Annotated in this window: 45 protein-coding genes and 2 pseudogenes; 26 read left to right on the top strand and 21 right to left on the bottom strand. The window is 47.3% G+C overall.

What is annotated here, in order from left to right; genetic code table 11:
* Nucleotides 1-193, bottom strand: a pseudogene (locus tag WG89_RS30240) (IS5/IS1182 family transposase); the annotation flags it as partial.
* 45 nt (nt 194-238) lie between these two features.
* Here WG89_RS30240 and WG89_RS08280 point away from each other — a divergent pair.
* Entirely contained in the window at nt 239-2,539 is a 2,301-nt protein-coding gene (locus tag WG89_RS08280) for a PIN domain-containing protein (protein ID WP_172806748.1), read from the top strand.
* Nucleotides 2,540-2,952: 413 nt separating this feature from the next.
* On the opposite strand, the gene WG89_RS08285 is transcribed toward WG89_RS08280, so the two are convergent.
* From WG89_RS08285 to WG89_RS08295, 3 genes are all read right to left on the bottom strand, one after another.
* Nucleotides 2,953-3,132 carry a hypothetical protein gene (locus WG89_RS08285; RefSeq protein WP_062264103.1) on the bottom strand — a complete coding sequence of 60 codons (180 nt, stop codon included), beginning with the start codon at nt 3,130-3,132 and terminating at the stop codon, nt 2,953-2,955.
* Nucleotides 3,133-3,396: 264 nt separating this feature from the next.
* Nucleotides 3,397-5,901, bottom strand: coding sequence for an ABC transporter permease (locus tag WG89_RS08290; protein ID WP_172806749.1), 2,505 nt, complete (start codon nt 5,899-5,901; stop codon nt 3,397-3,399).
* A complete protein-coding gene (locus WG89_RS08295) occupies nt 5,898-6,629 on the bottom strand; it encodes an ABC transporter ATP-binding protein (RefSeq protein ID WP_062264109.1) in 732 nt (243 codons plus the stop codon). Before WG89_RS08295 ends, WG89_RS08290 begins: the two co-directional genes overlap by 4 nt.
* Before the next feature lie 61 nt (nt 6,630-6,690).
* Here WG89_RS08295 and WG89_RS08300 point away from each other — a divergent pair, with 61 nt between their 5' ends.
* On the top strand, nt 6,691-7,335 hold the full coding sequence (locus WG89_RS08300; protein WP_172806754.1) for an arylesterase: 645 nt from the start codon (nt 6,691-6,693) through the stop codon (nt 7,333-7,335).
* Nucleotides 7,336-7,383: 48 nt separating this feature from the next.
* Here the strand turns inward: WG89_RS08300 and WG89_RS08305 are convergent, their stop codons facing one another.
* The 5 genes from WG89_RS08305 to WG89_RS08325 all read right to left on the bottom strand — a co-directional run bounded on the left by WG89_RS08305 (nt 7,384) and on the right by WG89_RS08325 (nt 12,777).
* Nucleotides 7,384-8,445, bottom strand: coding sequence for a hypothetical protein (locus WG89_RS08305; protein WP_062264112.1), 1,062 nt, complete (start codon nt 8,443-8,445; stop codon nt 7,384-7,386).
* 36 nt (nt 8,446-8,481) lie between these two features.
* Nucleotides 8,482-8,874 (bottom strand): acyl-CoA thioesterase, encoded by a 393-nt coding sequence (locus tag WG89_RS08310; RefSeq protein WP_062264115.1) that lies wholly within the window; start codon nt 8,872-8,874, stop codon nt 8,482-8,484.
* A gap of 278 nt (nt 8,875-9,152) precedes the next feature.
* Nucleotides 9,153-11,453, bottom strand: coding sequence for a PqiB family protein (locus WG89_RS08315; RefSeq protein WP_062264118.1), 2,301 nt, complete (start codon nt 11,451-11,453; stop codon nt 9,153-9,155).
* Nucleotides 11,454-11,497: 44 nt separating this feature from the next.
* Complete coding sequence (locus tag WG89_RS08320) at nt 11,498-12,142, bottom strand: paraquat-inducible protein A (protein ID WP_062264121.1); 645 nt, start codon at nt 12,140-12,142, stop codon at nt 11,498-11,500.
* The gene (locus WG89_RS08325) at nt 12,139-12,777 is read right to left on the bottom strand and encodes a paraquat-inducible protein A (protein ID WP_062264123.1); all 639 of its coding nucleotides are present in this window, start codon (nt 12,775-12,777) and stop codon (nt 12,139-12,141) included. The genes WG89_RS08320 and WG89_RS08325 overlap by 4 nt, the downstream gene beginning before the upstream one ends.
* A 191-nt stretch (nt 12,778-12,968) precedes the next feature.
* Here WG89_RS08325 and WG89_RS08330 point away from each other — a divergent pair, with 191 nt between their 5' ends.
* The gene (locus tag WG89_RS08330) at nt 12,969-13,727 is read left to right on the top strand and encodes a DeoR/GlpR family DNA-binding transcription regulator (protein WP_172806750.1); all 759 of its coding nucleotides are present in this window, start codon (nt 12,969-12,971) and stop codon (nt 13,725-13,727) included.
* Between the two features lie 114 nt (nt 13,728-13,841).
* Nucleotides 13,842-14,831, top strand: a complete 990-nt coding sequence (gene pdxA / locus WG89_RS08335) for a 4-hydroxythreonine-4-phosphate dehydrogenase PdxA (RefSeq protein WP_062264130.1) — start codon at nt 13,842-13,844, stop codon at nt 14,829-14,831.
* 12 nt (nt 14,832-14,843) lie between these two features.
* Here the strand turns inward: pdxA and WG89_RS08340 are convergent, their stop codons facing one another.
* The gene (locus tag WG89_RS08340) at nt 14,844-16,547 is read right to left on the bottom strand and encodes an FAD-binding protein (RefSeq protein ID WP_062264133.1); all 1,704 of its coding nucleotides are present in this window, start codon (nt 16,545-16,547) and stop codon (nt 14,844-14,846) included.
* A 171-nt stretch (nt 16,548-16,718) separates the two neighbouring features.
* On the bottom strand, nt 16,719-19,124 hold the full coding sequence (locus WG89_RS08345) for an autotransporter family protein (protein ID WP_062264135.1): 2,406 nt from the start codon (nt 19,122-19,124) through the stop codon (nt 16,719-16,721).
* Nucleotides 19,125-19,317: 193 nt separating this feature from the next.
* On the opposite strand from WG89_RS08345, the gene WG89_RS08350 reads away from it, so the two are divergent.
* From WG89_RS08350 to WG89_RS08360, 3 genes are all read left to right on the top strand, one after another.
* Complete coding sequence (locus tag WG89_RS08350) at nt 19,318-21,720, top strand: autotransporter family protein (RefSeq protein ID WP_062264138.1); 2,403 nt, start codon at nt 19,318-19,320, stop codon at nt 21,718-21,720.
* A 213-nt stretch (nt 21,721-21,933) separates the two neighbouring features.
* A complete protein-coding gene (locus WG89_RS08355; RefSeq protein ID WP_062264141.1) occupies nt 21,934-22,473 on the top strand; it encodes a BPSL1445 family SYLF domain-containing lipoprotein in 540 nt (179 codons plus the stop codon).
* A gap of 16 nt (nt 22,474-22,489) precedes the next feature.
* A complete protein-coding gene (locus WG89_RS08360) occupies nt 22,490-23,101 on the top strand; it encodes a DsbA family protein (protein ID WP_062264144.1) in 612 nt (203 codons plus the stop codon).
* Here the strand turns inward: WG89_RS08360 and WG89_RS08365 are convergent.
* Entirely contained in the window at nt 23,082-23,960 is an 879-nt protein-coding gene (locus tag WG89_RS08365; RefSeq protein WP_062264148.1) for an SMP-30/gluconolactonase/LRE family protein, read from the bottom strand. The genes WG89_RS08360 and WG89_RS08365 overlap by 20 nt on opposite strands.
* 269 nt (nt 23,961-24,229) lie before the next feature.
* On the opposite strand from WG89_RS08365, the gene alr reads away from it, so the two are divergent.
* Both alr and WG89_RS08380 read left to right on the top strand, forming a co-directional pair.
* Nucleotides 24,230-25,327, top strand: a complete 1,098-nt coding sequence (alr, locus tag WG89_RS08370; protein WP_062264151.1) for an alanine racemase — start codon at nt 24,230-24,232, stop codon at nt 25,325-25,327.
* 581 nt (nt 25,328-25,908) lie between these two features.
* The gene (locus WG89_RS08380) at nt 25,909-26,397 is read left to right on the top strand and encodes an Lrp/AsnC ligand binding domain-containing protein (RefSeq protein ID WP_062264156.1); all 489 of its coding nucleotides are present in this window, start codon (nt 25,909-25,911) and stop codon (nt 26,395-26,397) included.
* A gap of 1 nt (nt 26,398) precedes the next feature.
* Here the strand turns inward: WG89_RS08380 and WG89_RS08385 are convergent, their stop codons facing one another.
* Nucleotides 26,399-26,755 carry a PilZ domain-containing protein gene (locus tag WG89_RS08385; RefSeq protein WP_172806751.1) on the bottom strand — a complete coding sequence of 119 codons (357 nt, stop codon included), beginning with the start codon at nt 26,753-26,755 and terminating at the stop codon, nt 26,399-26,401.
* Nucleotides 26,756-27,092: 337 nt separating this feature from the next.
* Here WG89_RS08385 and WG89_RS08390 point away from each other — a divergent pair, with 337 nt between their 5' ends.
* The 5 genes from WG89_RS08390 to WG89_RS08410 all read left to right on the top strand — a co-directional run bounded on the left by WG89_RS08390 (nt 27,093) and on the right by WG89_RS08410 (nt 32,293).
* A complete protein-coding gene (locus tag WG89_RS08390; protein WP_062264163.1) occupies nt 27,093-28,139 on the top strand; it encodes a Leu/Phe/Val dehydrogenase in 1,047 nt (348 codons plus the stop codon).
* Nucleotides 28,140-28,256: 117 nt separating this feature from the next.
* Entirely contained in the window at nt 28,257-29,336 is a 1,080-nt protein-coding gene (gene pdhA / locus WG89_RS08395; protein WP_062264166.1) for a pyruvate dehydrogenase (acetyl-transferring) E1 component subunit alpha, read from the top strand.
* Nucleotides 29,336-30,367 (top strand): alpha-ketoacid dehydrogenase subunit beta, encoded by a 1,032-nt coding sequence (locus tag WG89_RS08400; RefSeq protein ID WP_062264169.1) that lies wholly within the window; start codon nt 29,336-29,338, stop codon nt 30,365-30,367. The genes pdhA and WG89_RS08400 overlap by 1 nt, the downstream gene beginning before the upstream one ends.
* 24 nt (nt 30,368-30,391) lie before the next feature.
* Complete coding sequence (locus WG89_RS08405; protein WP_062264172.1) at nt 30,392-31,468, top strand: dihydrolipoamide acetyltransferase family protein; 1,077 nt, start codon at nt 30,392-30,394, stop codon at nt 31,466-31,468.
* An 84-nt stretch (nt 31,469-31,552) separates the two neighbouring features.
* The gene (locus WG89_RS08410; RefSeq protein WP_062264175.1) at nt 31,553-32,293 is read left to right on the top strand and encodes a GNAT family N-acetyltransferase; all 741 of its coding nucleotides are present in this window, start codon (nt 31,553-31,555) and stop codon (nt 32,291-32,293) included.
* 87 nt (nt 32,294-32,380) lie between these two features.
* Here WG89_RS08410 and WG89_RS08415 read toward each other — a convergent pair whose 3' ends face one another.
* Nucleotides 32,381-33,580 (bottom strand): cytochrome P450, encoded by a 1,200-nt coding sequence (locus WG89_RS08415; RefSeq protein WP_062264180.1) that lies wholly within the window; start codon nt 33,578-33,580, stop codon nt 32,381-32,383.
* 1 nt (nt 33,581) lies between these two features.
* Nucleotides 33,582-34,025 carry a 2,4'-dihydroxyacetophenone dioxygenase family protein gene (locus WG89_RS08420; RefSeq protein ID WP_062264183.1) on the bottom strand — a complete coding sequence of 148 codons (444 nt, stop codon included), beginning with the start codon at nt 34,023-34,025 and terminating at the stop codon, nt 33,582-33,584.
* A gap of 989 nt (nt 34,026-35,014) precedes the next feature.
* Between WG89_RS08420 and WG89_RS08425 the strand changes: the two genes are divergently transcribed.
* From WG89_RS08425 to WG89_RS08445, 5 genes and pseudogenes are all read left to right on the top strand, one after another.
* Complete coding sequence (locus WG89_RS08425; RefSeq protein ID WP_062264186.1) at nt 35,015-36,937, top strand: PrkA family serine protein kinase; 1,923 nt, start codon at nt 35,015-35,017, stop codon at nt 36,935-36,937.
* A 315-nt stretch (nt 36,938-37,252) separates the two neighbouring features.
* A complete protein-coding gene (locus WG89_RS08430; protein WP_062264189.1) occupies nt 37,253-38,530 on the top strand; it encodes a YeaH/YhbH family protein in 1,278 nt (425 codons plus the stop codon).
* A complete protein-coding gene (locus WG89_RS08435) occupies nt 38,527-40,062 on the top strand; it encodes a SpoVR family protein (RefSeq protein WP_062264192.1) in 1,536 nt (511 codons plus the stop codon). Before WG89_RS08430 ends, WG89_RS08435 begins: the two co-directional genes overlap by 4 nt.
* Nucleotides 40,063-40,390: 328 nt before the next feature.
* Nucleotides 40,391-41,574, top strand: a pseudogene (locus tag WG89_RS08440) (DesA family fatty acid desaturase).
* A 293-nt stretch (nt 41,575-41,867) separates the two neighbouring features.
* The gene (locus tag WG89_RS08445; RefSeq protein ID WP_062264195.1) at nt 41,868-42,287 is read left to right on the top strand and encodes an H-NS histone family protein; all 420 of its coding nucleotides are present in this window, start codon (nt 41,868-41,870) and stop codon (nt 42,285-42,287) included.
* A gap of 208 nt (nt 42,288-42,495) precedes the next feature.
* On the opposite strand, the gene phoR is transcribed toward WG89_RS08445, so the two are convergent.
* The 4 genes from phoR to WG89_RS08465 form a co-directional block, all read right to left on the bottom strand.
* Nucleotides 42,496-43,818, bottom strand: coding sequence for a phosphate regulon sensor histidine kinase PhoR (gene phoR, locus WG89_RS08450; RefSeq protein ID WP_062264198.1), 1,323 nt, complete (start codon nt 43,816-43,818; stop codon nt 42,496-42,498).
* A gap of 267 nt (nt 43,819-44,085) precedes the next feature.
* Nucleotides 44,086-44,775 (bottom strand): phosphate regulon transcriptional regulator PhoB, encoded by a 690-nt coding sequence (phoB, locus tag WG89_RS08455; protein ID WP_062264201.1) that lies wholly within the window; start codon nt 44,773-44,775, stop codon nt 44,086-44,088.
* A 499-nt stretch (nt 44,776-45,274) separates the two neighbouring features.
* The gene (ubiA, locus tag WG89_RS08460) at nt 45,275-46,162 is read right to left on the bottom strand and encodes a 4-hydroxybenzoate octaprenyltransferase (RefSeq protein ID WP_062264204.1); all 888 of its coding nucleotides are present in this window, start codon (nt 46,160-46,162) and stop codon (nt 45,275-45,277) included.
* Between the two features lie 317 nt (nt 46,163-46,479).
* Nucleotides 46,480-47,169 (bottom strand): chorismate--pyruvate lyase family protein, encoded by a 690-nt coding sequence (locus WG89_RS08465; protein ID WP_062264206.1) that lies wholly within the window; start codon nt 47,167-47,169, stop codon nt 46,480-46,482.
* A 364-nt stretch (nt 47,170-47,533) separates the two neighbouring features.
* Here WG89_RS08465 and WG89_RS08470 point away from each other — a divergent pair, with 364 nt between their 5' ends.
* From WG89_RS08470 to WG89_RS08480, 3 genes are all read left to right on the top strand, one after another.
* Nucleotides 47,534-48,172, top strand: coding sequence for a TetR/AcrR family transcriptional regulator (locus WG89_RS08470; protein ID WP_062264209.1), 639 nt, complete (start codon nt 47,534-47,536; stop codon nt 48,170-48,172).
* 160 nt (nt 48,173-48,332) lie between these two features.
* Entirely contained in the window at nt 48,333-49,553 is a 1,221-nt protein-coding gene (locus WG89_RS29225; RefSeq protein ID WP_079253730.1) for a PAAR domain-containing protein, read from the top strand.
* Nucleotides 49,550-50,044, top strand: coding sequence for a hypothetical protein (locus WG89_RS08480; protein ID WP_062264212.1), 495 nt, complete (start codon nt 49,550-49,552; stop codon nt 50,042-50,044). Before WG89_RS29225 ends, WG89_RS08480 begins: the two co-directional genes overlap by 4 nt.
* Before the next feature lie 125 nt (nt 50,045-50,169).
* Here the strand turns inward: WG89_RS08480 and WG89_RS08485 are convergent, their stop codons facing one another.
* Nucleotides 50,170-51,516, bottom strand: coding sequence for an NCS2 family permease (locus tag WG89_RS08485; RefSeq protein ID WP_153301486.1), 1,347 nt, complete (start codon nt 51,514-51,516; stop codon nt 50,170-50,172).
* A 460-nt stretch (nt 51,517-51,976) separates the two neighbouring features.
* Between WG89_RS08485 and xdhA the strand changes: the two genes are divergently transcribed.
* The 4 genes from xdhA to WG89_RS08505 all read left to right on the top strand — a co-directional run bounded on the left by xdhA (nt 51,977) and on the right by WG89_RS08505 (nt 57,178).
* A complete protein-coding gene (xdhA, locus tag WG89_RS08490) occupies nt 51,977-53,407 on the top strand; it encodes a xanthine dehydrogenase small subunit (protein WP_062264215.1) in 1,431 nt (476 codons plus the stop codon).
* On the top strand, nt 53,400-55,760 hold the full coding sequence (gene xdhB / locus WG89_RS08495) for a xanthine dehydrogenase molybdopterin binding subunit (RefSeq protein WP_062264217.1): 2,361 nt from the start codon (nt 53,400-53,402) through the stop codon (nt 55,758-55,760). The genes xdhA and xdhB overlap by 8 nt, the downstream gene beginning before the upstream one ends.
* Nucleotides 55,747-56,586 carry a xanthine dehydrogenase accessory protein XdhC gene (xdhC, locus tag WG89_RS08500; RefSeq protein WP_062264221.1) on the top strand — a complete coding sequence of 280 codons (840 nt, stop codon included), beginning with the start codon at nt 55,747-55,749 and terminating at the stop codon, nt 56,584-56,586. The genes xdhB and xdhC overlap by 14 nt, the downstream gene beginning before the upstream one ends.
* A gap of 151 nt (nt 56,587-56,737) precedes the next feature.
* Complete coding sequence (locus tag WG89_RS08505) at nt 56,738-57,178, top strand: hypothetical protein (protein ID WP_062264223.1); 441 nt, start codon at nt 56,738-56,740, stop codon at nt 57,176-57,178.
* A gap of 1 nt (nt 57,179) precedes the next feature.
* Here WG89_RS08505 and WG89_RS08510 read toward each other — a convergent pair whose 3' ends face one another.
* Complete coding sequence (locus WG89_RS08510; RefSeq protein ID WP_079253731.1) at nt 57,180-57,557, bottom strand: winged helix-turn-helix transcriptional regulator; 378 nt, start codon at nt 57,555-57,557, stop codon at nt 57,180-57,182.
* Nucleotides 57,558-57,671 lie beyond the last annotated feature (114 nt).

Consider the following 57,671-nt stretch of genomic DNA (forward strand, 5'->3'; position numbering starts at 1 on the left):
AAACCATCATGGCAGGATGCCAGCCTTTTGATCCTGTGCCTCGATAAGAATTGATCAGTGGAGACAGGTCGAGCTGGTCAACAACATCCACCACAAAGCGAGCCATATGACCTTCTGGAAGATAATCCTGGATGCTGGCAGGGAAAAGGTCGGGAGTGTTTCGGTCGACCGGTTTGAACTTCCACTTATTCATAGTGCTTTGAGTGTTACTGGTACTGGAATCAGGATTTTACCTGTTTTGCTGGTTAAGTCCGACAGGCTCCTAGAGCGAGACTTCTCACTCTTGGAGCTTCAAGCAATGGCTTTTGATCGGAATTTACCTGCTCATAGGGACCTGGAGCAAACAGCAAAACTGTTCATAAAAACACATCATGAGTCACTTCAGAAGATTAATCCTGTTAGATTACATGTTCTTTGTGAAAGTCTTGTTCAGGCTGGTGTTAGTCATATAGCTTGTGACTTACTTCGGAAACAAATCCCTAAAGAAGATATTTGGCCTTCCCCCCTTGTCCAGTGTTACCTTCTTGCATTGGAAAACAGCCACCAACTAGCAACACTGAATACTGTACTATCTGAGATTGATGAAACTTTTTGGGATGAGAATATATACAGAATAGCGGCGAGAAAGTTTGAGCTTGAAAGAAAATTTGATTTAGCTATAGAACAAATGAGTCTAGCTATAGATTTAAGACCTGATTCTTTAGCACTATGGCATTATTCGATATACCTTCATATAAGAAAAGTCGGGAAGGACAATATTAATTCAATCTCAGCTAAAATGGCTGAAATGCCTGAATCTATATTTGAAAAGTCTTCTGATATTGGTTATCAGTTACTTGCCCAGCTTATCTATATTAATGAATTCAAGCGCGCTGAAAAGCACCTTTTAAAATGGTTTGTGCAAAACCCTGAGCAGGAGGCTAAGAGCTTTCTAAATATTGCTTTCTCTGTATCGATACATGGTATAAAGGATCTTCCCTACAGTAAAGAATTACCAGAGATTGGTATATTTAGAGGGGTAAGATACTCATTTGAAGGTCAGAAATGCACTCAGCTCCTAGTGGGCAGTACCCTTAATAAAAACCTGTACTTACTTGAGCACGAATCAGAGCTCGCTAAAAAATTGCTAACTCTAAACCCTCAAGAAGAGTCAGTATTTGGTCTCAGTGATATTACTTTAAATGAAGTAGAGCCGCCATTTTTGACCGCTCATAAGATTGCGCTTGAAGTTTGTCTCAGAGATCGCAGTGAAAAAAATATTATATATGGTTTTACAATCTCAAATGACACAAATCAAGCCATTACTACTATAGAAAATAAAATGAGGCGCCTTTCAGCTGCTGATGATGATTTTTTGGCTGATCATAGTTTTCCACTGTATTTCAAGGGAAAACAGCGTGACGAATTTAACTCAATAAAGTCTGCTCTTCAGCTTCTCACCCATGAAATATCTTTTAAACCGGAGCTGCCTGAGTTTGGTTATGATACTCCTGAAACAGTCATCGTCGACCCCTACTCTATTTCTTACCTTGCTCTAACTGGGCTTTCTCAAGCTCTGTTCAATAAATGCAAGGTCGTAATTACTCATGAAACCCGGGAGTTGGTCCAGATATGGCTTGATCACATCAACAATGATGACTATTTTTCTATTGGACTTCTACCTGAGGGAGGCATACAGAAGATAACAGCGGAAGATATTCGACACCAAACAAGTTTTATACAAGATGCTCTCAAAACCTTCTTGTCAGAAGCTATTTCACTAACTCCAAATACTGTCGACTACCCTGAGATGCCTCTTAAATTTGTCGAATTTCTCGACCTTGGATGCTCCTCTAGCATGTTGCTGTCGATTGCCAATGACATTCCGTGGCTCTGTATTGATCCATTTTTTGCTGGGTTTCATCAACATTCACAAGGGATTTCTGTTAATAGCAAACTATTATTCGCTCAGCTCAGTCAGGAAACTTCTTTTGAGATCAGAAAGAGAGGGATCTACAGCCATGTTTATACAGGACTACCATTTCCTATAACCTATAGTGATACTTATCAGCTTGCTTTATCCAGTGAAGATAGCGATACAATTCTTTTGTCAGAGCTTCTTAAGAAAAGCCCGAATGTTTTTCAGAGCACACCTGAAGCTGTTGAAGTGCTGCATAAAATAGCCGTTATCTCTCTATATCACGGCTTTCGAGATGGCCAATTTAAGGAGGGCTTACGCGCTGATGGTAGCCCTAAAAATAACGGTTTCGTTGAACGAGTGTTTTTCCGTTGCTGTTACAGTGTGATGCAATGCAAAGATGGCTCATCTGCAGAGTTTAAACTAGCTCTTTTTCTCGCCCATGTCCGACATTCTTTCTATGACTTACCTAAGCTAACTGATATCGCATATCATTTGGTAGCTCGATTTATTCTCGGACACTTTTTATCACTAGATGAGATTAATCGCCTTTTACCTAGCCTATGTGAACAGCTAGAGAAAGAAGGTGGTCTTTTACTTAAAGAATCGCTTATGGGGAAGCAAGATAATTCAGATGAGTAGCATAGCAGATATGTCCTCTAATTCAGGAATGAATTGTTTTGTTCATGGAAAGTAATTGCATCTCAGTTATGATTGGTTACACAATCTGCAGTTCCACTCTCTTAGCTACCAGCACGTAGACAACACTAAAGCAGTAGAGAGATCATCTCTCTACTATTCTTTAACTTATCTTTCCCATACTTGGGAGCGTTGAGACCTTCTGTTTCTGTTCATAATTGATTCGATTCTGGACAGTAGTATAAATATCTGAATTGTGTCTAAGCAGTAGTTACTCGTATGCTATTCAGATAAAAGAGAAAATCAATCTCGCAAAAACAGGGTCTTTGAGGGAAAACTTAAGACGCCCAAGTAAAATACACGACTTAACTGTATAGATAGATTTAGCAACTTTCATATGCTTTTTTCCATCAAGGTCACCCTTCGTTGCGCCACTCATCCACTTCTTCATGATAAAACTTCGACAACTGACTTCTGCGATTTCTAATTCGATCAACCCTATCCTGTTTATTGGGATAGTTGACTTCCAACAGTTCCCAAACTTCCTGCTCCATTGAATGGTTGGCTGCTTTGGCTTTTTCGCTTAAGGATCTCAATCAATTCATCGAGCAAATTTCTTATAATCAGGTTTTCCATGACTAGACACCTCCTACTTTGATATAAAATCACAATATAGCTAGCTGAGAAGCATTTTCATTCATAGCTGCTTAATAAGTTGGCAGTCTGATATTCCTTTCAAAGGTCAGGAAGGCCTGATAGCAACTCAGACTTTGGACTGTCTGTCGGAACGGAAAGGAAAAACCAGACAGACAGCCTTATCAAACTTCGTTGCACTAGCACATTGGTCGCATGGGAAACTTTCACTCCTGCTTCAACACAACTCCGGGAGACTGCCTGATCACTCGGCGAATACCCAACCAACCTGAAAAACCAATCAATAATGCGCTGACAACCGGCATGGTGAACCATAACCAGATGGCAGGCTGCCAAGGCAGCTCAAACACCTGAATATTCAGCCACCAGCTGCAGAGTTCCGTACCTACAACAGCTATCAGGCCAGAGAATGCTCCCATGATAAAGAACTCACCCACCTGCATAACCATCAGCTGCTTTCTGCTCCCGCCCAGGGATCGAATTAGCGCACCTTCACGCAGTCGTGTATCCAGGCTGGCTTCTATGGCCGAGGCCAGCACCAGTAATCCAGCTAACAACAACGCCAACAACATAGCTTCTACTGCCAGAATCGACTGCTCCAGCATAATCTGAACCTGACTGATAACAGCATCCATATCCAGCAGACTTATGGTTGGAAACTGGCGAACCAGTTCATTCAGAACCAGTCGTTCCTGCTGGGGCAGATGAAAACTGTTCAGCCAGGTGGCCGGTAAGTTTTTCAGGGAAGCTTCTGGTAGAACCATGTAAAAGTTTGGCTGGAAAGACTCCCATTGAACTTCCCTGATGCTGGTCACTTTGGTATCCACTTCCGTACCTGCAATCATGAAAGTCAGCTCGTCGCCCATCTTCAGTCCAAGATGTTCAACGATAGACATTTCAATGGAAATTTCGCCGGTGTCCCCGGGTTGCCACCATTCACCCTCAACCATTTCATCTTCAGGTGCTGGCTGATCAGACCAGGTCATGTTCAGTTCACGGTTGAGTGAGTTATGACTTCTCTGTTCTTCAGATACCGCCTCTTTGGCAGGCTGTCCGTTGATTTCAACAAGGCGACCCCGAACCATCGGATACAGGGACGTGCCATCAATATCGTTGCTCTCCAGGAAGCTCTGAAAGGGCTTAACTTCGGCAGGCTGAATATTCACAGCAAAATAGTTTGGGGTATTTTCGGGCAGTTGCTGCTGCCAGCGATCCAGCAGGTCGGTTCGGACCAGCAATACCAAAGCCATCGCCATAAACGTCAGAGTAAAGGCAATTAACTGTGCGGATGTTTGCCCCTGCTCTTGCAACAATCGTTTCAACCCCAGTCGCCAGGGCATGGGAACAGGTCTTTCTGACAAACGCCGCTGTACTCGGGCCAGGCCTGCTTTGATAGCCAGTGTGATCAGCAATATAACAGCTGTAACACCCAGAATAATGCCAACCGTCATCAATAACTGCCCTGTGTGATACCAGAGCAGTGCCAGCATAGAGATCAGTGAGAGACCATAAACAGACCATACACCTGCTGCTGCAGGAGTAAGCTCTCTTCTCAACACTCTGAGAGGCGTCACTTCGCGAAGCCTGAGCAGGGGCGCCAGACCAAAGCCAACCAATGTAATGATGCCGGTCAAACCACCCACAATCATTGGCATAGGTCCGGCTTCAGGTAACCACGCAGGCAAGACTCCTGCAAGCAGTTTCACCACCCCGGTCTGAAGCAACCAGCCAATGAGTACGCCAGGAATTGAGACCAGTACCGCAACCCAGAGCAATTCACCGATAAAAATCTGCATAACCTGGTTTTGCTGGGCACCCATACACCTCATCACCGCAATACCATCGAAACGTCGTTCAGCAAAACGACGGCTGGACATGGCAACAGCAATCCCTGCCAGAAGCATGGCGGCAATACTTCCCAAACCCAGAAACTGTTTTAGAAGCAACACAGAGCTGCGAAGATCTTCACGGTTGTCCTCGGCCAGACTCAACTTCTCACTGTCAGAAAGCAGGGGTTCAACGGTATTTCTGAAACCTTTCAGCTGCTCAGGCTCACCAGCAATTAAAGACTTCCAGTAAACCCGGCTCCCTGGCTGAATAATGCCAGTACGATCCAGGTCATCCATGTTAAACATCAGTCGGGGAGAAAGGCTGTAAAAGCCGCTGCCACGATCTGTTTCCAAAGTAATAGCCCGAGCAACCTTAAACTCAGCCTCACCCAGAAGGAGAGAATCCCCAACCTCAACCCCCAGAAGAGGGAACAGTCTGGGCTCAAGCCATACCTCCCCTTTCCCAGGCGTATCCTCCGCTATCTCATCAGCCGCAAACGGCTGTTCCGCCGTTCTCATGTGACCACGAAGGGGGTAATTGCTGGTCACAGCCTTGGCTGAAACCAGCTGCATCTCTTCCTCAGCCATCACAACGGAAGGAAACTCCAGAACAGTCGCCTGCTCAACAGATTCACTGTCTATAGCTTCATTGACTTCTTCTGACAGAGGTCTGGGGCTGCTGATAACCAGATCGGCTCCCATGACCTCAGCCACCTGCCTGCCCAGAGAAAGCTGCAGACGCTCACTGAAAATGGCAATTGAAGTACTGACGCTCACTGCCATCAGCAGCGACAACATTAATAACCACAACTCTCCTGAGCGCCAGTCTCTCAATAAAAAGCGCCATGAAAGCAAAAGACTGTGTGGGCTCCGGAGACTCATTCTGCTTCTCCAGCCCATTCAACATTGTTTTGTGTGGACTTCTCTTCTTCCAGGCGCCCCTGAGTCAGTTTTAATACTCTCTGGCAACGTTGAGCGAGCTGTAAGTCATGTGTCACGAGAACCAATGTCGTTTTCTTTTCTCGGTTCACTTCAAATAACAAATCAATAATGCTCTCACCGGTTTTCTCATCCAGATTCCCGGTCGGTTCATCCGCAAACAGAATATCTGGCTGCCCGGCAAAAGCTCTGGCAATAGCTACCCGTTGCTGTTCTCCCCCTGATAGCTGTTTGGGGTAGTGGGTGAGTCTTTCTGATAAGCCCACTCTCTCAAGCAGGGCTTTTGACTGAGTCTGAGCATTCTGCTTCCCTGCCAACTCAAGCGGCAGCATGACATTTTCAAGTGCCGTCAGATTGGGCAGAAGATGAAATGACTGGAAAACAAAGCCGGTATGATCCGCTCGGACCTTGGCTCTGGCATCTTCATCCAGATGATCAATTCGGTTATCTGCAAGGGCTACTTCTCCGTCGGTAGGCTGGTCAAGACCTGCCAGAATGCCCAACAAAGTCGATTTACCCGATCCTGAAGTACCAATGATGGCAACCGACTCCCCTGACTTGATCTTGAGGTCAAGTCCGGACAAGATGGTGAGCGAACCACTCTGGGCTTTAACTGTTTTACTCAGGGATTTTGCCGAAACGGCAATGGAGGATTCTGTGCCAGTCGTCATACGCAGTCGTCTGCTGATGTTTTCACTTTTATTAATCGAGAATCTTTTTCCATCATCAAAAATGACAAAAAAGAAATTTTTTAGCTCATGGCTTTCTATCCGCTCATGGCTGTTTATCGGATGCCTGGCGTTTAGCTGGAGTGCATCCGCCACTACTGAGAAGACTCTGCTGGTTTATGGCGACAGCCTCAGTGCGGCTTACGGTATTGAAATTAAACAAGGCTGGGTTCATTTATTACAGCAAAAGATGCAACAAACCAACCCTGACTGGAAAGTGGTCAATGTCAGTATCAGTGGTGAAACAACGGCTGGAGGATTAAGCCGGCTCAAAGCTACACTGGATCAACATCAGCCTGACCTGATGCTTCTGGAACTGGGCGCAAACGACGGCCTGCGGGGCACTTCTCTCAAGAGCATGAAGCAGAACCTGGAAGAAATCATTAAGACTGCCCAGGATCGGAAAGTAAAAACGGTGCTGTTTGAAATGCAGATTCCACCTAATTACGGACCGCTTTACACTCGTATATTTACACAAACTTTTCAGGAGCTGGGTAAAACCTACAATTTACCCGTTGTGCCTTTTTTTCTGGATGGCGTGGCAGGCATCAGTGAATTAAATCAGGAAGACGGCATTCATCCTTTGGCAAAAGCCCAGCCCAAAATGCTGGAGAATGTCTGGCCCACTCTTAAACCCCTTTTAAATTGAGCACCAGGAGCCTGTTGGACTAATGACAATTTCGACGGGCTTCCACCCTTAAAGAGGTTTAACCAGCTGTCGTATACGACCGGTCGTGACAGCTTCCAGGAAAGCCTCTCCTAACCGATCACTCTCTTCTATGACCTGTTTCCAGTACTTCACCCGATCATCAAAAGAAAACGTTTTGAAATCGGTTCGATCAGGAATTTTTCCGTAAGGCAGTTTGCTCACAAAACCTTCTGAAGGAGAGAGCAACACCAGCTTTTCACAGTTTTTCCCTGCAGGTTTACGCCATTTCAGGCTCTTATCAAACCAGCCTGGCACCATTCGACTGTAAAAGTGAGGATAAAGTGTCAGGCCTTCTCCCTGATTAAATTCCATATCGAAGTGGTAGTCTGTCACCCCACCATCCCTGTAAACGCCAGCAGGTGCATCGGAAATACCACTGACCCCTTCCATCACCATTGGAATTGAGCCAGAAGCCATAATCGCATCAAGCAGATTATTTTCAGTGAAGGAAACTCTTTCCGTTGGCAGATTGTCCATTCCAAAGAAAGGCGCTTGAGCTCCCGGATGATGAAAAAGCATTCGGGTAAAAAATGCTCCCAGGGTTTTCCTGCTGATCAGATTGCCTGTCGCAGCCAGTCCCAATCCTGCCATTTGTTTCCAGCTCTGATCACTTTTAATGAGCCCTCTGCTTTTAACGGCAATGAGATTAAACTGCATGACATCATTTTCAAGAATCTCATTGATACCGGAGTCGCCCAACATATCCCGTACCAGTAGTCGGCACTTTCGGCTGACTTCCTCGGCATCTGGCTCAGCAGAGTATTCCGTTAACAGATAACCTTGTTCAAATCGATGGTGAGCCTCCAGCGCATTCTTCTGGGCATAGCAGCTGAACCGCCAGGCTCCGGCGGATGTTCCCAAAAGATTCAGTGGCTGTTGCCGGTCTTTGAAATATTCTCCTATCAGAGACTTATCCAGACCTGAAAGCACAAACCACTTAGGTCCACCAGAAGCCCCCAGCATGACCTCTACACTGGACTGCGGTAAGCCTTCATCACGAATTTTTGCCAGTGCTTCTGAACCAGCCCTGACCTCAATAAGATCGCTCATTACCGTGTATTTATCTCTTGTCGACTACAGCCATTATTATTGCTGTAGGTGCTCTGACAACTGCTGACGTATTTCTTCAGGGATAGGAGCAGCCTTCTCCGCTTCATAATCATAATGGATCAGAACCGCTTTACCCCGGGCAGCCAGGGTATCTTTCTGCCAGGCCTCATGATGGATATACATGGAAGAATTACCCACCTTTTCCAGGCAGGTTCGTATTTCTACATCCGCACCGTACTTTAACTGTGCGGTGAACTCCACTTCAATTCTGGCAATGATCAGCCGCCAGGTTTGCGTATCAAGCTCCGGTGAGAAAAGCCGGAAAATAGGCTCTCTTGCCTGCTCAAACCATACGGGCAGCACGGTATTATTAATATGCCCCAGGGCATCGGTCTCACAAAAACGGGGAGAGATTTTATGCAGGTACATCGATACTCTTCTTTATTTTTTGGCTATCGGCATTATTGTTTACGCAGCTTCCTATGATGCCTGCATGCAACAAAGATGCAAACGATCGTTTCAATTTGTGTCTAGCCCGGATATTTCATAAGCTGCCCTGAGCATCGCGCTGGACTTTGTGGCTCTAAGGAATTTTACGAAGGAGCGCCGTACCGGGGAGTACGGTCGACTGAGTAAAACTTTCTTAGAGCCGCAAAGGACAAGCGAGGCCAGGAGCATGTTTATGAAATATCCGGGCTAGGAAATATTCAGGGCAGAACGATTCCAGGGGCCCATTTCAGCCACTCAGGCTTTGGCTTATCCGCCAATTCGAAAGACGTTTCCGCTGCAGCGGGTTCTGCCTGCTCAGGGGTGGCGAATGCAATCCCCCCTGCCAACAAAGCTTCAAGCGACTCAGTACGAATCTTGGCACCACTGAATAAACCAAAGTTGATATCCACACCACTGGCATTCCAGAAACGACTCTTTTCTGTGACCAGTGAAGCGTAGTGATCTTCGATATTCAGGAAGATAATGACTTTATCTGCAGGACTTCCCAGCCTGAATCCCGTGACGGTTCCCACGGGAATTTCACGGTAATAAACCGGATTCCCGGGCTTTATTGATCCCAACTGTGAACTGATCAATTGAATGCGTAATCCGCTGGAACGAGGCTGGTCATCCGGGGCCCGACTGTCCGCAACAAATGTTTCCTGCTCAGTAACTCTTGCAGACGCAGAAGGTGAAACCCCGATATAAAGACCCGTCAATAAAGTTTCCAGGTGAGCGGTATTGGTAAGGCCTAATTTTGGTTTAACCAGCCAGAAGCGAGAACCTGAACGTGCCAACCAGCCTGCATTTTCTTTCAACAAAACTTTGGCCTGGATAGACTTTTTATCCTTATCCAGATTCAGCTCAGTGACCCTTCCCATTTCCAAACCTTTGTACTTCATTCGTGTACCCACCTGAAGCCCGTCAGCGGATTCAAACTGGATATCAATCACTTTTCCGGTTTCACTGGCCCGGGTGATGTCATCGTATAAAACGAAACGGGTTTTATTACTGACCCTAGCGGCATTGAGGTCCGGTGTTTTAAACGCTATACCGCCAGAAAGCATGGAATTCAGGGTACCCGCTCTTACTTTGAAGCCCTGCAAACCGCCTTCAAGCGTCACCCCACTGATATTCCAGAAAACCGTACTCTTATTCACAAGGTGTTGATATTTAGGTGAGATCAGAACTTTGATCACCACCCCTTCATTACTCAGTGTGTAGGATTCCACCTCACCCACTGGCAGTTTTCTGTATAGGACAGGGCTACCCTGACTCAAACCTTCAAGAGCATCAGCTCTGAGCTCGAGATGCAAACCTGGAGAAGAAGGCGAAGCAGGAGGTTTTTGACCTAATCCGGCAAACTGGGTAGCCGGTTCAGCCTTTTTCATATCAACCTGACTGACATCCATAGCGATATAACGTCCACCCAGAAGCGTCTCAAGCCCGGTAATGCCTTTCAGGTTTATTTGTGGTGCCACCACCCAGAATCGAGCCCCTTTCACAAGAATGGGTTTGGCTTCGGGGCGTATAACCGCCTCTGCAACAATGGCAGTGTAATCGTCATTAAACGACGTATCCTTGATAACCCCGACCTCCATACCATGAAACAGTATTTTTGATTTCTCCTGCCCGAGGGCCACATCCATAGGGAACTCAATGGAAATACTGATGCCAGCTTCCGCTGCATCGTAATCGGTGTATAAGGAAAATCGGCTGCCATCCGTTGCCTCAGGCTCTTCCTCTTCCCATTCCGGGGTATAGAGTGCAACACCACCCTGGATCATGGATATCAGAGACTGGGTACGAACTTTGAGATTGGTCAGGCTGCCAGAAATATCAACCCCTCCAGCATTCCAGAAGCGGGTATTCTTTCTTACCAGATGACTGAATGCAGGCTTGATATAAACATGAATGTCTACCCTCTGGTCGTCAGGGGAGAGAGAGTAGCGGGTGACTTCCCCGATTTTTAATCGACGATAGTAAACCGGGCTTCCTTCCTGAACAGATGATAACTCGTCGGCCTGAAGAACCAGACTGAGACCACCCTCTTCAATACCCGGTGCCGGAGGTGCTTTTAATGCAGAGAACGATAGCTTCTTTTCACCCTTTTCTGAGGGTTTGAAGGCAATGTAATTACCCGAGACCAATGTATCCAGACCGGAAACACCCGCTACGGAGAGTTGTGGCTGAACCAGCCAGAATTGACTGTATTCCCGAAGGTATTCCTCCATCTGACGATCCATTTCCAGCTCAACATCCACACCTTCCAGATTCTCAGTCATGGTCATACGGGCGACTTTACCAATAGCCAGCCCGTTGTACCGGACCTCAGTCTTGCCCACTTTCATGCCTTTGGCACTGTCGAAATGCACATGAACTTCAAGACCGTTTTGATAAAGTGTCCGCCAGATCAGAAAGATAACAATCATCAGGGCAATAAAAGGCAACAGCCAGATAGCCGGAATCCGACGACGCTCTTTCAGAGCAGCTTTTGCGGCCAACTTTTCATCGCTCACGGTTGCGCCCCTTTTCCATTACAAGCCCACTTTTAATCCCACCATCAGGTCTCGGATTTTTTCTCTCTTCTTCGATCCCAAAGCAGTCTGGGATCAAAACTCATGGCAGCCCACATAGTCAGAATCACCACAGCTGCAAAAGCAAAGGAGGCCGGGCCTGCCGTGACGGTGCCCAATTGTCCAAACTGAACCAGAGCTACCAGAATGGAAATAATAAAAATATCCAGCATGGACCACCGGCCAATCCAGACAATCAGACGATAGAGTGAAGTCTGGCGATTAGGTCTCATGGCACCAAAATGCACACAAATCAGCAGCCACGTCATGCCCAGCAACTTTAGCAATGGCACCAGAATGCTTGCTGTGAAGACCAGTAAAGCAATAGGCAACATACCTTGATGAATCAACTCGATCACACCCGACATAATGGTATCCGGCCTGCCTCGATCAAACCGGCTCACTGTCATTATCGGCAGCAGATTAGCGGGAATGTAGAGAAATGCCGCTGTCAGAGTCAGAGCCCAACAGCGGGAAAGGCTGTCTTTCTTGCGAAAGCGGACATGACTGCCACAACGAGGACACTTTGAATCTTCCACTGTGCACAACCGGTGGCAGTCCAGACAAAGCTTTATTCCCAGATCAGCGCCGCTGTTAACAGGTGCGGGATTGCCAGAGTCCGGTTCTGTCACTTGGTCTCTCCCAGCATGTTCCATACTTCATGTTCATTGAGATTCAGGCTGATCAACAGTTCACAGACCATCAACCCGGCAAAACAATACAAGCCAGTACCTACCTGGACACTCGCCATATCAGCCAGCTTGATAACGGCAACCAACGCCCCCAGAAAATAAATTTCCAGCATGCCCCATTCCTGCAGGTGAGCGTATATCCTGAGCAACTTTCTGGATAACCTTCGTCCCCATCCTCTGAAAGCCGAAGCAATGACCTGGAGCAGAATCAGCAGCCGTAGCAATGGAATCAAAATGGCAGATAGCAGAATCAACAATGCAATCACGCCATAGTCTTCCTGATAGAGCGCTACAACTCCCCCAAAGATAGTGCTCTGCTGCTGGTTTCCCAGAATATCCATAGACAGGACCGGATAATAATTTGCAGGAAAGAACAGGATGAGACCGGTGACCACCAGAGCCAGGCAGCGCATGACTCCCGCCGGGCGATGGGACTCCAGTACACAGCCGCAACGAGGACAGGCTGCCTGCTTTCGATACTCAGGGTCATGATCAAAAACAGGCATTTCGACCATCAGGTCGCAGTCCGGACAAAGCCTGAGTCCAGAATGATAAATAGTTTCTTTTTTAACCATATAGGTATTTCTGGGGAAGAAACTGAACAAAATCTGCCATATAATCGACCAATGAATATTAGCTGTTCTGATTGCCTTGTCTCTTTATCGGCAGCACGGACCAGTACTACGCCCTGCATTAATCCCCTTGGAGACAGTCAAAAGGCTGCCGGGGCGTTAAACAGACACGCATGATTCAAAGAGGTTTAGGTATGCTTCCCGTTGAGCGTCGAGAGCACATTCTGTCTTACGTTGAAGAAAAGGGCTGTGCCAACATCGAAGAGATGGCGGAGAAATTCGATGTTTCCCAGATGACGATTCGTCGCGATATACGCACTCTGGAGCAGGAAGACAAACTGCGCGTGACTTATGGCGGTGCGGTATCCAAGAGCTTCCTGATGGAAGACATTCCCTATGAAAAGAAAAACGCCGTTAATATTGAAGAGAAAAAATCCATTGCTTACGAAGCCCTGAAATTTGTTAAGGAAGGGCAAATCGTACTACTGGACGCAGGTACCAGTACAATGGCTCTGGCCAAGCTGCTGATGCGTATGAAGGTCACCATCATCACACCTGACCTGAAAATCGCCCTGCAGCTGTCCGACTCTTCAACAGCCAAGGTTTACACCACAGGCGGTCTGGTAAGTGCTATCACCAAGGCACACTGCGATACTACAGCCCTGTCTTTCCTGGACAGTATTAATGCTGATATTGCTTTCCTGGCTACCAACAGCTGGAGCCTGGTTCACGGTGTTACAACTGCTTCAACAGATCATTACTACATTCGTCGCAAGATGCTCGATCGTGCTAACCGTAGCGTTCTCCTGGCGGACTCCAGCAAGTTTGGTGCTTCCAGCATGAAAACCATTTGCCAGCTGGACGAACTGGACACCATCATCACCGACAGCCGTTTTGACGATGAGAACCTGAATGCCATCAGAGAAGCTGGCGGCAATATCATTCGTTCCTGATAACAGATGCATGCCATCATACGTTGTTCGCTATGATGGCATGTCTGCTTCAGAGCCTATGAACTAAAATCACAGCTGTGACCTGGAACCTGTTCAGCCAAATAGCTGTGAACAATGAAACCCCTGATCTGCATTCCCATGGGCGATCCTGCCGGCATCGGCCCTGAAATTATTGTCAAAGCGCTTTCTACCTTCGACTTTTCCAATACCTGTCGACTGCTCGTGGTGGGTTATGGTGACATCATTCAGCAGGCCAATGCTTGTTGTCATACTCCCCTTAATATTCAACTCATTCGCGCTGTCACAGATCTCAAACCACAGCCAGATATCATCAATATTCTTGAGCCAGAATATCAGCAACAGACTTTTGAACCGGGTACAGTTTCAGTAGCAGCAGGAACAATGGCTTACCATTGCATTCACCACTCAGTAAAACTGGCTATGGCTAAACAGGTTGATGCTCTGGTAACACCGCCAATTAACAAGATGTCTCTGAACGCAGCAGGCATCAAACAGGCAGGGCATACTGAAATTCTGGCGGAACTGACTGATACAAAAGATCCTCTCACCCTGTTTCAGGTGGCTAACCTCAAAGTGTTTTTCCTTTCACGACATCTGTCTCTTAGATCTGCATGCGATTATGTCACCACAAACAATGTCATCCAGTGTGCCAAAAAAGCCATTAATTCACTGAAAGCTTTGAGAGTGGAGGCGCCTCACCTCGCTATAGCGGGACTCAATCCACATTGCGGTGATAATGGCCTTTTTGGATCTGAGGAAAATAAAGAAATTGAGCCTGCTGTCCATCAGCTTCAGGCAATGGGAATGAACGTATCAGGCCCCCTTCCTGCGGACTCGGTGTTCTATCAGGCATTAAACGGAAAGTTTGACGCAGTACTGTCGCTCTATCACGATCAAGGCCACATCGCGACAAAAATGGTGGATTTCCATAGAACCATTTCTATTACCTGTGGCCTTCCTTTTCTGAGAACTTCCGTCGATCATGGCACCGCTTACGATATTGCTGGAAAAGGGATAGCTTCTGCCATAAGTATGATTGAAGCTATTAAAGTAGCTACCAGCTATCTGCCAAAAATGAACTGACTACTCCAACACTCACTGAGACTCAGGACTGACCGGATCCAGCACTTGCCATTGCTCAGACAGTATCATTCGCTCCGGATCCAGTTGCCTTCTGACTTTTATGAAGTTCTCAATGTTAGCCCGATATTGCTCCCTCAAAATTTCATCGCTGACATAAGCCTCTTTGAGAATATGCACTTTCACACCAAGCTCATGAGCCTGTTTACTCAACTCCCTGAAATAGGCTTTTGCCATATCGGACCTTTTAGTGTCACTGCTTTTAGCCGCTACAGTAATTTGATATATCTGAAGGTCATCTTGAGTGATTGGAGACATGAGCATTTTGCTTTTGGGTACCGGAGTAACGTCCTGCAGAAGAATATAGGGATACACATAATACAAGTAATCAGGTTCATCCAGTAAAGAACCTGCCATAACCATAAACTCTTCCAACTTGTCATTGGGCACTACCCAAGCCTGGTGAGCTGTTGAGAATGGCTGAGTGGCATCCCCCCCATGAGCGGTCCAATAGCCATTATGGTAAAAGGTATAGTCATAGAGAGGGTTGGTATAGAGTGCCCCCTCAAAAAAGAACATTGATATAATATAGTCAGGAATACCCGTCCATGTCAGCATATGACCCAGATATATAAGCCACCCTTTCATCCAGTTATTGCCATCATAAAGGGGCATGCCCCAGGTATCATTAAACCTTTCATCCTTATAAACTGGAATTTTCTTACATCCTCTCCTGTAAGGGTTGCCACAAAACTGCTTAAGTTTCTTGATTCTTCCTGTTTTTGAACCAATGGTAACCCCATAGGGGCGTCCCATATTGCCAATAACAAGACTATAAAGACCCTGATCGAATTCTTTTTCGGTTCGATTCTGCACTACCCGATCCAAATGACGCTCAACAAATGTTTTTACAGAGCGAGTCACATCCAACACTTCGGTGTGGACAACATCCCTTTCGTCATAGGGCTGCAGTTCTATGGTCACTGTTTCAATCAGAGCAGCAGCCCCCATAGCACCGGGAATTGCATAGAAACAATCTTTTGCAAAAGTGCCTTCCAGGGCATCCTTTGAGCATTCGATTCTGATGTCTTCACTTTCAGAGCCCGGAATCAGAATGGTAAAAGACCGGACATGCCCAGAGACATAGTCCCCGTTTATGTCAGAAGTTCTTGAGAAAGTGTTACTCGACAAAGCCCCACCAATAGTGATCTGATCCGCACTGGGCGTGTCGAAGGGAATTGTTTTCTGTTTAGTGGCTGCGTATGTGGCTTCATGAATTTCTTGCCAGGTCATACCGGCTCCAACAGTCACCACTACAGGATCCCCCCTTTGAACCAACTCAAAATATTTCAGGTTTCGGGTATCAATCAGGATTCTTTCTCTGCCCAGAGATTCTTCAGTGGGCAATGCCTGAGTACCAAAGGACATACCTGTAGCGGTGAAGGTCAAACTGAATTGTTTATTTTTGAGACTCTTATCAGACCAGAGCTGATGAAGGAGACACTTATAGTGACCGGGCTGGGTAGGCAAGTAGCCTTTTTCAGCATGCGTTACAGACAATGAGCTGTAGGAAGCTTTTGGTATTCGATAACTGTTTTCTGACATGGCCCATTCACTGAGCGGCAGATCAGTACAATTTTCAGGTGGCAAAGCATGACTCTTTACAGCCAGCAGGAGCAAGAACAGATTCCAGTAAACAACCTTAAGCCTTAACAACATATATTCAGCCTGTCTGTTTTATTGCTCATGGCTGCACACCATGAAGAATCTTTTCACCCTGAGTGAGCCACGCCACTCACAGCTTTCAAGCCAGACTGAATAGAGTAGTTAAAAATTGACAGGTTGCTTCAAATTTAATGTTCTCACGCAGAGCCCAGCTCTCCTGCTGTATTAAAAATCGTACTTTAATTTAAGGTAGTAATTATCACTGTAATAGTCCGACTTCTGCACACGGCTATACCCCACCGATAAAGTAAAAGTGTCACTCTTTCGATAATCAAGATTCAGAGTACCTTCCAGACTGTTTCGCTCAGGATCAGCCCCCTGGGTTGTAAACGACTGCGATCCAATAAGATACCTTGATGTCGTTTCCAGCTTCTGTCCTTTCACGTCATGCCAAAACATCAGCTGCAGACTGGGTTCAAGTTGTGCACATCGGTACATCCAACTGCGTTTTAAGAGCAAGCCTGCACCTACTTCCACTCTTTGTATGCTGTTGCTTTCTACTGACTGAGCAAAGCCGGTTTTGCCAACATCCTCTTCCTTATAACTGCCTGAGTGAAGATAGGTATAGTTGAACCCCAGCATGGGTTCAAACGTATACTCTTGCCATTGCAGGGTTTTACCTGAAAGAAGCTGGAAGCCTGCAACCTGGCTGTTATAGGAAGATTCAAGTGGCGTATCAAAAAAGCCGTCGATGTAACGTGTACGATCATGATTTGAATAGCTGATGTTGGCGATAGCATCAACAAACCAGTCTCTGTACAACCAGGAACCATAGAGGCTGAGCTGATAATTGTTTGCCTTGCCTGTGTCATTGGAGTGATGCTTTTGAGTATCTGCTGTCGCAATGGTGATGGCTCCACCATAGGTCCATTGATCCATTTCAGCTTCCAGACCCAGAGTCATGCCACTAAGATCCAGGTTGTAACCAAGAATACGATCATCAGTACTGTTGCGTGTGTCATCCTTATGGGCATCGGATTTCAACAGTTGGAACCAGAACCCCTGGCTTTCAATACTGTCACCAAAACTCATGGATCTGAGCCTGTGGGAAATCTGCAACATTGCCTTTCTTCTGGCAGCATCATCCACTTCCAGAGAGAGGCCTCCGTTAATTCGGCTTTCTCTAGCCAGTTGCAGCAGATTGGCAACCTTCTCTTTGGGAATACTGGCAATTACGTTGTACACAGGCAGCGCTTCATTAACCAATGCCTGATCGGATGAGCCCAGCATATCGACCGCCCTGACTAACAAGCTCGACAAAGCCTCTTCGGAACTCTCTCCACCTCCAGCCTGTTCAATCGTTTCCTCAATCACCGATGGAGGTCTGGCTGTTACCTTTACTTCCAATACGTTATTGGCTCCAGGACTGACTTTTTCTTCCAGAGTGATCAAGGGGCTGGTGTAAATCTGAATATTCTCTTCCGTTTCAGAGGACAACCCTCCATCAACCTGAAGAACTTTGTAGACAGCAGGTGACTGACCATTTAATAAATCGTTATAGGCTTTCCCTGTTGGCAAAATCTGAACCGCTGGGGTGGTACCAAAGTTTGCCTCACCGGTAACGACTACGGGTACTACAGAATCAGCGTTTTCAGGCAGGGAAATAATAATGCGCCCGGAACCGGATTGCTGTATATCCACCTCCAGAGTCTGTTGTGTGGTGGAGTCATTGCCAATCAACAAAGGACCTCTGACAATCAAATCAGGAATGGCCGCACTGGTGCCCTGGGATACATTGCCTTTCAGGACCGGCGCCTCACTGACGGTCTTGCCTGTTTCATAAACAATGATCTGCTCAACACCCAGAACGTTATTAACTTCCCCCCCTCTCAACTCAACGATATCCGCAATATTGGCAGTAGCAGTGCCCACGATGTCACCCACAATTCGACCATCGTGAACCTGAAGAAGAAGCCGATTATTGGCATCGCTGAAATCTATAGCCGTGCCACTGTAGCCTGTAAGTACTCCCGAACTATTGATCCAGGAGAAATCATTCAGTCCACCATTATCCTGAGCCTCAATGGCTTTGTAGCCAGAAATTTTGGCTTGTGGACCAATCTCAATAACGCCGCTACCAGGCTCTCTGAATTTGATTGCCGCTCCATTAGCGGAATAAACCTCACCTTCCAGACGCATAATGCCAAAGGTGACGGTTTGAGGATTATTCGGGTCGGGCTCCTGTCCATTATCAATCAAAATACCATCAGACTGACCGGCACCCTCAATTTTGCCTCGTGGCCCCAACCAGAGCAGAAAGCCTGAATTTTTTCCGACATAGCGAACCACCGATTTGGCGTTGCCACTGGCATCAGGATTAATCACCAGCCCTTCAATCAACAACACGCTTTTGCTGGAAGGGTTTCGAATTTCAATGGCGGTTTCATCTTCAGGCAGAGCAGTAATGACCTGATTCAGTTCTATGGTCTCACTGCTGGTTACCACCAGCTTGGAATAGACAGGCTGAAGCGATAAGCCAATCACGGCCGAAATGGTGGCAGCCAAACCTGATTTTCGGGCACTGATTCGCAAAAACGTACTGCGCTTACCTGTCTGGCTGTCTTTTCTCATTGCCGCTGACTCCATTCATGGCTACCGGATTAGAGGAATATCGACCTCTATAGACATCCATTTATAAAAGTCTGACTTTTTTATTCTGTTTTTTTCTTCAAGACCCTGAAGTATTTCCTGACACCCGCCGATAGAGGATTCAGCCAGTTCTCAAATTGGATAAATCGCAGCCCTCTACTGCAAGGAAGACAAGATGAATAAGAGCCTGTTCAGGAAGAAGACTCTCGCTGCAGTCATTGCTGCGACAGTTCCATTTATTGCAGCAAAATCGGATGCCGTAACTCTGGTCACCGATAATGGTGACACTTATGCAGCAAGCGGTTTTTTTGGTGCCATCACTTTTAACGTTTATGCCGAAGAAGGTGAGGACTATACCTTCATCCTGGACGCAGACAACGGCAGCTTCCAAGTTCAGAATTCTGCTTTTCTGCCTGTCAACATTTACAACAACAATGAAGACGGGATAGCCGTTATCTGGTACAGGAAGGCTAATTCCGGATACTCCATTAACCTCCCTTTCAGAGGTGTCTCTGCAGGTATCTACGGTAAAGGGACCACCCACGGTATTTTACTGAAAGATGGGACTGCCAGTGTTGTTCAAATCAATATTGGTGAGAGCTATCTTGGCGCCGAAGTGAAAGTAGAGCAGGGTGATGCTTTCAGGATCGAAGAAGAAATGCTTGGCACTCTTACCGTTTCAGGCATTCTACAAGGTAAGACGGCTATCAGGGCAGTGGATGGAGGTCGCCTGGGTTCAGGGGCTTCGATCGTCGTCAAAAGCGGTCAACTTTTAACCAATGGCGATACTTCTGTTGATTTCAGTGGGTCCAGTGGTGCTCTCGTTCTGAGCGTGGATTCCGGTACTCTTTCCGGCAAGCTTCTTGGTTATACCGGAGCAGGTGATACTTTGACCACTGATGGTTCATCTACCTTCGGTGGCGACATTGAAAATGTTGAGACTATTAATGTACGTAGTTCCGGATCCAGTGCCACCAGCTTCAGGGGGGATATCAACAAAGTTTCTGGCGGAGCCCACGTCTATGTCTATGGTACTGCCAGCTTTGACAAAGCCTTAGTCGATACAGAAAAGGTGCTTCCTCCTCAGGAGATCAATGGAGATCTGACGGTTAAGCCAACGGGTTTGATCAAGACAATTATGGAATCCGATTCTGCAACCAATGCTGCCATCGTGGTAACAGGTACTGCCACTATTGGTACTGGCTCAAAACTGAGAATCATTCCATCCGAGGAAGTGCTTAGATCCGGGACTACAGTTGAAGACGCAAAAATCATAAAAGCTACCAACCTGAATGTATCAGGTGGCCTCTCAGGTGTAACTGTTGAGCACTCAGTACTGATCAATGCTCCCTCATTATCTCTACTTCAGAGCGGCACAGTACTTGGCGCTGATGTGACTCCAAGATCCACTGAATTACTGCAAGCCCTCGCTGCAGAAGTAGGAGCTGGAGCCACGACTGAAGAAGCTCTGGCTGGTCTTCTTGCAGCGATCACACAGGATCCAAACAACCCAACCAGTTTCAACAACTTCTATCGGACGGTTTCCTCCATCACTGATGTGAAGAAGCTGGCGGAGGTCGCCAGAGAAAGTAAGTTCAACAACTCTGATGCCATCCAGATCGCCAACGTGACTGCTGAGGCCAAAGTTAAAAGTCATGTCCTGTCACACGTCAGGGACGTTCAGGAAGATGGTGATCAGAATAACGGACTTAATTATGGAGGCAGTTACTCTAATGAGGGTTTCTGGATCCAGTTCCTGGGGTCCGATGTTTCCCAGGATGATCGTAAGAACGATGGCGGCGACAAAATTTTTGGTTTCGATGCGGACCTGAGTGGCCTGACACTGGGAACCGAAACCACTATCAATGAAGAGTATCTTGTCGGTGCTGCATTCACCATAGCCAATGTTGACATTAAAAAGCATGGTTCCAACGACAACTCTACCATCAAAAACTACCAGTTCAGCCTTTATGGCTCTTGGGAGCTGGATGACTGGTTTGTCGATGGTGTTGCTAACTTTGGTCAGAGTGACAACAAACGCAACCGCTATATCGATGGCTTTGTTGACACCCCCATCTCTTCTGACTTCAAAAGTAAGCAATTTGGCTTAACAGCCATGGCGGGATGGAACCAGAGCTATGACAAGATGAAGATTGTGCCAATGGTAGGCTTTAACTATGCCATGGTCAGAAGTGAAGCCTTTGAAGAAGAAGACAAGTATGCAACTGGTTTTGCCCTGGATGTGGACAGCCAGAAGTATCAAAAAGTTGAACTGGGTGCCGGCGTGGAGCTAAGCCAGACATTCAGAGTCAGCAAGGGTGAAATTGAGCCTTCTCTGCGAATGATGGCCTGGCATGACTTCAAAGGTGATGAAGTGGAAACCACAACCCGCTATGTACTGGGTGGTACCGAGTTCACCTCTAAAGGTGCTGACGCTGTGAAGAACAGCTATCAGGTTTCAGCCAACGTAACCTATCGTCGCAACGACAACATGAGCTTTGTTGTAGGTTATGAACTGAACCAGAAGTCTGACTACAAAGCCCAGAACTACTACCTCAGAATGAAGTACGACTTCTAAGACGTTGACTCTTTCGGGGGGACTCTGATTCAGAGTGTTGTACTCCCCTTTCCTCCTCTGAAACTCTGCTGAATTCAAGCCATAAGTCCAACAACGTTGGCTGAAACACATCTTTCATCCTGTTTATCTGGTACCATCGAGCAGCAGAAATCAGCCCTCTATCTCACGGTTACGCTCTGCAATAACTCATAATATTTCCAGAATGGTTCGAGCATGGTATCCCTCAGACATATTCTCATTACACTGTTTATCCTTGTCTTTTCCTTTTCCGCTCATGCAGCCTCCAAAACAGAACTCAATGCTACCGTCCACGAAGCATTGAAAAATCTTTATGAAGACAGCAGTGCCGCACAATCATTGGGCCAGAAAGCCAAAGGAATTCTGGTATTCCCAAAAGTTCTGAAAGGCGGCCTGGTAGTAGGTGGAGAATACGGTGAAGGCGCATTGCTCAAGGGTGGTGCTATTCAGAGCTATTACAACACCGTTTCTGCCTCTATTGGCTTCCAGCTGGGTGCTCAGGCGCGTTCTCAGGTTGTGATGTTTATGACCAACGAAGCGCTGAACGACTTTGTGAACAGTAAAGGCTGGGAAGCTGGTGTTGATGGCAGTATTGCCATTGCCGAATTTGGTGCAGGAGAAGCCATTGATACCAAGACGGCCAAAGCTCCTATTATTGGGTTTATCAGCAATAATAAAGGTCTGATGTACAACCTGACGCTTGAAGGTTCAAAAATCACTCGTATAGAGAAGTAACCTGAGGAATCCTCCAATGACAGCCACACTGATTTATTTACACGATCCCATGTGCAGCTGGTGCTGGGGGTTTAAACCTACCTGGGAAAAAGTGAAAAGCTCACTGCCAGAAGGTATCAGTTACATCAATATCATGGGTGGACTGGCACCTGACAGCCATGAGCCCATGCCTGACGCCACCCGACAAATGATCCGTTCAACCTGGCTGAAGATCCAACAGCAACTGGGCACTCAGTTTAACTTTGATTTCTGGGAAAAGTGCCAGCCACGACGGTCCACCTATCCAGCCTGCAGAGCCGTGCTTGCTGCAGCTGAACAAGGGGCCGAAGAAGCCATGATTCTGGCGATTCAGGAAGGCTACTATCTGCAGGCCAAAAACCCCTCAGATATTGACGCACTGGTTGGCTTTGCCAACGATCTTGGGCTCGACACTGAACTGTTTAAGCAACAAATGGTGTCCGACGAGATCAACACCTCCCTTCAGGAACACATTCAACTGTATCAACAGTTACCTGCCAGAGGCTTTCCTTCACTGGTGCTACTAAAAGGTGATAATGCCATCCCACTGACACTGGACTACCAGTCTCCGGACCGCATACTGGCTGAGATCAATCATCATATCCTCTGAAGCCATCACTGGGCACATCAGCCATTTCTATCCTGCCTCGCTGATACTCGGTGATATACAGTTTCTGACTACCAGGAGCACCAAATACCACATCAGTTGGGCAGGAGCCCCGGGTTACGATGGTGCGATGAATCTCCCCATTGGGATACACCGTCGCCACATGCCCCTGTCCAAACATAGCTGCGTAAAGATTCCCGTTCTCGTCAAAAGCAATGCCATCAGGTCCTACAACGCGGCAGGGGCCAGAGGTGTCGGTAACGGAAACAAAGATTTCCCGGCTTGAAACCACCAGCGACCGGGCAAATTCATATCGATAAATATGCCCTGTTGCTGACTCGCTGATGTAAAGCCTGCCATCCGGTGCAAAGGCAATGCCATTGGCAAAGCAAAAACCCTGATCCAGACAATCCACCTGTTTGCTGACAGGATCAATTCGAAACAACTTTCCTCGCATCGAACCTTCCCAGATTTCAGGATCCGGACCGTCCTCAGTAATCAGATCATCCACATGAATACCTGAATCGGTCAGGTAGATTGCCCCATCTGGCCCCAAAGCCATATCGTTGGGCCATAGAAACGGACACTCGGCACTCCCGGTTATAGTCTCGCAAACGGTGCCATCAGGATTGAGTTTCAATAATGAAGGCTCACGGGTTTCTGCAACCCAGATACTGCCATCATGAGGGTCCTGTAGGATGCCGTTAGGTCTGTTCAACTGAGCAAAAAGCTTGCTCTCCTTTCCTGACTCAGAAACTCTAATCAGTCGACCTTTATCATGACCCACTTCCGATATCAGCCAACTGCCGTCGTTTAACCGCAATGCCGACTCCGGGTGATCAAGCCCTTCAACAAAAATCATACTGCCTCACTTCTTATCTTGAAAAAAAACTGCCCCTGAGAAGGAGACGAAAAACTTCTTCAATCGATCATGGCTGTAAGTGCCAGAGAAACAGTTTAGATACACATGGCCAGGGAATGTTTAGAACAATACGAAACAAACAGTAGGGAGATTTATCTATACAAGGTATTATCTAGTCGCTAATAGAATTAATAAAAATACTTAAAGAGCAATAACTTATTAGCTGATAGCATGCTCTTTAATTATGACCCGGGGGAAATGCGGCAACTATGAGTCGACCGGCCAGGGCCGTCATTCATCTTGACGCTCTCAAGCACAACTATCGACTGGCAAAGTCACTGACAGGTGAAGGCAAAACTATGGCTGTCGTCAAAGCCAACGCCTATGGCCATGGTGCTATTGCCTGTACACAGTCACTGTCTGATGAAGCAGACGGTTTTGCTGTTGCGTGCATTGAGGAAGCCCTGGAGCTGAGAGCCGCAGGCATCACCAACCGGATAATGATTCTTGAAGGATTTTTTGAACCGTCCGAGTTATTCGATATCAGTTCAGAAAAACTGGACATCGTCGTTCAAAGCCCTGAACAGATAAAACAGCTGGAACAAACCCCGCTTGAAAGTCCGGTCAGGGTATGGCTTAAAATGGATTCTGGTATGCACAGGGTTGGCATACTTCCTGATCAATACCGTGATGCCTGGACACGTCTGGAACAACTGTCCTGGATCAGTGAGATCCTTTTAATGACCCATCTGGCCTGTGCAGACGAGATGGACAATGGCTACACCCTTCACCAGCTGGAAGTCTTTGAGCAATATACCCTTGGCCTACCCGGTGAAAGAAGCATCGCCAACTCTGCAGGCTTGATTCATTGCGCTCAATCACGGGCAGACTGGACCAGACCTGGACTTATGCTTTATGGTGTTTCGCCCTTTGATACTCCAACAAAAGCCGGCTCCATGCTAAAGCCTGTTATGGAACTCCGCTCAGAAATCATCAGTATCAAGGAAGTACCCGCCGGCAGCCCAGTGGGTTATGCAGGTACAGCTGTGACTGATAAACCGACCCGCCTGGGTGTAATAGCTATGGGATATGCAGACGGCTACCCTCTTGCTCCCAATGGCACCCCGGTTATTATCAAAGGTCAGTCCGTACCACTGACAGGGCGTGTTTCCATGGACATGCTGACAGTTGATTTGTCTGAGATTGAGGATGCCAGAATAGGCGATCCTGCTCTTCTATGGGGGAGTGAACTTCCCGTTGCTGAAGTGGCAAAACAAGCAGGCACAATTCCCTACCAATTGTTATGTAATCTGAATCGGGTACCAGTGAACTATACCCAACCCGTTAAATTTAAAGAGACTGTCTGAAACAAGCTTAAAGAACTGGCCACTTGACCATAAAGCCTTGGGACTCGGGCAATCTGACCAATCCTTTACATTGCAGAACCGATTCAGCCCTTGTATATTTTCTGCGCGTGCCATACTCTTCTGAACCCGTGACTGATACCCAGTTATGACGGCTACCAGCCACGGCTGAACGGGTACCCATATGTATTTTTACACTTGGGGATAATCCGGCTGTTTCCACAAATGCCCAAAGAAGATGAAAAACAGTCTGCTTCATCCCGAACCATTTGAGTTAATGAAGAAAACCGTTTTTCCAGGAGACTGACCAAGAACAGAGTTCTCGCTTAAAGTTCAGTTAAACCGTCTTTAAAGCTAAATGCTGCAGACACCCTCCAGGAACTTTAAGAGAAATGATCATTGTTCAGTCAGCCTTACAGGCATCAAAGTGATCAGAACCCTTAACTTGAGACACCCTGAAGGATGCTTGAATGTGTCTTCATGGAATATCCCTGTTAAGTAATCATGAATACCCAGGCTAGCTTCCCTGGAAGCAGACTGAAAACAGTCAGCTCCCTAACTACCTGAATCAGACGATTGCTGAAATGAGAAGTCGAAAAGAAGTCGTCCGGCAACTGGACAGGATTGATCGTAATATTCTTCGCACACTCCAGGAAATCGGTCGTATTTCCTATGTGGATCTGGCAGATCGGGTGGGTTTAAGTACCACACCCTGCATGGAAAGGGTCAAACGTCTTGAGCGGGAAGACATCATTCAGGGCTACTGTGCCCGATTAAATCCCCAGTATCTTCAAGCTGGTTTGCTGGTCTATGTCGAAATCAGCCTTTACACCAAATCTGCGGATATCTTTGATGAGTTTCGACGAGCGGTTGTTTCACTGCCGAACGTCCTGGAATGTCATCTGGTGTCCGGTAACTTTGACTACCTGATCAAGGCCCGTATTTCAGAAATGGCCTCATACCGGGAACTGCTGGGCGATATTTTGCTTAAGCTGCCGGGTGTCAGGGAGTCCAAAAGTTACATCGTCATGGAAGAGCTGAAAGAAACCCTGAACCTCCCAATTCCGGATTGAATCAGTAATCCCTGATGAAATAGTTCAGGGCGACAGCATCCTGCTCCTCGATACCGTGCAGCTGGAATCCTGCGGCATAGTCCCTGGAATGATCGCCCTGCTTATTCCCTGATTGACACCAGACGCACTTGGCTACCAATGTGACATGGTGTGCGGTTTCATTGAGACCAGGCAATACCATAGTGATGTTTCTGACATCTTCCAGCCGGATAGGTTGGTCTGTGAGGATGCTAAAGCCTCCCCTGGATACGTCTTCCAGAACCCCTAATAACTGACCGCTGTCATTGTCCATAACCTGGGCGGGCTCAGCCAGAACCTTGCGTGGATAGCGCCGCTTCTCAAGTACAGTATCCGTCATGACACGTCCTCTGTTTTCATAGAGCGAAATTCCAACATACCGACTTTTCGTCACGATGACAAAACTGCCCGACAGAATCAGGTGCATTGAGACTGCTTGTGGTGTGAAGCAACTCTCAAAAAATCACTTTTTTAACGGATCTGTCTGTGTATGTCCCAGCCCTGTTTTACAATCCTTCAGTTGACAAGTTACCTGCCGATGTTTTGTAATCGCTGAAGGGGCTAAAAGCCTCAATCACTGCTGCTGTGGGCCATAACCCTGACCCTTGGCAACTATAATAAAAACAATAAGCAAAACAGAGCCTTATCAGCTCTGACACATGCGGAGGGATCCCGTTATGTTCAGACAGATAACAGAGGCCCGGCTCAATGACATCCATCTGAAATACGATGAAGCCTCAGGCCTCAAAGCAATTGTTGCAATTCATAACACCCGTAGAGGCCCAGCCCTCGGCGGTTGTCGAATTATTCCTTACTCCTCAACAGAAGATGCGGTTACTGACGCTATTCGCCTTGCCCAGGGTATGAGCTATAAAGCAGCTCTTGCCGGTCTGGATCTGGGTGGTGGCAAGTCTGTCATCATGGAGCCCGAAGGCCCCTATGATCGCAAAAAACTGTTCCAGGCTTTTGGTCAATTCATAGACGAACTGGGTGGTCGTTACATCACTGCGATGGACAGCGGCTCAAGAGTTTCCGACATGGATACCATCGCCACTCAAACTCAACACGTTTCCTGTACCTCATCCAGTGGCAACCCTGCACCTTCTACTGCCCTGGGCGTTTACAAAGGGATTCAGGCTACCCTGAAAGCCCATCGGGAATTTGGCTCCTCACTCAAAGATATGACCGTTGCGGTCCAGGGACTGGGTAATGTGGGCTTTGCCCTTTGCCAGTTGCTGCATCAGGACGGTGCCAAACTGGTTGTCACTGACATTAATGAACAGAAAGTTCAGCAATGTATTCAGGAATTCGGTGCCACAGCTGTGAGCGCTGAAGAAATCTATTCCGTTCCTTGCGACATTTTCAGCCCCTGTGGTCTGGGAGGAATTCTGAGTGAAGACACCATCAACCAGTTGCAATGCGCTGCTGTAGCAGGCTCTGCAAACAATCAACTGCTGACACCTGACTGCGGTCAACGATTGTTTGATAAGGGCATTCTCTATGCGCCGGACTACCTGATCAACGCAGGTGGACTAATCTTCGTTGCGATGACACATCAAGGTAAATCACAAAACGAAATGAATCATCGCATCAACGCCATAGAAGATACTTTGCTGCAGGTGTTTCGCCATGAGCAGCAACGGCAGGCTCCCAGCAGCCTGATTGCCGACCATATGGCAGAAGTTCTGCTGTTCGGAGAGCAATCCGGTCAACTGAGTGCCTGACGGGCTGCTTACAGCTATTACCTAATTACAGTCATGAGCCACTACAGCATGAGTAGAAGAAAACTCTTTTCACCCGGTGATCAGAGCCTCATGGCATAAAATGCAGGAGCGCACCTGATGAAAGCCAAAGATTCCTGTCAGATTCCCTTCTATCAATATCTTGATGAGGAGGGAGAAGTCCTTCAGAGGCTACCTGAATGGACAGAAGACAAGGACACCCTGATTCATTATTACCGCACAATGGTGATAGCCAGGGCAGGGGATGCCAAAGCGATTGCTTTGCAGAGAACAGGCCAAATGGGGACTTACCCATCCTGTCTCGGGCAGGAAGCCATCAGTACTGTTTCTTGCTCCCTGATGGAGAAGAAAGACGTACTGATTCCCTACTATCGCGACCTTCCCGGTTTAATGATTCGCGGAGTTCCTCTCTCCGATGTAATGCTCTACTGGGGTGGAGATGAGCGAGGCAGCTCAAGCCCAGCCTGGGGACATGACTTCCCTAACTGTGTACCCATTGCCACTCAGGCAGGCCACGCCGCTGGAGTAGCAACCGCTATAAAGATCAGACACGAACCACAAGTTGCTGTGGTCTCTCTGGGCGACGGCGCCACGTCTAAAGGTGACTTTACTGAAGCGTTGAACCTTGCTGGCACCTGGCAGTTGCCAATGGTGTTTATTATCAACAACAACCAGTGGGCGATTTCTGTGCCACGCAAAATTCAGTCAGGCGCCCCCACACTGGCTCAAAAAGGTATTTCCGCTGGTCTGCCTTCGGTTCAAGTGGACGGAAATGACGTTGTGGCCTTACACGAAGTAGTCAGTGAAGCCATGAAACGGGCCAGAAGTGGTAAGGGCGCAACGGTGATCGAAGCCATCAGTTACCGACTGAGTGACCACACTACGGCAGACGACGCCAGTCGCTATCGTAACAGTGAAGAGCTTCAGGATGCATGGAACAAAGAGCCCATTAAGCGACTTAGAAACTTCCTCTATCACCGCGGACTCTGGAATGAACAAAAAGAACAGGCGCTAAAGCAGGAAGCCGCAGCCCTGGTCGAAAAAGAAGTCAAAACCTATCTCGAAACACCTCTGCCTCCCATCAGCGACCTCTTCGATTACCACTACGCCAACATGCCCTCTCAACTGGAAAAGCAGAAGCAGGAAGCGATGGCTAAAGCCGACGGAGGAATGCACTGATGAACAGTTCGGTATCTGAAAACCTGGCCAGATCGGCCGTGGACAGCACTGCCAAGAAAATCACCATGGTCGAGGCCATTAATCTGGCTCTGAACCATGCCATGAAGAAAGACCCTGACGTGGTACTTCTTGGTGAAGACATTGGCGTCAATGGTGGGGTATTTCGTGCGACCCAGGGACTGAGAGACAAGTACGGTCTGAAAAGGGTTATGGACACACCACTGGCAGAAACTCTGATTGCGGGTATCAGCGTCGGTATGGCAGCCCAGGGGTTAAAGCCTGTGGCTGAGATTCAGTTCATGGGATTCATCTTTCCCGCTATGGAGCAACTGATCTGTCATGCAGCACGCATGCGTAATCGCACCCGGGGACGCTTAACCAGCCCGATGGTGGTCCGGGCACCTTTTGGTGGTGGCATTCATGCACCAGAGCATCACTCTGAAAGTACTGAGGCCCTGTTCGCTCACATTCCTGGTTTGAGAGTGGTGATTCCCTCATCACCGGTCAGAGCTTATGGATTGCTTCGCTCAGCCATCAATGAACCGGATCCGGTACTTTTCCTAGAACCCAAGCGTATCTATCGAGCCGTTAAACAGGAAGTGTCTGAAAAGACCGCCCTGCTACCTCTGGATAAGTGCTTCACGCTGAAAGAAGGTTCGGACCTTACCCTGATCAGCTGGGGAGCTTCGGTCAGCGAAACGCTTCAAGCCTCCAAAACACTCGAACAGTACTGTGTTTCAGTTGAAGTCATCGACGTGGCCACAATCAAGCCACTGGATATGGAAACCATTCTGACGTCTGTTCGAAAAACCGGTCGCTGCGTGATTATTCATGAAGCCTGCAGAAGCTTTGGCGTAGGTGCCGAAATAGCTGCCGAAATAGCTTCCGAAGCCCTCATGGATCTGAAAGCCCCTATCGAGCGGGTAACAGGCTACGACACCACCATGCCGTATTACCGGATGGAAGATCATTATCTTCCCCAGCCTGACGACATAATCAAGGCATCCCTGAAAACACTGGCGTATCACTGATATCAGCAGCAGGACGATAACAACATGAAATTTTTCAACCTGCCCGACCTGGGTGAAGGCATTCCGGAAGCCGACATTGTTGAGTGGCACATCCAGGAAGGCGATTCCGTTACGGAAGACCAGATTATTGTTTCTGTCGAAACGGCCAAGGCTATTGTTGAAGTTCCTTCACCTGCAACAGGTGTGATAGCAAAACTTTATGGCCAGCCTGGCGACACCATTATGACGGGAGCCCCACTGCTGGAGTTTGTCAGTGATCAGGAAGATTCCGGGACTGTTGTTGGTGAACTGGCAACTGCAGAACACCATGACAGCTCCGATGACGATTTCTTTATCGGCACTCCGCCTGACTCAGGAAAAGCTCCGGCAGCAGCCGCTCGTGGAGATATCAGTGAGCTGGCAGCGAAACTGGGTGTTTCCATTGACCCCAAAGGCATTGGCAGAGACTCCATTCGACACAGCTATCCGCTGGAAAATCCTGAGCCCCTGAAAGGCGTCAGAAAACACATGGCGAAAACCATGGCACAGTCTCACGCCGAAGTTGTGCCGGTCACTCTGTTTGATGATGTAGATATTGAACACTGGCCAAAAGGCACAGACATTAGCGTTCGGCTGATTCAGGCTATCACCATTGCCTGTAAAGAAGAGCCTGCTCTGAATGCCTGGTTTGATGAAACCGTAATGAGCCGTGAAGTATTCACTTCTGTGAATCTTGGTCTGGCCGTTGATAGTGAAGACGGACTGTTTGTTCCCGTGATCAAGGACGCTGAAAAGCGTGATGCGGCTTCTCTTCGGGATAGCATTAACTATTTCCGAAAAGCGGTTGAAGAGCGCAGCCTTCCTCCCTCAGAAATGCAGGGTGGAACGATTACACTGAGTAACTTTGGTGTTTTTGCCGGTCAGTTCGCAACCCCCATCGTTGTTCCACCGATGGTATGCATCATTGGAGTGGGTCGATTGAGAACCCGTGTAGTGAGTGAAGACGGTCAGATTGAGAATCATCGTATTCTTCCTATCTCCCTGACCTTCGACCATCGTGTTGTAACCGGTGGTGAGGCCACTCGCTTCCTTCACTGTATGCTTGAATCATTATCTATTTAGTTTTCAGGCAGCCGGGTACTCTGATGTCCGGTTGCTTTATCTGCTATTCTATTTCACTCCTGCACTGAATGAAGTGTACCCCCAATGTATTCTCTGAAGTTTCTTGTTGTGGGAGTCTTTTTAGTCTGTATGGAAGCTCACGGGTTCGATCTGGTAAAGGCGGTATTAAACGATCAACTAAGTAGAACATACTGGAATTTAGAGAATAATGTATATACGTTCTACAGCGATTTGACTGCAGGAATCGGATTACAAAACGAGTTACTGCCATCCGCACAAACCTCTGACCCCAGTACTACTCAGATACCGGGTTTACTTGCCCATTTTTTTAGTGCAATCGATCAAATGGAAACAAGTATCAGCTTTGCTTCTTCTGAAGATATAGAAGCAGTTGCGGAGGTGCACTTCGCCTCTTGGAATGCAGCGTATAAACAAGTTCTTCCTTTCAGGTCACAAAACGACTTCAGAAACTTGTGGAGCAAGCAGCTACACTCTCCACCTTCAAACCACAAAACCCTGATTCTCAAGGCAGGCAGTCGAGTTGTAGCATTTTGCGGTTATCAATCACTGCCTAATAGCACAATAGAGATAATAGGACTCTATGTGCACCCTGCTTTCCAAAGGCTGGGAGCAGGAAGCAAGTTACTTGAATACTTAAAGACACTTATTAAGCCAGGCAGTTTATTTTTTCTTTGGGTCTATGAAAAAAATGAAAAGGCCATACAATTTTATCAAAAACAAGGGTTCGAACGCTCAGGAGGCGAAACCAAAAAATACAAGGATACTGATATTGACCTATGGAAACTGAAATACGCTTTCAACTGACATCCAGTCATCTGATCTCTCCAGTCTGCCCGATTTTTCGTCCGGTAAGCCCCGACCGAAAAGTCGGGGCTTACCGTTCAGCCGCTCCTATCTTCTCGGTTGAATGCGGACAGGCATTCGCTTGAACCCGTGAATGTTATTGGAACGAATAAACGCAGGTTCACCCGCCATTTCAATACCGGCAAAGGTTTTGAAAAACTCTTCAAAGAAGATTCGTGTTTCCATTCTCGCGAGATTCGCGCCCAGACAAAGATGAATTCCGTGCCCAAAAGCTGTGTGAGGATTGGGATCACGAGTGATATCAAACGTCATGGGGTCAGCAAAGACTTCCTCATCAAAGTTGGCGGAGCTGTACAACATCACAACCTTGTCACCCTTTTTAATTTTCTGTCCACCGATCTCTGTATCGGAAACGACGGTGCGTCGAAAATAATGCAGCGGGCAGGTCCAGCGAAGCATTTCTTCAATGGCCGAAGGCAACTGATCAGGGTTAGCTTCCAACTGCTTGTACAGTTCGGGTCTCTTGATCAGTTCGTACATACCAGAACTAATCAAACCACGAGTAGTCTCGTTGCCAGCCACGGCAATCTGTATGAACAATGAGGCAAACTCCATTTCTGAAATCAGCCTGCCTTCCACTTCCTGGTTGATCAGCAGGGAAATCAGATCATCACCGTCTTTGTCACGACGTTCGCTGGCCAGTTGGAAACCATAGGTTCCCATTTCCACTGAAGCCTGAGCCACCTCTTCAGGCGTACCACCAAGATCAGGATCAGTACCTGAAGTTTGCAGGTCTGACCACCTGCGAATCTGAGGCCACATTTCCCTGGGAATATCCAGAAGCAAACCAATCACAGCCGTAGGAAGATCCCCTGCCAGATCCTCTACAAAATTCATCTCGCCCCCGCGACTGGCTTCACGCATAACCTCTTGTGCAACACTTCGGATCATCGGCTCCAAAGCCATTAATCGTTTTGACGTTACACGGGTGATCACGGAACGGCGAAGAGGCCCATGATTAGGAGGATCCATGCCCAGCAACTGGTTTTGCGCCATCGTCAACAGTTCGGGGGGGAGGTCATCCACCATAACGAAACCTTCCTGAGCCGAGAAGGTTTTGAAATCCCGTGAGACTTTAATGACATCGGCATGTTTACTCAGTACCCAGTAACCACCGCCTTCGGGATGATCATGCCAATAGACCGGAGCATTGTTTCTCAACCAGGCAAACTGCTCGTGGGGAATACCATTGAGGTATTGATCGGGGGAATATACGTCAATATCCATATCATTCAACCAGCACGTTGGGGCGAGGCAAGCCCTGTTCTTCACACATGGCGAGGTAAAAATCCAAAGTCATCTGGCCATCCACTACCGAAGTGATATTGCCATCTGCATCCAGATTGATGTTGGAGCCATACATCTGAAACCAGACCCGGGTATTGTCCTCAATGCATTGCAGAGTGTGCTCTGAACCTGCAGGTTCGTAGAGAAAAGACCCTGCGCGGTTAACGTACTCATATTCCTTGTATTTCCAAGCTCCTGAGGTGGTATAGCCGTATACCGGGCCAGTATGACGGTGCTTGTCCACCTCGTATCCCGCCTTGAAGATATTCTCAATAATCCACAAGCCTTCTCCGGCTTTCACCTGCAACACTTTCAGCAGGCTGCCATCACCAATATCAACAAAGGGGAGATCGTCTTGACCTAGATGTACCGCGTCTCGAATCATTAGAGTCACCTGTTATTATGAAAATGCAGCTAGGCCAGACTCATAGCCATTTTTATGTTTCGGGGTAAGCTGCATTTTCGCTCATGGCTGTTGATTGCTGCCTGAGCAGAACCTCAGGCAACAATTGCGCATTTATTATTAGAGTTTGCCGCGCCAACTTGGGCGAGCGGCCAGAATAACATAAAGCAATCGACTTAGAAGCGAGCAGAAACATACATTTACAAATGACTTCTCTCTGCTGAAATGTTGAGTACTACTGTTTGATCAATCGCTGTGATTTACATGACTGACACGCACAACTGAAAGTCCAATGGTGAGATAGATTGGTTCCTCTTTTTTTAAATAAAGAACAGGTGAATCTGAGAACAGATTCTGACCCTTTGAAAAACATTCCTGAGGCTTGCTTTGATTTATCTTTGAAAGAAACAAAAATCCTTGGTCGTTTATTTTTGATTGCATTTGTCGGATGACAGGAATGTCACAAACACCAAGGGCTGGATGCACTTTATGGGTGCAGAAAAAAAAATCGCTATTTTCTGCATTAAACCCTACGACAGCTATTGCAGATTGAGCAAAAACTCCACATTATAAAATCTAAAGGGCTGGAAATTTCCTCCCATTCTGTTTGAGTCAACATTCAGGAGGCTGACCAAGCATAGACAGCTTGGCCTAAAGTCCAGAAAGAACGGTCATCTTTTCCACTGAGTTTGTTTAAATAGATAAACTATTCGCACAAACTCAGTGAAAAAGCTGCCACGTTCTACTGAACTTTATGCTCAAGCGCAATGCTCGGTCAGCCTCCCGGTTTTCAGTTGAGCTTTCCATGATGTCAGCCAATGGACGGCTGCCAGCCCAGGCCACTACCTATACTTACTCTCTATAATTATAAGAGTGGCCAATGTACTGATCTTGCCGATAGTCGTAATTGAAGGGGCCAGAAAACCCTCTACGGCTATCGAATCCGAACATCAGACAGGGCAGGGCACAATATGGATATATTTAACCACTATCAGGAGCGATACCAATCCACGCAGCAGGAAGAGCTGACCATCCAGGAGTACCTGGATCTCTGTAAAGAAGACCCCGGTGCCTACGCCAATGCAGCAGAAAGAATGCTGATGGCCATTGGCGAACCACAGATGACGGATACCTCCCGGGATTCCCGACTTAGCCGTATTTTTTCCAACAAGCTGATCAAACGCTACCCTGCCTTCGAAGAATTTTATGGCATGGAAGAAGCGATTGAACAGATTGTGTCCTACTTCAAACATGCTGCTCAGGGATTGGAAGAAAGGAAACAGATTCTCTATTTGCTGGGTCCGGTGGGGGGCGGTAAATCATCCCTCGCAGAACGACTGAAAGCCCTGATGCAAAGAGAGCCTTTCTACGCCATCAAAGGCTCACCGGTATTCGAATCCCCCCTGAACCTGTTCAATGCTGAAGAAGACGGCGACATCCTGACTCAGGAATATGGCATTCCCAAACGTTATCTCGGCGGCATCATGTCACCCTGGGCAGTAAAACGTCTGAATGAGTTTGGCGGCGACATTACCAAGTTCAGAATTGTGAAACTCTACCCAAGCATTCTTAATCAGGTTGCAATAGCCAAAACCGAACCCGGTGATGAAAATAACCAGGACATTTCCAGTCTGGTGGGTAAAGTGGATATTCGTCAGCTGGAAGAGTATTCACAGGATGATCCAGATGCTTACAGTTTCTCTGGAGCACTCTGTAACGCGAACCAGGGTCTGATGGAATTTGTTGAGATGTTCAAAGCCCCCATCAAAGTACTCCACCCCCTGCTGACTGCAACCCAGGAAGGTAATTACAACAGTACTGAAGGAATGGGTGCGATTCCTTTCAATGGCGTCATCCTCGCTCACTCAAACGAGTCCGAGTGGCAAACCTTCAAGAACAATAAAACCAACGAAGCTTTTATTGACCGGGTCAATATCGTCAAAGTGCCTTATTGCACACGAGTTAAAGAAGAAATCCTGATTTATGAAAAACTGTTGTCCAGCAGCTCACTGAGAGATGCACCTTGTGCTCCCGATACTCTCAAGATGCTGGCCCAGTTCTCCGTACTTTCCAGGGTGAAAGAACCTGAAAACTCCAACGTCTACTCCAAGATGCGGGTTTACGACGGTGAAAACCTGAAAGACACAGATCCTAACGCCAAACCCTTGCAGGAATATAAGGATGCGGCCGGCGTCGATGAAGGCATGGAAGGTTTATCTACCCGTTTTGCTTTCAAGATTCTTTCCAAGGTCTTTAACTTTGACCCAACCGAAGTGGCTGCCAACCCTGTTCATATGCTCTATGTTCTTGAGCAACAAATTGAACAGCAGCAATTCCCGAAAGAAATCCATGAGCGCTACCTGCGTTATGTGAAGGAATTCCTGGCGCCGAAATACATCGAGTTCCTGGGCAAAGAAATTCAAACCGCTTACCTCGAGTCTTACTCCGAGTATGGTCAGAATATCTTTGACCGCTACATTACTTACGCTGACTTCTGGATTCAGGATCAGGAATACCGTGACCCTGAAACCGGAGATATTCTTGATCGGGGAGCTATTAACGAAGAACTGGAGAAGATCGAGAAGGCCGCCAGTATTGCCAACCCGAAAGATTTCCGGAATGAAGTCGTGAACTTTGTACTCAGGGCACGGGCCAACAACCAGGGTAAAAACCCAAGCTGGTCCAGCTACGAGAAGATGCGCACCGTGATCGAGAAGAAGATGTTCTCCAACACGGAAGATCTGCTGCCGGTCATTTCCTTTAATGCCAAGAGCAGCAACGAAGACCAGCGCAAACACAACGAGTTTGTGAAACGCATGGTGGAAAGAGGTTATACCGAGAAGCAGGTAAGACTGCTGGCAGAATGGTATATCCGGGTCAGGAAGTCACAGTAACAGGTCAGGCCTGCGACTCTGTCGCAGGCCTCGCTTTCTGGAATCATTCTTTGATCACATACCTGCCCACCCTGCAGCCATGAGCTTATAAAAGGTGTGATCAAAAAATGATTTCGAGACTGAGCCGGAAGTGACTGACGAATGTCAGAAAAATACTTCCGGAAAAAAATAAGAAAAAAACGGTGGAAGGATGTCACCACATTCCGATAACTAGAAATAAGGGATTGGAATGACAAGGTTTTGAACAGGCGGTTCAAAACTGGCGACATGGAAATCATGGAATGTTCTGTGTCATAACAGACAGGGAGCGTGTTAATGAGCATTATTATTGATCGACGTCTGAACGGGAAAAACAAAAGTACTGTCAATCGACAGCGCTTCCTGGACAGATACCGCAAGCACATTAAGAAAGCTGTTTCTGAAGCGGTCAACAAACGCTCCATTACTGATGTGGAATCAGGCAGCCAGGTCACCATTCCAACCAAAGATCTCTCAGAGCCGAGCTTCCAGCATGGTCAGGGTGGTCGCTACAAGCAGGTTCACCCAGGTAATAAAGAGTTTGTTTCTGGTGACAGAATCAAGCGCCCTTCCGGCGGTTCAGGTCAGGGATCAGGCCGCGGTAAAGCCGGGAATTCCGGTGAAGGTATGGATGAGTTCAGCTTCCAGATCAATCATGAAGAATTTCTTAATCACATGTTTGATGATCTGGAACTTCCTAACCTGGTTCGCAAGCAGCTTCAGGATGCTACCGAATTTAAAATGAAGCACGCTGGCTACACCAGTGAAGGCTCACCAGACCGATTGAATGTTGTCAGATCTTTAAAATCTGCACACGCTCGCCGCATTGCTCTGGGAGGTGGAGCCCGAAAAGAGGTGCGAATCCTGAAGCGCCAGCTTAGAGAGTTGGAAGTTAGCCCTGATGCTACTGATGCAGAACTGGTAGAAGAGCTGCGCGAGAGAATAAAAGAACTCAATGCCCGGCTGAAAAAGCTGCCTTTCATTGATGATTTTGATCTCAAGTACAACAATCTGATTAAAGTACCCAGCCCAAGCAATAAGGCCGTCATGTTTTGTGTTATGGACGTTTCCGGTTCCATGACACAGGAAATCAAGGACATGGCCAAACGCTTCTTCATCTTGCTTTATCTGTTTTTGCAACGGAATTACAAACAGATAGAAGTGGTCTTTATCCGTCACCACACTGCAGCAAAAGAAGTGGATGAAGATGACTTCTTCTACTCCAGAGAAACCGGTGGAACCATTGTCTCCAGCGCTCTGGAAATGACTCGTGACATTATCAATGAACGCTACAACCCCGTAGATTGGAATATCTATGTCGCTCAGGCTTCCGATGGCGATAACTGGGAAGGGGATTCCAGTGTCTGCTCCAAGATTCTGACTGAGCAGATCATGTCCAAGGTTCAATACTTTTCCTACGTCGAAATCACAGACCGTGCTCATCAGAACCTCTGGCGTGAATATGAAAGCATAGCGGAACAATTCGCCGACCAGTTTGCCATGCAGCAGATCAAGACACCGAATGATATCTACCCGGTGTTCCGTCGCCTGTTTGAGAAAAAGGAAACCGTATGAGCGAAGCATCAGCCACGAGTGAGAGAACGCCCATCTCAACCGGTTCAGAGTGGACCTTTGAACTCATTCAGGAATATGACAGCGAACTGGCAAGGCTTGCCGACAAATTCCGGCTGGACACTTACCCAAACCAGATAGAAGTGATCAGCGCTGAACAAATGATGGATGCCTACTCCTCTACAGGCATGCCATTAATGTACAGCCACTGGAGTTTTGGTAAACAGTTTCTGCATACGCAGCAGAATTATCAGCGTGGTCGTATGGGCCTTGCCTATGAAATTGTGATCAACTCCAATCCCTGTATTGCTTACCTCATGGAAGAAAACACCATGACCATGCAGGCATTGGTACTGGCTCACGCCAGTTATGGCCACAACTCTTTCTTTAAAGGTAACTATCTATTCCAGACCTGGACCGACGCCGAGTCCATCATTGATTATCTGATGTTTGCCAAGCGTTACGTGGCAGAATGTGAAGAAAAATACGGTGTCGAAGCAGTCGAAGATGTTCTGGACGCAGCGCATGCTCTGATGAATCAGGGTGTGAATCGCTACAAACGACCCAGACCTCTTTCTGCTGAGCAAGAAAAAGAGCGGCAGGAAGAACGGGCAGAGTACATACAGAGAACCCTGGACGACATCTGGAGCACCATTCCAAAAGCTGAAGAGAAAGAAGAGAAAAAAGTTCAGCGTTTTCCCAAAGACCCGGAAGAGAACATTCTCTACTTTCTGGAAAAGAATGCTCCCCTGCTGGAAACCTGGCAGCGTGAACTGCTTCGAATAGTAAGGAAAGTATCCCAATACTATTACCCTCAGCGTCAAACTCAGGTGATGAACGAAGGCTGGGCCTGCTTCTGGCACTATCATCTTCTGCATGAGCTTTATGAGGAAGGAAAAGTCACTGACGGCTTTATGCTGGAATTCCTGCACTCTCACTCAAGCGTAGTGTACCAACCTCCTTTTGACAGCCCGCACTACAGTGGCATCAATCCCTACACCCTGGGCTTCTGCATGTTCCAGGATATTCGCAGAATCTGTGAAGATCCTACCGACGAAGACAAACACTGGTTCCCTGACTTTGCCGGCAGTGACTGGCTGGAAACCGTGCACTTTGCCATGAAGAACTTCAAGGATGAAAGCTTCATTCTTCAGTTCCTGTCTCCTAAAGTAATGAGAGATCTCAGACTCTTCTCCATTATGGACGACGAATGTAAATCCTATCTGGAAGTCGATGCTATCCATAACAGCACTGGATACAAGGAAGTCAGGGAGTCATTGGCTGCGCAATACAACCTGGGGAACCGTGAGCCCAATATTCAGGTTTATGATGTTGATGTTCGCGGTGACCGGACGCTGACTCTGAGACACTACCAGCATCAGGGACGTCCTCTGGATAAAAATACAGAAGAACTCCTCAAGCATGTGCACAGACTCTGGCAGTTTGATGTCAAAATGGAATCCGTCACAGTGGATAATAAAGTCAGTCAGAGTTATCACTGCCCTGATAAAAAGGATTCCGGGAAATCGCATTAAGTCGCTTCGTAATCCTGTTTAAATGAATGACTCCTGTTGCACCGGCAACAGGAGCTCTCTCCTTACTTCATATACTCTCTGTCCGACACCTATCTCCTCAAGTAATGTTTCAGATATAAAAAGCTGGTAAGTTATTTCAAAACCAGAGTTTATTGAGACGATAAAATCATTAGTCTTTCACCATGCATAGTCGCTGTTTCATGGAGCCGTCATTCTGGCAAGCAATACACAGCCGTATGCGGGAAGGTGAGCGAGGAGTACCGGCAGAAAAAGCCATCCCAAAACCATAAGAAGCTGTACCCTGTGAAAAGCTGATGAGGTATAAACCATGTGGTATGAAGGATTGCTGTCTCCCTCTCCGTGGGAAACCATTCTGGCAACACTGATACTGACTCACATTACCATTCTTTCTGTCACCATTTACCTGCATCGGTTCAGCGCCCACAACGCACTGGAGCTTCATCCGGTATTGCAGCATCTGTTCCGTTTCTGGCTATGGCTCACAACCGGTATGCGCACACTTGAGTGGACTGCCATCCACCGCAAACATCATGCCTGCTGTGAAACGGAACATGACCCGCACAGTCCGGTTCGCAAGGGATTGCAAAAAGTACTTTGGCAAGGCGCGGAACTGTATCGTCAGGAAGCGGCCAATCAGGAAACCTTGCAGCGCTATGGACAGCGAACACCTGATGACTGGATTGAACGAAAACTATATACCCCTTATTCCAAAGCCGGCATTGTCTTGATGCTGGCTATTGACCTTATATTGTTTGGTGCCATTGGCATTACCGTCTGGGCGGTTCAAATGCTCTGGATTCCATTTTTTGCGGCCGGAGTGATTAATGGTCTGGGTCACCACAGTGGCTATCGAAACTTTGAATGTAAGGACGCTGCCCGCAATTTAATCCCTTTGGGTTTACTGATTGGTGGTGAGGAACTGCATAACAACCATCACACCTTTCCCAACTCTCCCAGGCTCTCGGTGAGAAAATGGGAGTTTGATATCGGCTGGCTTTGGATTCGTTTTTTCGACTATTTAAACCTGGCCAATGTCAGAAAAGTCAATCCGCTGGCCAAAATGGATATAGAAAAAAACCATAATGATTACGATACGGTGATGGCGATTATCAATAATCGCTTCCAGATTATGGTTCAATACAAAAAAATGGTCATTGGGCCAATGGTCAGAGATGAAAAGAGCAGGGCCTGCACCAAAACCCGAAAGCTATTTAACTCTGCCCGTAAATTTTTGGCTCGAGAACATAGCCTTCTCATTCCGGATCACCAGGAACGAATTGGTAAACTCCTTGACAGCAGCCATGTTTTAAAAACCATTTACGAGAAAAAAATGATCTTCAGGCTATATGGAATACGATTAAAGATAAAAATGAACGAATAGAAGCATTAATTAAATGGTGTCACGAAGCAGAGGAAAGTGGAATAAAAGCCCTTCAGGATTTCTCCCTATTATTGAAGAGCCATACACTACCAAAAGCATCGGCCATTTAATCTATTTTTATTAATTCAAATAGCCAAATACCAAAACAGATGTTTGACTCTTTAAAAATACGTTTTTTTTTGCAGCTAATTCAAATCATTAGCACAACTCAACCACTTCCCAACTGTTTATCTATTGTACAATCGTTCCTATCAAGTCAGGAATTGATATTAAATCTATTTAAATACTTCGTAAAACCACATGAAAGTCTTCCATCAATTTAAAGCTTCCTGTATAAATAGGCTCTTTCATAATTGAAAACCATCAATACCCCATCGATTTGGTCTGAATTGGGAGTTCCTGAATGAACGTTTTTGAAGAAATTCATCATCGCCTGAGTAGCAAAACTCGTATCCGCTCTCTGTTTAAAGATGTTCATGTTGAAGATCTTGAGCGTATTATCTCCAGAATACAGGATGTACTGCAGGAGAAAGTTGAAGCACGTAATAAAGTTGACGAAGAGCGTCAAGCCAAGCTGGAAAGCATTGAAGCTGTAAAACAAATTATGGCTGAGCGCGGTATTTCCATGGACGATCTGGACAATCTGGAAGTGGCTGCTCCAAAGCGTCGCAGAAATGTGCAGAAGTTCACTTTTGAATATCAAACTGAAGCCGGAGACACTGTTCAGTGGGACGGTTCTACGACGGGTCGTCTGCCACGTGACTTCCAGGCTTACCTGGATCGTACTGACAAAAAACGTCTGGACTGCGTGGTTGAAGAGTAAGTCGACCCTTTTTCAGGACTCCAGACTAATGTCTTTTCTACTGCTTCCTGATTACGAGGCAGTGGATCAAAATGCAGACATGACTCAACAGTGACAGTAAACAATTGCTGCATGACTGTTTGAATTATGTTTTACCATGAAAAGATAAAACATCTTTTTGGTGGTAAGTGCTTTAAGCAAAAAAGGAGCTACTGCTCCTTTTTTGCTTTTATGAAGAATGCTCCAGCTCCAGGCTCTTATCAGGAAAGTGGCAAACAAAGCGACTGCCTTTTCCAGGGTGGCTGCTAATACTGAGCTTGCCGCCGTGCCTCAGCATGACATGCTTGACGATAGCCAATCCCAGTCCAGTGCCTCCGGTATTCTGGCTGCGACTCTTATCGATCCGGTAGAACCTTTCTGTCAATCTGGGGATGTGCATGGGATCGATGCCCACGCCATTATCTTCCACCATCATGTGTCCACCTTCCCTGTCCTGCCACCAGCGAACATGAATCTTGCCGCCCAGCGGGGTATAACGCACAGCATTAAACACCAGGTTGGAAAAGGCACTGCGTAATTCACTGCTACTTCCAGACAGAGTGACTTTTTCAGAACAGTCCAGAGTAATTTGATGCTGATTTTCGCCACTGAGCGCACGTCCATCTTCAACAATACTGTTCAGCATCGATTTAACATGAATACCCTCTGGATCTGGCTGAGCTTCGGCAGACTCCAGCTTCGACAATAACAAGAGATCAGCCACCAGATTCTGCATTCTGAGTGATTGTTCTTGCATCCTGTTCAGGGCCTTTTCCCAAACAGGAGGCAAACCGGAATCCGGCCCCAGGCTGTCCAACATAGTTTCCAGATAACCCGAAACAACGGTAAGCGGTGTTCTCAACTCATGGGAAACATTGGCAACAAAATCTTTTCTCATCACTTCCAGCTGATTCAGGCGCGTTACATCCCTGACCGTCATCAACCGATTGCCTTTACCATACACCGTTATATTAAATTGCAGCTGGTGATCAGGATTAATAGGCGAGGGAATTTCCAGTGCTTTCTGATAGCCGCCCTGTTCAAAGTAATCAGCAAACCGGGGGTCACGCAGCAGGTTGGTAATCTGTTGTCCCTGATCGTCAGGCATTTTCAACCCCATGAGGGTTTCAGCGGCCGGGTTCCACCATTCCAGATTGCTCTGGTTATCAATCATCACCACACCGTCATTCAGTGCGGCGGTGGATTCCTGAATTCGCTCAATAACAACCGCCAGCTTTTGACGAGAACGGCTGTGCTGCTTTTGCAGACGATAAATGCCATCAAAGATTTCACCCCAGAACCCTTTACTCTCTGGAGGTTCCTTACTCTTGGCCTTGGGATCATTCAACCAGTCCAGAAGTTTGAACAGCTGACGAAAGCTCCAGACAAAATAGCCTCCCATCACTATGCAGAGGCCAAGAAAAGGCTCTCCAACAAACCAGCCAAGGGCAAACCCAACTACCATGTAAGCCAGCATTCGACTCAGCAAATGGGATTTTGAAATTGTTGTCATATTACTCCCGGCCAGATACTTGCTGACAACCTGCTAGAAGAGGGTAAATCTTCAAATGGCTATCTACAATTGTCTCAAAAGCAACATCGATCATGGATATCACTCCTGAGGGGCTGTCTCAATTCCAATAAACAATACGATCCTGATGAGACAATATTGTGAACTCACCAGGAGTTGTAGAACAGCCATAAACGAAGAAAAGTTTTTGTTGCATCATCCTCAACACTCAAAGATGACGTAGCCAAAAACCTTTCCTGGTAAAAACAGTTACATTCTTGTTGAGAAGCGGTAGCCAGTGCCACGCACAGTCTGCACAAAGCCTTCGTAATTATTACCCAGAGCTTTACGCAAGCGTCGGATGTGTACGTCAACGGTCCGTTCTTCAACATACACATTGCCACCCCAAACCTGATCAAGCAACTGCCCACGGGTATAAGCACGCTCCTGATGGGTTAGAAAGAACTGCAGCAAACGATACTCGGTAGGACCGATCTCGGCGGGAGAACCATCAATGGAGACTCGATGGCTGACAGGGTCCAGCTCAAGTCCTTTGATGACAATGGGAGATTGATTATCAAAACCACCCGCACGGCGAAGGACGGCTTTAAGACGGGCAGCTAATTCACGGGGAGAAAAAGGCTTGGTGATATAGTCATCCGCACCGGTTTCCAGTCCCTGGATCTTGTGATCTTCTTCGCCTTTGGCTGTGAGCATCACAATAGGAATTTCAGACGTCAGCTCATTACGCTTAAGGCGGCGAGCCAACTCTATGCCGGAGATGTCTGGTAACATCCAGTCCAGCAAAATCAGATCGGGCTTGTGATCTACGATCAGAGAGTGTGCTTCCTTAGCATCAGCTGCCTCAAGGCAGTCATACCCTGCCATCTCCAGAGCAACGGTCACCATTTCGCGAATTGGTGCTTCGTCATCTACGATCAGAATGGTCTTTCCTGGCATTGATCTCTACCTGTTATCTGTCGATTCGATTTCGGCGGTGACGTTCTGGCTTCTTTCTGGCTCAGCTCCCAATGGTTACCACAAGGTCATGTACTTGATTTAAATATCTTGAACCGCTCAGGGCTGTTTTCACTACTTTGATCAACCGCACTATACACGGGTCATTACACCCTTGAAATGTTACAGACAGATGACACTATCAAAGCACACATCACAATTTTACGATGTAAATGCAGCCATTTCAGACTCTGTAGCCACTTTTAGGGGTCGGAATGAGCTGCATTTCCGGCTCATGGTTGTTTGCGGTAAAACAGGACTCTTCAGGCCTTTTAAAACATGGATTACAGCTACATCAGAAGATGTAATCCAGAGCGTAAAGACAGGGTGCAATCATCAAATTATAAACGGGGATGAATAGAACAAAGTGTTTTTTTGCTCTCAGAACAGGCAGGTAAAAGTGGGATATGATGACTTCTTCCCATCATATCCCTTTGAAACATCAGAGATAGCTGACTAAAAGACCGGCAAAGATGATAGCGCCTGCCCAATGATTACTGAGGAAAGCCTTGAAGCAGGCTTCACGCTCCCGGTTGCTGGTTAACAACTGCTGATACACAAACAGAGCGGCAACGGCTATCAGAGCCAGATAGAACACTGCTCCAAGTTCCAGCTGATGACCCAGCATTGCCAGGGTGACCAGTGTCAACACCTGCAAACTGCCAACAATCAGATTATCCATTTCACCAAACAGAATGGCTGTAGACTTGATGCCCACCTTAAGATCGTCATCCCTGTCCACCATGGCGTATTGGGTATCGTAAGCCACAGTCCAGAATAGATTGGCCAGGAACATCAGCCAGGCAATCGTCGTTAACTCTCCACTTTCTGCAGCAAAGGCCATGGGTATCGACCAGCCAAAAGCAGCACCCAAAACCACCTGGGGCAAGTGAGTATGTCTTTTGGCAAAGGGGTAGGCTGACGCCAGCAACAAGCCTGCAAAAGAGAGCTTTATAGTCAGGGAGTTGGTGAATAGCACAAGAACAAAGGCTACAAACACCATTGAGACAAAGAAGATCAACGCTTCCTTTTCGGTTACCCGACCTGTTACCAGAGGGCGGGCCAAGGTTCGCTTAACATGACCATCCACATTCCGGTCTGCATAATCATTGATGACACAACCAGCACTGCGCATCAGAATGACGCCCACTGTAAAGATCACCAGATTAGCCAGGCTTGGCACACCTTCCGCCGCTACCCAAAGCGCCCACATGGCGGGCCAAAACAATAAATAAATGCCTATGGGTCGATCAAGTCGAGTCAATTGTAAGAAGTCTTTAAGACGGGGAAACCGTTGCAGCACAATCTCTGTGCCTGCCGATACCCCCATCGGATTCCTGAATTGCATCATAATTTTACTTTCATCAGTTCCAGAGTCCGGACTATCGGTTTGTTACCGCCCTGACGCTCAGCAGTATGCTGTTTGACTGAATCTTTCTTATCATCGCTTTGACAGATCCAATGAGAACAAGAATATTTTTTCCTGTACCTCATGACCTTAAATCGTAAATCACCCTGCCAGTTTATCAGGTTAAGGCGGGTTCTCAATCAGACTATTATAAGACTCACTGCGGAAAACGCTATATTTCGGGAGACTGCTACTTCAGTGGATACCCCTCTCTTCCACAAAAAAGCAGCGCATGCAGGTTAAACCTCAGGTTCCAGACAGCTTTCCTCATTTTTGCATAACGTTCCAGTTTGATCAGGTAAGTCCGGCAAAAAAATTTCACAAACAGAAATGGGTTTGTCGTGCAGATAAAAGAGAGAACGTCTTCCCCATGCTGTCTCGTCACAGTATTGATTCTCCAGATACGGATTGAACTTCTTTGCCGGTAACTCAGCTACTTCAAAAGGTCCACGACGCATACCCGGATGATTAAACAAAAACTCACCCAACGGTTTGCTACCTAACTGGAGAAGCTCTCTATTGGAGCCAATCAAACTGCTGTGTGGTAATACACTCCGGGCAAAAACACGGGGGCTCCCCCCACAGATCAACAAAACCTCCCTGATACTGGCCATCTTGCTGCAGCTTCTAGCAGGGAAAGGATTTTCATTTCCCTCTGACACCAGAGTATTTTTTCCCAGCTCACGGCTCTTCATCGGTTCAGGACTCTTAATCAGTTCACGACTGTTAAGAAATTTCTGTTCCGAGTAGGTGGGCATGAAGGTTCCATGGCGAATAACCCGAACACTGAAGTCGTCGTTAAACGCTAACTTCAGACGTTGGGTCAGGGAACCGCTATCCAGCAGCCAATCTCGCCATGGTTCTGGTATTTGCTGTTTCAGATATCGTCTGGGTTTCCAGGACAGGCCTGCAAAATCTATAAAAGGCACCCTTACTCCTGTTTCACAAACCAAAGTGTCGAGAGTTATTATAAAGACAGATAATTCATCCCTCACCATGGCAAACAATGACATGATAGCCAATTCATCTTTAAAAGCTTCTCAATGCCTCATGGTGTTCAGAATGAATTGAGAAGCGCTCTTGAACTTTGGTCGCTATTATTGGCCAATTTTTTGTTCTTGAGAATGACTTTTTAATCTGAAAAACAACCTTAGGCGCTATTTTTTTCTCCAGAACGGCTCTGCTGCAATAATTCCTCATGTATGCACAATGCCAGATTCTTTTCTATGCTTCCTGCCAGTGGTATAAATCATCCCCAAAGGATGATCAAAAACAATAAATCAGGATCCGTACATGGCTGTAGTCAAACGTATGCCCCAAAAAACCGGTCGCATCAGGACCGAACGTGTTCGGCTGATTCTGAAAGCAGCCGAGCAGGAATTTGCCCAGCATGGATACCGTGGAGCAACTGTTCAGCGAATCGCTGACCTTGCTAACCTTCCCAAACCCAATGTGCTGTATTACTTCAGCAACAAACAGGAAATATACGACAAAGTTCTTAATAACATCCTGAATCTCTGGGATGACAAGCTGAATGAATTCCTCCCGGAAGACGATCCGGCTCAATCACTGGAGCGATACATTCGCTCAAAAGTTGAAGTTTCACGAAAGTACCCGATTGCCAGTCGGATATTTGCCAGCGAAATCATTCACGGTGGAGAACAGCTTTCTCCAACTATGAAGGCCTCAACCCAGCAATGGGTTCAGAACAAGGTAGACATATTCCAGCACTGGATTGACGAAGGCAAAATGACTCAGACTGACCCTTTGCATCTGATCTTTATGATCTGGGGCTCTACTCAGCATTATGCAGACTATGAAAAACAGATCTGTTTTGTCATGAAAAAGAAAAAACTGCCCGCCTCCGTCTATGAAAAAGCGGCAGACACCATCTGCGACGTTGTACTCAGAGGTTGTGGCTTGAAAGCTTGAAGGCTTCCTAACACTATTGCTAAAAACACAAGGAGCTTTCAATCTCTCTGAGCAAACGAAAGCATACCTCTGCCTTCTTTTTTCTGGCATTATTGTACCACTCATCAAAACAGTACCTACAAAAAGTCATAAGAACCGTCGTTGAACAAGGAGTCAGTTCATGGGAAAGCCTGCCGCCCGCCTCGGAGACATGCACCTCTGCCCCAAAGTTGAGCCCGGCCCCGTCCCTCATGTAGGTGGTCCTGTGGTTCAGGGCTCTTCAGATGTTTTAATCGGCAGTATGCCCGCAGCCAGAGTCGGCGATATGGCGACTTGCATTGGCCCACCTGACAAAGCTTCCGCCGGGTCCGCCACCGTGTTGATTAATGGTAAGGCCGCAGCCCGTATGGGCGATAGCTGTGGTCATGGCGGAACCATTATCATAGGTTGCCCGACCGTTTTGATAGGCGACGGTGGAGGATCAGGTGGTGGCGGTGGAACAGCGGTCGCTGCTTCTCAGGGAGGTGATAAAAGCCACCTCCCTCCTGAACCTGAAACTCTGGAAGCCTGCGAAAAACGACTGATACAGGCTGAAGAGAAGCTGGTCGAGTGTCGACAATCAGGCCAGCCCATTGACGAGTCGCCTTATTCTAATGCCGATAAAGAACGTATTGCCCAGGAAGGTTCTGCTGAACGTTTTGTAGCCCGTGTCGTCGAAACCCAGTTCGCAAAAGATGAGTGGGCTCTGGGTCCTATGCGTACCGAAGAAACCACCAGTTACTGGACAGCCCCCTTCACCCAGGTGCAACATAATGACCACGATGCCGAACTGCATATGAACGGCATTGGCGTGCCCTACGACCCGGAAGCCTCCTACTCCCTGATGATTATTGACACTCACAAAGCCGATGAAATCTGTGATGTCCAGACCATCATTCCTACCACCGAACGGATCAGCCAGATGGCACTGACCGAGCTTTCAGATGAGTTCAAAGGCAAAGAGATATTAATAGAACCGGCTATGTCACAGGATTACAGTGTCTTTTATGAACACGTGATCAATACAGCCAATGAGCAGGGGGCTGATGTCAGCGATCCTGACAAGCTTTCAGATTTTGCAATTGAACTGGGCTATGACGAAGATCAAGCTGATTTTCTGGAAGTTCGGCATGAAATAGCCAGTGCTACCGGTGCCAATGAACAATTTCTGGGCAACGGCCTGGCCAATAACCAGCTGGCAGGCAATCCGGAAACACCTTTTGGCACCGTACGACACGGTTATCACTACGGCCCTAATGAGACAGTCACCCTTGAAAAAAATCCCAGGACCCAGAAAGAACTCAAAGAGGCGGGTATTCTGAAAATCTACCCTCTCAAACACTCTGTAGGCAAACCGGTATGAAACAATTTCCAGAGATCGACCCCTTAACTGTAGATCTAGATCCGACACTGGTGGAAACACTGGTGGACGATCGTGACTCTCATAAAACCTGGCTTGTTCTGGTAAACAGCACTCATGTGATTATTGCCAATAAAACCTGGTACGAACGCCGTAACAAATGGCTCAAAAATCAGATTGAATTCCCCAAGCGTGGTCTTCAGTGGTATTTGGATACACTCAGGGACAAATTTTTTAAAACTGAAGCAGAAGGCGGCCTGCCTAAGGGAACCTTCAATACCAAAGCAGTAGTTGATGGTGAAGAACTGAAGATTCGCAGGGCATTTAATGCCGATGGCAAGGGCGGAGGAGGATATGCTTTCGTCACACTTGATCGGGAGAAGAAAAATGGGTTTGCGAAAAAATACATCTTTACCGATAAGCTTTTATTTGACCACGGACTGATCCAGATGTTTCAAAGAGTCGCTGACCGTATTGCCCGTGGTGAGCTTTAGGCCGTTTTCTCCATGAAAATCATTTTATCCCCACCAGGGATAAAATGATTTGCTTCCATCGCTTTCGTGCCATCCCTGTCGGAAAAACCAGGTTTCCAAACTTCGACTTTCAAATCGTCCGCGCTTCAAGCTCCAAAGAAAACGAATTTAAGAGCAAACAAAACAGCCAGTATCCAGACACTGATGCTGACATCACTGGAACGACCCGCCAGCACTTTTATCACTGGATAGGCAATAAAGCCCAGGGCGATACCATTAGCAATAGAAAAGCTCAGCGGCATCATGATTGTGGTGATCAAGACTGGTCCCGCTTCTGTCAGATCATTCCAATCGATATTCGCCAGACTGCCTACCATCAGAACCGCAACATAGATAAGCGCACCCGCAGTTGCATAAGTGGGCACCATTCCGGCAAGTGGCGAGAAGAAAGTACAAAGCAGGAACAGCAAGCCAATGGTCACAGCCGTTAAACCTGTACGTCCACCGGCAGCTACACCCGATGCACTTTCTACATAAGACGTGACGGTCGGAGTTCCCATCAAAGCGCCCGCCCAGGAAGCAGTGCCATCAGTGACCATGGCGCGATTCATGTTGTGCATTTTGCCATTCTTGTCAGCCAGACCGGCCTTGTCGCCCACTGCAATCAAGGTACCTGTGGTATCAAACAAATTCACAAACATGAAAGCAATGATCACACCCAGCATATCCGGTGTCAGGGAGCCCATGATGTCCAGCTCACCGACAATAGGCATTACACTGGGAGGGGCAGAAGCCACACCAGTGAAGACAACATCACCGGCTAACAAGGCAATGGCCGTTACAACCGCAATGGCAATCAGAACTGCAGCCTTAAGACCCCGGAAAGCAAGACCCAGAATAAGGAACAGGCTAAGGCTGGCCATCATGGGGCCAAACTGAGTAATGTCACCCAGCGTCACAATAGTACCGGGACTGGCCACCACAATACCGGCATTTTTCAGACCAATTAATGCCAGGAAAAGGCCAATACCACTGGTGATTCCCACCCTGAGTCCTACAGGAATACTGTCAACTATCCACCCACGCACTTTGAACAGGCTGAGCAACATAAATCCTATGCCGCCCCAGAAAACAGCCCCCATGGCCTGTTCCCAGCTGTACCCCATACCCAGAACAACCGCATAGGCAAAGAATGCGTTCAACCCCATACCGGGTGCCAGACCCACTGGCCAGTTAGCAAAAAGCCCAATAGCAATGGTACTTAAACCTGCAACCAGACAAGTCGCGGTAAACAGAGCGCCTTTATCCATACCGGCGTCACCCAACATACCCGGTATCACAAACACCACGTAACACATGGTAATGAAGGTGGTAAAGCCAGCCATCACTTCAGTTTTCACTGTCGTGTTTTTAGCTCTTAATTTGAAAAGACGGTCGAGCAATGATTCGCTCTTATCCCCATCGACCGAGGGGGACATTTCGGCGTTATCCATTCTAAGCTCCCTATTTCATTGTTCTTATTATTGGCGTCCTGGCTGTATTTGCATGGCGATGTTGAAAATATTTTCAACGGGAATGCTATTCAGTAATCCATCCCAGATTCAGCAAACCTTCATCACACTAACACTTCCATTGCACAAATACAGTGCATACTAAAAACCTGCGCACCAGATTAATTCAATTCTGATCCGTCAGAGTGGTTTCGTATCCAGTTTATGCAAATATCTGACCAACTGGTCAATACCGATACTCATACTCCCCGGTTTTAATCAGAGCACTTATTCAAAAGAACATGCTTCTATTGAATATCAACTTTTATTCATAGTATTAATCGTTTCAAGTCACTTGAATCAGCCACCTATCTTTTACATTGAATATTGATAGCACTTGCTATTTTTCTGACCAAATAGTCAAATTGTCGGAAAATAATTAGAACAAAGGAGTCAGGTCGTCGTGATTCGCTTTCTGCTCAACGAGACTCTTGTTGAACTCGAGGACATTCCCTCAGATACCACTGTGCTCGACTATCTCAGGGGAAACTCTGCTTATAACCCTGACCGCAAAACCGGAACCAAGGAAGGATGCTGCTCAGGCGATTGCGGTGCCTGCACAGTTGTTCTTGCCGAACCAGAAAATGATCGCCTCAACTATCAGACAGTGAACACCTGCATCGCTCTCCTGCCTTCACTCAACGGCAAGCAGCTCATCACGGTAGAGGATCTGGCAGCAGGAGAGAAACTTCACCCGGTTCAGCAAGCCATGGTGGATCATCACGGATCCCAGTGTGGCTTTTGCACACCGGGTATCATCATGTCCCTCTTCGCTTTTCACCACGAACCGTCTGATCAAAGACCGGATGTACTGGAAGCCCTTGGCGGAAACTTATGTCGCTGCACAGGCTATCAACCGATTGTTGATGCCGCCCGTGAAATAGCTGAAATGCCAAATACAGACGCATTCAGCCAACAAGAACAAACAACCCTGCAAAAGTTAGAGCAGCTGAGGGAACAGCAAGATGACAAGGCTCAGGGAGTTTATATGCCAACGTCTGAAAAAGACCTGGCTGACTACCTACTGAAATCCCCTAATGCCAGATTATTAGCCGGAGGCACAGACCTTGGGCTGGAAGTCACCCAACAACTTAAAGAAATACCGGATCTGGTCACTCTCGCCTCCGTTGAAGAGTTGAAAGAACTTTCCTGTACCGAAAACGAAATAGTCATCGGTTCAGCGGTAACCTATCGCCAGATAGAACCATTACTTTCCCAGTATTTCCCGGAGTTCTCTGAGATGCTGGCTCGGCTCGGCTCCCAGCAGATTCGCAATGTTGGCACCCTGGGCGGAAATATTGGTAATGCATCTCCCATTGGCGACACGCCCCCGGTACTCCTGGCTCTGGATGCCAGTATTGAGTTGAGAAAAGGTGATCGTATTCGAACCCTGCCTCTGGAGCAGTTCTTTCTGGGATACAAGAAGACTGTGCTGGAAGAGAGTGAGTTTATTGCCCGCATCCGAATTCCTCTGACCAAGCATAACCTGAAAGTCTACAAACTCAGCAAACGCTATGGCGATGACATATCCACAGTGCTGGCGGCCATCAACCTTGAGCTGAATGACCGTGGTGAAATCACCAGAGCCCGAGTCGCCTTGGGAGGAATGGCAGAGATTCCCAAACGTGCGACTGCCTGCGAACAGGCATTGATTGGACAAAAAGCCGACACTGCAACCCTGGAAATCGCTCAGCAGGCTATCCGGTCAGAATTCAAACCACTATCTGATGTCAGGGCCAGCAGTGATTATCGACTGCAGGCTGCCTGCAACTTACTGGAAAGGTACTTCCTGGAACTGTCCGGGCAAAAGGCGAGGATTATTGCTCATGCGTAAGCTACCGGACATTAAACAACCCGGCAAAACGACCAGCTCGGCAAAACACGACAGTGCTCACTTGCATGTGAGTGGCAAAGCCACCTACATCGATGACCGACCAGATATGGCAGGCCAACTTCATGCCGGGTTTGGATTATCAACTGAAGCCCATGCCGAAATTGTTTCCATTGATCTTGAAGCCGTTAAAAACAGCCCTGGCGTCGTTCTGGTAGTAACCGCAAAAGATATTCCCGGGCACAAGGATATCGGTCCTGTTTTTCCCGGAGATGTGCTGCTGGCAGAAGATAAGGTTCAATATGTAGGGCAACCTGTTTTTGCTGTTGCTGCCACCTCCCATATGGCCGCTAAGAAAGCGGTAAGAAAAGCCCGGATTGATTATAAACCTCTGGAAGCGGTTCTGGGGGTTGATCAGGCTATGGAAAAAGACTCATTCCTGCGACCAGAACATGTCATGCACAAAGGCGATGCCAACCGAGCTATTGCCGAAGCGCCACGAAGACTCGAAGGCGATATGCGCAACGGTGCTCAGGAGCACTTCTACCTTGAAGGACAAATCGCCAGCGTCGTACCTCTTGAAGACAACCAATACCATGTTTACACCTCAAGCCAGCACCCCTCTGAAGTTCAGAAGCTGGTTGCAGAAGTGCTGGGCATTCCCCTGAACAAGGTGGTCGCCGATGTCCGCCGAATGGGTGGTGGCTTCGGGGGTAAGGAAACCCAGGCGGCGGCTCCCGCCTGCATCGCGGCATTACTGGCCTATAAAACAGCTCGCCCGGTCAAGCTCCGCATCGACCGCCAACAGGACATGATGTCCACAGGCAAACGTCACCCCTTCCGACACAGCTATCGGGCAGGCTTTGACGATCAAGGTGTTCTTCAAGGAATAGAAATGGAAGTGGCCGGTGACGGTGGTTATTCTCCAGACCTGACCGACGCCATTGTCGATAGGGCGATGTTCCATTCAGACAATGCTTATTATCTTGAAAATGCCATCGTTTCAGGACACCGCTGCAAAACCAACATCGCCTCCAACACAGCCTTTCGTGGTTTCGGTGGCCCTCAGGGAATGCTGATTATTGAACGGGTGATGGACGACATTGCTCGTAATACAGGTCTGGACCCTCTGGATGTCAGGTTGAACAATCTTTATGGCATTGGCGAAAGAAATGTCACTCACTACCACCAGACAGTCGAGCATAATGTACTTCCCGAGCTGATGGAGACACTTGCAGAAAGTTCAAATTATCGTCAGCGTAGACAAGCCATCACTGAGTTTAACAAGACCAGTCCTGTACTGAAGAAAGGTCTCTCCCTGACTCCGGTAAAATTTGGCATCTCATTTACCGCTAAGCACCTCAATCAGGCCGGCGCACTTGTGCATATCTATACCGATGGCAGTATTCAGGTGAATCATGGCGGTACCGAGATGGGGCAGGGCCTTTATATCAAGGTGGCCCAGGTTGTCGCCCATGAGTTTGGTGTTTCTCTTGATCAGGTTCAGGTCACTTCAACCCGTACTGATAAAGTACCCAATACCTCACCCACTGCTGCCTCCAGTGGCAGCGACCTGAATGGCAAGGCAGCCCAGGACGCCTGTCAGAAGATACGTGACCGACTCATCAAGTTTGCTGCAGAGCACTATCAGGAAAACCCGGACGATATTACCTTCACTGACGGTCACGTCCACATGAAGGAACGAAGTATTCCTTTTGTGGAACTGATTCAAACGGCCTATTTCAATCGTATTTCACTCTCAAGCTCCGGTTTTTACAGCACTCCGGAAATTCATTACGACAGGGAAAAAGCCTGTGGCAGACCTTTCTATTACTTTGCCTGCGGAGCTTCTGTCTCCGAAGTCACTGTGGACAGACTCACCGGAGAATACAAGGTGGATCGGGTCGACATTCTGCACGACGTGGGTCGATCATTAAATCCCGCGATTGACCGGGGCCAGATTGAAGGAGGCTTCATTCAGGGCATGGGCTGGATGACCACAGAGGAGGTTGTCTGGAACGAGCAGGGGCAACTGCTAAGCAACAACCCGGCTACCTATAAAATTCCAACCATTGAAGACCTTCCGCCTGTCTTTAATGTTGAACTGTTTGAACAGGACAACCCGGAACATACCATCTATCACTCCAAGGCGACGGGTGAGCCTCCCTTAATGCTGGCAATTTCCGCGTGGTCAGCCATTCGTGATGCGGTATCCAGTTTGTCGGACTACACAACAAGCCCGGATATTGATGTGCCCGCTACACCTGAAAGAGTTTTAAAGGCTGTCATGGACATTCAGGAGAGTCAGAAAACTCAACCCCAAAGGCAACAGGAGCCCGTCTATGGAATGGATTGATGCCCTGTCAGATCTTAAGCTGTCGGGCCTGCCCGGAGTACTGGTCACTACTCTGGGCTCAGCTGGTTCTGCCCCAAGAAAATCCGGCAGCAAAATGCTGGTCACGGAAGAAAGTAGCTTTGACACTGTTGGAGGAGGTCACCTGGAGTACCTTCTTATTGAACGAGCCAGAGAGTTACTCACCTCAGGTCATTCTGAACCGGTGATGGAACACTTTCCCCTTGGTCCCAGACTGGGGCAGTGCTGTGGGGGAAGCGTCAGTGTCATGCTGGAACCCATAGCAGGCTGCAACTTCCATATTGCTATTTTCGGTGCAGGCCATGTGGGTAAAGCCTTGATCCATGTACTCTCACCTTTAAACTGCAATATCACCTGGATGGACAACAGGGCCGAACTTTTTCCCCAGAGCTTGCCCGTTAACGTCTCGAAAGTGATCTGTGAGCAGCCGGAAGAAGAAGTGGCAGCATTGCCGGAAAATACCTTTGTTCTGGTCGTGACCCACAACCACCAGCTCGATTTTGCGATTGCGGAAGAAACCTTAAAAAGAAAAGACAGCCAATGGTTAGGCGTCATAGGCTCCGAAACCAAAGCCAAACGTTTCCGGCAACGTCTGGAACACAAATCTTTTGATCAAGGTCTGATTGATCATATGAAGTGTCCGGTAGGACTGGAGATGGTTGGCGGCAGACAACCCGCCGAAATCGCTATTGCCATTGCCGGAGAAATACTGGCCGTTAGAAATGGTGCTCGTAACAGCCTTACCCGAAAGAGAGAAGGTATTCCATGGCAAGAGCTTAAAACTTTACTGGACACAACACCCGCCTGACTGGCCTGCAGTCTCCAAAGTTTTCTGGAGGCTGCTTCCTACTGCGATAGCTTCGCCTATATTTTCTAAATAGATACTCGTTTTGCTGTAAAGCCTTTCAGGGATCGAGTGATGCACATCGACCAATGCCATTTTTTCAAGGACGAAAACAATGACAGCGAACCGCTTTTTATCAGTCCTCGCCGGATTATTATTCCTGAATATCGCTCTTGCCGAGCTACCCCCCTACGTTTATGAAGAGTGGCAGGACAACTCTCCGGAAGAACTCATCGTCACAGTCAAGAGAGTCAATGTTCATGTAGATGAAAACAACAACAGGCTTTTGCATTGCTCTGTAACAGTGATAGTCGACGATGTCATGCGCTCAGAAACGGACCTGACGGAAGGTGTTATCCTGAAAATTCGATACTACCATCGCATTCCAGAACCTTATTTTACTGGCCCCAGCCCAATACCTGTTATTAACGCCGGAGAGTCCTATCTGGCTTATCTCAAAAAAGTCGATGAACAATTCTACACACCGTCAGCAGGCGGGCTGAGTTTCATCCCGCAAAATAGTTTTCAACTGTTTACACCCCAGGTGGATGACTGAACTATTGATGAGTTTCCCGAGCCTGCTGGTAGTGAACACCCCAAACCATTAACTGATCTATTACCGGAGACAGAGTCTCGCCCAGCTCTGTCAGACTGTATTCCACTCTTGGAGGCACTTCGGGATAGATGGTCCTTGAAATCAGGCCATCTTCTTCCAGGCTTCTCAGTTGCAAAGTCAGCATTCTCTGAGTCACTCTGGGCATGAGTTTTTTGAGCTCGCTGAAGCGTAATGTGCCCACCCTTAGTTTATAAAGAATAACCCCTTTCCATTTACCACCAATGATGTTCAGAGCCACTTCCACGGGACAGGCCATCAGGCCTTTTTCGTAATCCTTTGTCAGTTCCTCAAGACTCTTTGATTCAAAAGAATCTGGCATATTGATCCCCCAAAAGTATTCATTTTTTCCAATAGTATCAAAATTATCCTTAAGATAAAAAAAGCATACTACCTATCATAAATGTGCTTTCTTCCTTTTTTATACTAAAGGGAA

Origin of the sequence: Endozoicomonas arenosclerae, assembly GCF_001562015.1 — a bacterium.
GTDB lineage: Bacteria > Pseudomonadota > Gammaproteobacteria > Pseudomonadales > Endozoicomonadaceae > Endozoicomonas_A > Endozoicomonas_A arenosclerae.

What these genes read in the sequence shown, in the direction of transcription:
- WG89_RS08290 (WP_172806749.1), bottom strand. Translation starts at nt 5,901, where the DNA reads ATGAGTCTCCGGAGCCCACACAGTCTTTTGCTTTCATGGCGCTTTTTA.
- WG89_RS08295 (WP_062264109.1), bottom strand. Translation starts at nt 6,629, where the DNA reads ATGACGACTGGCACAGAATCCTCCATTGCCGTTTCGGCAAAATCCCTG.
- WG89_RS08300 (WP_172806754.1), top strand. Translation starts at nt 6,691, where the DNA reads ATGACAAAAAAGAAATTTTTTAGCTCATGGCTTTCTATCCGCTCATGG.
- WG89_RS08305 (WP_062264112.1), bottom strand. Translation starts at nt 8,445, where the DNA reads ATGAGCGATCTTATTGAGGTCAGGGCTGGTTCAGAAGCACTGGCAAAA.
- WG89_RS08310 (WP_062264115.1), bottom strand. Translation starts at nt 8,874, where the DNA reads ATGTACCTGCATAAAATCTCTCCCCGTTTTTGTGAGACCGATGCCCTG.
- WG89_RS08325 (WP_062264123.1), bottom strand. Translation starts at nt 12,777, where the DNA reads ATGGTTAAAAAAGAAACTATTTATCATTCTGGACTCAGGCTTTGTCCG.
- WG89_RS08330 (WP_172806750.1), top strand. Translation starts at nt 12,969, where the DNA reads ATGCTTCCCGTTGAGCGTCGAGAGCACATTCTGTCTTACGTTGAAGAA.
- pdxA (WP_062264130.1), top strand. Translation starts at nt 13,842, where the DNA reads ATGAAACCCCTGATCTGCATTCCCATGGGCGATCCTGCCGGCATCGGC.
- WG89_RS08340 (WP_062264133.1), bottom strand. Translation starts at nt 16,547, where the DNA reads ATGTTGTTAAGGCTTAAGGTTGTTTACTGGAATCTGTTCTTGCTCCTG.
- WG89_RS08345 (WP_062264135.1), bottom strand. Translation starts at nt 19,124, where the DNA reads ATGAGAAAAGACAGCCAGACAGGTAAGCGCAGTACGTTTTTGCGAATC.
- WG89_RS08350 (WP_062264138.1), top strand. Translation starts at nt 19,318, where the DNA reads ATGAATAAGAGCCTGTTCAGGAAGAAGACTCTCGCTGCAGTCATTGCT.
- WG89_RS08355 (WP_062264141.1), top strand. Translation starts at nt 21,934, where the DNA reads ATGGTATCCCTCAGACATATTCTCATTACACTGTTTATCCTTGTCTTT.
- WG89_RS08360 (WP_062264144.1), top strand. Translation starts at nt 22,490, where the DNA reads ATGACAGCCACACTGATTTATTTACACGATCCCATGTGCAGCTGGTGC.
- WG89_RS08365 (WP_062264148.1), bottom strand. Translation starts at nt 23,960, where the DNA reads ATGATTTTTGTTGAAGGGCTTGATCACCCGGAGTCGGCATTGCGGTTA.
- alr (WP_062264151.1), top strand. Translation starts at nt 24,230, where the DNA reads ATGAGTCGACCGGCCAGGGCCGTCATTCATCTTGACGCTCTCAAGCAC.
- WG89_RS08380 (WP_062264156.1), top strand. Translation starts at nt 25,909, where the DNA reads ATGAGAAGTCGAAAAGAAGTCGTCCGGCAACTGGACAGGATTGATCGT.
- WG89_RS08385 (WP_172806751.1), bottom strand. Translation starts at nt 26,755, where the DNA reads ATGACGGATACTGTACTTGAGAAGCGGCGCTATCCACGCAAGGTTCTG.
- WG89_RS08390 (WP_062264163.1), top strand. Translation starts at nt 27,093, where the DNA reads ATGTTCAGACAGATAACAGAGGCCCGGCTCAATGACATCCATCTGAAA.
- pdhA (WP_062264166.1), top strand. Translation starts at nt 28,257, where the DNA reads ATGAAAGCCAAAGATTCCTGTCAGATTCCCTTCTATCAATATCTTGAT.
- WG89_RS08400 (WP_062264169.1), top strand. Translation starts at nt 29,336, where the DNA reads ATGAACAGTTCGGTATCTGAAAACCTGGCCAGATCGGCCGTGGACAGC.
- WG89_RS08405 (WP_062264172.1), top strand. Translation starts at nt 30,392, where the DNA reads ATGAAATTTTTCAACCTGCCCGACCTGGGTGAAGGCATTCCGGAAGCC.
- WG89_RS08410 (WP_062264175.1), top strand. Translation starts at nt 31,553, where the DNA reads ATGTATTCTCTGAAGTTTCTTGTTGTGGGAGTCTTTTTAGTCTGTATG.
- WG89_RS08415 (WP_062264180.1), bottom strand. Translation starts at nt 33,580, where the DNA reads ATGGATATTGACGTATATTCCCCCGATCAATACCTCAATGGTATTCCC.
- WG89_RS08420 (WP_062264183.1), bottom strand. Translation starts at nt 34,025, where the DNA reads ATGATTCGAGACGCGGTACATCTAGGTCAAGACGATCTCCCCTTTGTT.
- WG89_RS08425 (WP_062264186.1), top strand. Translation starts at nt 35,015, where the DNA reads ATGGATATATTTAACCACTATCAGGAGCGATACCAATCCACGCAGCAG.
- WG89_RS08430 (WP_062264189.1), top strand. Translation starts at nt 37,253, where the DNA reads ATGAGCATTATTATTGATCGACGTCTGAACGGGAAAAACAAAAGTACT.
- WG89_RS08435 (WP_062264192.1), top strand. Translation starts at nt 38,527, where the DNA reads ATGAGCGAAGCATCAGCCACGAGTGAGAGAACGCCCATCTCAACCGGT.
- WG89_RS08445 (WP_062264195.1), top strand. Translation starts at nt 41,868, where the DNA reads ATGAACGTTTTTGAAGAAATTCATCATCGCCTGAGTAGCAAAACTCGT.
- phoR (WP_062264198.1), bottom strand. Translation starts at nt 43,818, where the DNA reads ATGACAACAATTTCAAAATCCCATTTGCTGAGTCGAATGCTGGCTTAC.
- phoB (WP_062264201.1), bottom strand. Translation starts at nt 44,775, where the DNA reads ATGCCAGGAAAGACCATTCTGATCGTAGATGACGAAGCACCAATTCGC.
- ubiA (WP_062264204.1), bottom strand. Translation starts at nt 46,162, where the DNA reads ATGGGGGTATCGGCAGGCACAGAGATTGTGCTGCAACGGTTTCCCCGT.
- WG89_RS08470 (WP_062264209.1), top strand. Translation starts at nt 47,534, where the DNA reads ATGGCTGTAGTCAAACGTATGCCCCAAAAAACCGGTCGCATCAGGACC.
- WG89_RS29225 (WP_079253730.1), top strand. Translation starts at nt 48,333, where the DNA reads ATGGGAAAGCCTGCCGCCCGCCTCGGAGACATGCACCTCTGCCCCAAA.
- WG89_RS08480 (WP_062264212.1), top strand. Translation starts at nt 49,550, where the DNA reads ATGAAACAATTTCCAGAGATCGACCCCTTAACTGTAGATCTAGATCCG.
- WG89_RS08485 (WP_153301486.1), bottom strand. Translation starts at nt 51,516, where the DNA reads ATGGATAACGCCGAAATGTCCCCCTCGGTCGATGGGGATAAGAGCGAA.
- xdhB (WP_062264217.1), top strand. Translation starts at nt 53,400, where the DNA reads ATGCGTAAGCTACCGGACATTAAACAACCCGGCAAAACGACCAGCTCG.
- xdhC (WP_062264221.1), top strand. Translation starts at nt 55,747, where the DNA reads ATGGAATGGATTGATGCCCTGTCAGATCTTAAGCTGTCGGGCCTGCCC.
- WG89_RS08505 (WP_062264223.1), top strand. Translation starts at nt 56,738, where the DNA reads ATGACAGCGAACCGCTTTTTATCAGTCCTCGCCGGATTATTATTCCTG.
- WG89_RS08510 (WP_079253731.1), bottom strand. Translation starts at nt 57,557, where the DNA reads ATGCCAGATTCTTTTGAATCAAAGAGTCTTGAGGAACTGACAAAGGAT.